Origin of the sequence: Candidatus Rickettsia kotlanii (assembly GCA_030295365.1) — a bacterium.
Classification (GTDB): domain Bacteria; phylum Pseudomonadota; class Alphaproteobacteria; order Rickettsiales; family Rickettsiaceae; genus Rickettsia; species Rickettsia kotlanii.
This window is the reverse complement of sequence record AP027062.1, coordinates 480,659-538,329: the sequence shown is the minus strand read 5'-3', so window position 1 is coordinate 538,329 and position 57,671 is coordinate 480,659. Positions and strand designations below refer to the sequence as shown.

Below are 57,671 nucleotides of genomic sequence, written 5' to 3'. Positions count from 1 at the left end.
TTGCGGACCGACAAAATCTACCTTACGATATTCAAACTTATACGGGAAATTACTTTGCAAAGATGCTTGAATTAACTCAATATTTTTCATGAGATTTTCTTCACTACTACTACCAAATCTAATCGATAAATCACGCTCACTACCGAAATTCTGTAAGACCACCTCACCTATTCCAAGCTTGCCTAGAACCCCACGCATTTTTGGCAAATCAGGAGCTTGATCAAGCCTTACTTCAATAACTACACCGCCGGCAAAATCAATACCGAAATTAAATTTATATATACCGATCCAAATAAAGCTAATGAGTGATAAAATAATTGAGAAAGTGTAGCTAACTTTTTTAAAATTCATAAAATCAAAATCGATTTTATTAGGTAAAAGTCTTAAAGGATAAATTTGCATTATTATATATTTTGTTGAATAAGGATTATATTTGTATTATATAGTAAACTCAAAAAGATTAAATGATTTTTTATGTCAGAAGTATTAGTAAAAGAACAATTAGAGCAATATATAAGCAAAATAGAAAGATTGGAACAAGAAAAAGCTGATTTATCTCAAGAAGTAAAAGATATCTTCCAAGATGCTTCTTCACATGGGTTTGATGTTAAAGCTATGAAATCTATATTGAAACTAAAGAAATTGGATAAAGATAAACTTGCCGAGCAGGACGCTATGCTTGAGCTTTATAGAGATACTTTAGGGATTTGAGGCATACGTCATTGCGAGGAAATTACAAAGCAATCTCAGAAGTTTGTTATTACTTCATGAGATTGCCACCGCAGTCTACAGCTGCTCACAATGACGTATTTAGTACTCACGTAGCAATGTACTCTCCCGCAACCATGACATAAGAGATATAAATATATTTAAGCTTTTGCTGCCTTAGTTTTAGCCATAGGGATATGTCTCTCTTTAATTCTAGCCGATTTACCGCTTCTATTCCTTAAATAATAAAGTTTAGCACGACGAACTACTCCGTGTTTTACTACATCAATAGAGTGTACTATCGGCGAGTAAGTCATAAAGCGTCTTTCAACTCCTTCACCGTGGCTAATTTTACGTACTAAGAAAGATGAAGTAATACCGCGATTTCTTTTTGCGATAACTACACCTTCATAAGCTTGAAATCTTTCCGTTAATTTCTCCTTACCATCTTTCTCAATCGATCTATCAACAATTTTAACAGTTACCTTAACTGTATCGCCGGCTTCAAAATCAGGAATTTTTTTATTTGCAGTACGCTTTGAAATATTTTCCTGTTCAAAGCGGTCAATAATATTCATTTTTTAACTCCTTAACTCTATAAATCTTTAAGTAACTCCGGACGGCGTAATTTAGTAATCATATGTGATTGCTCTTTTTTCCATTCATTAATTAGCCTGTGGTTACCGGATAACAAAACACTCGGTACAGCTCGATCACGCCAAATTTCAGGTCTCGTATATAGGCCACATTCAAGCCCGCCCTTAAATTCTCCGTCTTCTTCAAAAGACTCAGAAGATAAGGTATTTTGGTTCATTAAAACACCTGGCAGTAGTCTAATTAAACAATCGAGAATGGTGAGGGTAGGTATTTCTCCGCCGGATAAAATGTAGTCGCCTACACTAATTTCTTTAACATTATACTCTTCAATTACACGTTCGTCAATCCCTTCGTAACGTCCACATAAGAATATGAGGTTTTTATTTTTCAACATCTCTTTAGCAAAGCTTTGGGTAAAGACTCGACCGCGAGGTGAAGGATAGTACATTTCAGCATTAGGATTTAAAGCAAGAGCATGATCTATGCTACTGCCTAGAACATCAGGACGCATTATAAGGCCGTTACCACCGCCATAAGCCTCATCATCAATATTTTTATGCTTAGTTAAACCGAAATCTCGAATATTAATAACGTCATATGACCAAACATTTTTATTTAGTGCTTGTCCTGCTAAAGAATGTCCTAGAGTTCCAGGAAACATTTCAGGAAAAACGGTTAAGATTGTAGCATGAAGTATAGACATACATTTAAAATAGTAGACAGTACCAATTAACGCAATAAAATTATAATTTAATTATTTACCCCACTTACCTGTCCTATAATCTTCTTTTCTTGTTTTTTTAGCAGCAGCTGTTTGTTGTATACCACTCCTAAATGCTTCAGCTTTTTGTGGATGCGTGTTATGAGCTTGATCACTTTGAAATTCTGCTTTCTTAGCAGCTTCTATATAGCGACTTGTTTCTAAGCGTCTCATAGCATCTTTATCTAAACTAATACCTGCTTCTTTAGCTTGCTGCTCTATTTTTAATGCTGTCTCATAACCTGCTGCTGCGTTTTTAGCTATAACTTGCCTCTGCATCAACCCACTCTAGAATCTTTCTTTATTTCATCATTATATGGATTTATCTTATAATTTTTATTTTTATCAAAATCTTCCGGCATAACTTTCCCCAAATTTAAGTTAAAAATATATCTATAGTTGCATATATTTTATTTCAAAAAAAGTTAATAAAGAAAAATAGAGGTATAAGTAATTAAAAATTAACAATTTGTGTTATAAAAACTTCATCACTTCCTCAGCGATGATTAGCTCTTCGTTTGTCGGCACAGCGAAAACTTTAACCTTACTACTTTCAGCGCTTATTAGATGCTCATTTTTTTGGTTTTTTGCATCATCTATTTTAATGCCTAGCCATAAAAGTTTTTTAGTAATCATTTCTCGTATTATAGCGGAATTCTGTCCAACACCGACAGTAAAAATTAGACAATCAATGCCCTCAAGTGCCACAGTTAGCTTACTTACCTATTCCCAGTACAATGCGATACACAAATAAATCTATAACAAATTTAACATCAGGTGAGTTACTGGCAAGCAAAGTACGCATATCGGAGCTTTCACCGAACAAACCGAGTAATCCTGATTTCTTATATAGTAACTCGGTTACTTCTTTCGTAGTCATTTGCTCATGATCGATAAGATATAACACTACTCCAGGATCAAGGTTACCTGTCCTTGTACCCATCATAATACCGTCAAGTATGCTAAAGCCCATAGAACTTGTTAGACTAAGACCATTTTAATAGCACATAGACTACTACCGCGTCCTAAATGAGGTATAATAGTCTTTGTAGGTAAATCTTCCTTTGTCATTTCTTTAAAATGGCTGCTAACATATTTATATGATAACCCATGAAAACCGTAACGAATTATCCCTTTATCATAATATTTTTTCGGCAAACCGAAAGCTTTTGTAATAGGAGGATTAGTAAAATGAAACGACGTATCAAAATAAGCTATATGTGAGACTTCTTTATATTTTTGAAGAAATAAATCCAGTACCTGCAAATTATAAGGTTGATGCAAGGGGCTTAGAGGTATTAATGCTCTTAAAGTTTCACTAACTTTTTCATTAACAATAACCGGTTTATTAAAATTTTTCCCGCCATGGACAATATAGTAACCGGTTGCAATTAACTTGAGATTTTCTTGTTTTTTCTACCAATCTTCAAAAAGATCAATTATCATTATGAGCTGGCATTAGTTATTAAAATAACATTTTTCATTATTTACCTGCTTGGATATGTAGCTTCGCCTTAGTGTGATTATAAATAAATGAAGCAAGCACACAGGAAATAACACGCATATCCATAGGATCGGCTCTACTTGTTAAAATAATAGGCACACGGGCTCCAAGAACGATGCTTGATCCCAATATTTTAGCTACTTTGTAAGCATATTGCCTGATTCAAAATCAGGTACTACTAATATATCGGCATTTCCTGAAACTGAAGAGCTAATGCCTTTTGCTTCTACAGCAAATAAAGAGGTCGCATTATCAAACGCAAGCGGTCTATCAACTATAGCATTCGTAATTTGCCCTCTATCTACCATTTCCGATAAAGTAGCAGCATCAAGGGTTGTAGGGATTGCAGAAGTTACCGTCTCAACTGCCGATAATACCACAACTCTAACCTGCTTGTCTTCTTTGATCATATGCATTAAATCAATAGCATTCTGCACTACATCACGCTTATCTTCTAGAGCAGGACGCATATTAATAGCAACATCGGTAATAATGAACAGTTTTGGAAAGATAGCAACTGCCATTAAGAAAGCATGGCTTATACGACGTTCGGTACATAGTCCATTCTCCTTATGAACTACCACAGACATAAGCTCATCAGTATGAAGCGATTCTTTCATAATAGCTGCAACTTCCCTTTTCTTCACAAGCTCTACGGCCTTTTTTGCTGCTTCATAAAAGTCAAGATCGTTGACTTCTTTTGGAGGAGTATCTAAGTAGTACCTAATTTCTTAGCTAGAAGGGCATCTAAAAAAGTCTCGTTTATTATATGTTGCTTCTCCATAAACCCATTAATAAATTAATCACTAACTTAATTAGATAGTATATAAGTTAATTAATAAAAGGAAAACTAATTATTGTTTTTAGCGGGCATTTCTTAAGTGCTATTAACGCGACAGTGTATATTCGAATTCCGTGTAGGCATTGTTGCGTAGTGCGGAAAATACCCTTAATGTCATTACCGTGAAAATGAGAACCCAGTAAAACATAAAAAACTTGTTTTTTATATGCTTATTTTATCAAATATGTAACTTCTGTATCAATATTGAAGTTATTTTTCTGGATTCCTGCTTTCGCAGGAATGACATAAGACCTATATATCAATCATTTAAATAATTTCCAATTTCGTTCTTGTGGTGGGGAATCTTCTCTTCCTTCAGAAAAAAAATTATTAGTAGGATTTGAGCTTAGTTCTGTAAATATTTCTTCCCAACTTTTACGGTTTTAAGCTTTTATCTGATGATAAATACTTGAATTCTTCAGAAGCATTTTTAGTTTGATCGTTCATCAATATTTTTGTTTTTACATATTCTATATACTATAATTGTTTAAAAACAACTATTAGTTATTCTACTTCACATTTCTTAAATGATCTTCTAATTTTCTTAGCTTTCTACCCTCGTTTACTATAGGCTTGACATAGGTTTGCATTTTGGCATTTTCTCTATATTTATTAATCTGATCGATCTGAGCATTGACTGCATCGGTAATGGCTTGCTTTCTATCCTCTATTTTATTTAATACTTCAGTACTATATTCATAATCTTTAACATCAGCATTAAAGTTATTAAGCGCTTCCATAATCTTTTGGTCTATTTCAGCTCCCTCGGCGGTATCTTTAACTTTTTGTGCTATTAATGCCGGCATTTCTTCGATCTTGATATCATCTCTTTTGAAATGATCTTTAAGCTCTTTATAAGTTTGCTCTAAATTTTCCTGGGCTTTCTCATGCATAATATCATAATGCTCTTGGCGACGAGTATATCGATCTCCATCTATAAATTCTGCATGTTTTCTATGAGCGTTATCTATCATATCTCGCATCTGAGAATCAGTAGCTTTCTCACGCATAAATCTGTCGCCCATCATCACCGGTTCACCTTCCTCAAATAACCTACTATGCACCTCATGAATAAGCTTTCTTCGAGCTAATTCTTGATAATATTCTACATCACTATGTCTACCTGCTTTTTCTAGTCTTGCTAGATATTCCGGTGATAATATATCTGCTTGAGCAGCTAGCGCCTCCTTATTAATATGCATTTGGAGCTCTTCATGTTCTCGTGCTTTTTCATCATCTTTTAATTTTTCGCTATAAGTTCTAAGCCTTGGATCGTTATATTCAAAATCATGCCATTCGGCACTGGTTAGATTACCCTCATAAGCATCACGTAAATCTTTACCGACTATTGCAGTTAAAGCTCCTCTTTTTATTCCTGTATAACCTGCATATATTTTTTCGCCTATACCTACACGCTTTTCTTCTTTTAATTTACGTTTTGTACCAACACGATGCTCTATCTCTTGCCAACTTCTAAGCACTCCTATGTTCTTACCGAACAGACCAATACCTCGCCCTGACATTTCTTGGTGAGCATTTTTATAAGCATCTTGATAATCTCTAGTAAAATTTGCATCGCTAGCGAGTTCACGTAAGTTAGCATCTTTTAATGACTTATCAAGCTCAGCTTTTTGTTCTTTACTTAAAGCAGCGTAATCTTTCACTTCATATTTATTTGCAGCAATTTTATCTCGAAGCTGAGTAAACTTCATTTGCGATAGTTCTTTTGCTTTTAATTCATTCCCCTTAGGTAAATTCTTTAATAATCCTGCAATACCGCTTTCATAATCCGTAATAGCATTCATTTTTACATCTTTAGAATCTATACCGTATTTTCTCTTAACCTCATTTTGTACAGTTTTATTTGCTGAAGAACCGAGAGCTTGCTTTTCAAGCCTGCCCATCATCATATTTTCAAATTTCTCGGCAAAGAACATACGAACTTGCTCTTTCCCTGCACTTACACGGCTAGTTACAGGTGCACTTACCGTCTTAGCCACATAATTTAGTGGTCTATTCATTTGTTTCGCTGCAGATTCATAAGATTGTTGATTAACTTTTTGTATGTCTGTTAAATTACCTGAAGTACCGGCAATAAATTGTGCCGTCGATATAGCAGTATCGTTAAATTTACTTAGCAAATAAATAGATACAAAAATTAGTAATATCCCGTCAAGTTGAACAAATTTCCCATTTATAAAATTATTAATTCTTTTTGCATCTTTAACTAAATCTAAAAACGGTAATTCAATATAGCGTTCATCTATACACTCATACGCAGCACAATGCTTACATTTATCAGGGTTATTCTTACAAGAATCATCTACTATTATATGATCTTTAGGCACTAATATATTTGCTTTGTGGAAATTATCTATACCGCCTTTCATCGGTACTGGGAACCACCAATAAAATATTGAATGACCCAGGCTTGGATCTATATCCTCAAGGAAACTACCGAATATTTCATTTATCGGACCTAAATTAGGAAAATCATGTTTACATACCGCAAAACCAAGCGTTGAATATATTTCGGTTCTGATGATCATTGAAATAAAAGCGATACCGGCAAATAAAATTATAGGCTGTAATGCATATGATATTAATTGTCTTAACCAATTCTCAAATAACGAACGAGTTATATTAAACAATATGAAACAAATAAATATTGGTCCCATAATTATAATCATACCGATAGTTATAAGAGCGGTTAGATAGATAATAGTGGCCTTAAATATAAGAAAGAAAAGAAAATATAAGGCTATTAAATATAGAATGATATATATAAAACCAAGCCAATCAACAAATAGTAAAGAAAATAATTTAGATAAAGTTTGAGGAGCAATAAGTAACCCAAGCAAGCTTTGAGAACCGGGACCGGTAGCCGAAGCTTCATTAATTATTTGCAGTATTTGCTGAACCCCATCAATAAAAAATACGAATAAATAATCATGAAAAAATGTCCAAGCTTTATCTGTACGTAATAATATTGAGACTATACTAACTTTTAATATTCTAACTATAAGTTCGACATGAGTAAGGTTTATATTACCTATTAAAAAGGAAAAGCCTGTAAACATTATATATAGAGTTAAAATAGCTGAGACACTTATCCTATAACCCGACGTATCAATTATTTGTTGATAAGTTTTCTTTACAATCCCATCCTTACCAAATAATACTCCTTTTATTAAATCCGTTAAAAACTGTAGCGGATCGGGTCTAGTATCAGTAACTCCGGACTTTATTACTAATCTATATTGCCCGCTATTATCATCATAAAATTTATCTATAATCTTAAAATAAAGAGGAGATTGAGCATATTTTGACTGATCTTCACCTTTATATTGATAATTTATACCACCGGCCTGCGAGAAGTATCCTGTACTACTAATACTATAAAATTCATAGCCTACACTTGAATTAAGCTCTCCTACATGCTGAGTTATACCTTGCGGTTTACGCTGTGAGTCCGGTGAAATATTGGGATCGGTATTTTTAGCGGCAATAAGAAAATAAAGCCCGGCACCGTCTGTCATTATACATGGAGCATTACTAATCATTGCATCATTTTGATTTATGGGATTAGGAGTACACATATCAAGTCTATCATTATCCCAAAAAGTACACGGTTGTAGCTTAACGCAAAAAGCAGCCAAAGTAGTTGTGTTATTTTTTTGACCATACCATGGACACCATGCAGATAACTGACCTGAAGTATTTTTATCGCCAAGCATATAATTCCACGGTCTTACCATAATGGTTAAAGGATAGCCGTTTACTTTATAAGCACTATCACGCCATGGTGCTACCTGATCACCTTCCTGTCTTGAAGTAATTTCTTCCGGATCATATCTAGAAGAGACATTGAATTTGATAAAACCGAAATCATCAGGATCAATACAAGTATCGCCGGTACAACCGGAAAGCAGCAATAGCGATATTAATAATGTAATAAAAATATTTTTGTTCATTTATTATGTGTTATTTCCATATGTCTTAATTTCAACGTCATTGCGAGCGGACCATAGGGAGCGTGGTAATCTCATAAAGCAGTACTAAATTCCTGAGATTGCTTCGTCAATTGCTATGCAATTTCTTCGCAATGACGGTGAAAATATTTATAATTATTCTTCCTTCTCTCCTCCCTCTTTCTTCACATCATTACGCTCAGCAAGAAATTTATTTGTAAATTCACCACCTCCTTCCGGTTTTCTAGCTTTATAATTTTGATCAATTATCTTGTCTTTGAAAACTCTAGCCGGAGCCATTGCAGCCTTTTTAACCGGTTTTGTTACCGAATTTATATCCTGCATAACGGCTCCCACAGGATCAGAACGTTCTTGATAATTTCCTGATATTCGTGCCGGTGTAACATTTGTAAGCATTCCAACTACTATATTTACAAAAGTTACTAAACTATATGACATCAAGCAATATGAATAAAATAATAAAGCCGTAGTAAATAATACTAAGAAAGTATTAGCATTGTTTGTTAGAATATTCGAGCTACTAATTTCCGGAACATCCGGTACATAGAAAGGTATTCCGGGTAAAAACGGTAATGTAAAAGAGAAATAAATCGGAATACCAAGATTTGTTAAATCAAGCCCTATTTTTATTGGTATAAGAATATCCCAACAGGCTCTAACTACCACTTTTAAAAGCTGCTCAGATAAAACCTGATCCATCAATAAAAAGAAAATCAATAATATTGTCGGCTGCACTACATAGCTAAGCAATGTCGATATCCAATTATCAAATAAACTTTTAGTTTTTTCAAATAACATTAATATTATAAAAAATGGTGCCAATGAAATCATAACACTTACCCCTATGAATGCAATAACATAACCTATTATAACTTCTAAAATAGCTCTAAAATAAGTAATAAGTGAATAAATGGTTATAATAGCGATAAATGCTAAACCATTATGTATTTGTAATAATTCAATAAATAGTAATCCCCAAATCCTACCATTAGTATATTTATCAAATATAGGATCAATAAAACCAAAAATATTAGATCTAGAACTTGTAGCACCTACTACGTTAGTTACAAAGAAATCAATACCGTCAGTAAATGCACTAAAGAAGTATGTATTAAAGAAGCTCCAACTTTCTTCTCTAATTAAAAAAGCTACTATAGCTATTTTGCATATACGTGTTATTACTTCTACGGCAGTTAATTTTAATGCTCCTGCAACGAACATTAACCCAAATATAGTAATATAAAGGGTTAATGCAGCTTTAGCTAAATTCTGCACTGCAGAATTTTTAACTAACTTAATATAAAAGTTTTGACTAAAAGTTCTAAACTGATCGGTAATAGGTTTAATAGCACCGTTATATATTATACTAGAAAACCAAGTTGTACCGGTATAATTAGCATAATTTACACTAACTACCCCTTGTATATTACTATTAGGATTTACCACCCTTAACCATAAATATCCATCTTGCGGGGCATCAGCCACAAAGTTATAATCTACCGGCGTACCACGAACAGATGGACCAGGTAACGTACCATCAGATGTTATTAAATATTCTAACTTTATATTTTGTTGATCATCAGGATTAATTGCATTTGCCCCATTACCTATTTCAACAATCATCGAATAACGACCAAAATATAAAAAATTAGCTGACCAATCATTCTTATTTATATAATCTACAAAACTAGCATAATTTGAAAAATTTTGGCTCCAATCACTCATTAAAACTGAATTACTAAACATGTTACTAACTTGCCAATCACTAGTAAAATCCATAGTACCACCGCTAGTGGCTTGATAATATATAAAGCTACTTTGAGTGCTGCCTGAATTTACAAAACTCTGATCTCGTCCCTTAATAACCTGCCCACCTACTTTAATTATCATCCCTCTACCTTGATCGTAATAGCAAGCAGGGCTAGTATTTATATCAGCATTAGCAGGACAAACATTAATTAAGCCCATGAAATACTGTACCGCTCCCGTTATCATAGGCTTACCGACTATTACTCCATTATCGGTATTTTTATACTTTGTAGTAGTACCCATGCCGCTACATACAATTTTTCTTTCCTTATCTATTATATTACACACCTGCTCTGCAGAAGAGTAAATTATTCTATTATCAAAATTTCCAAGGTTACTTTGAGTATAAAGTGCAGAAGCAGCGAATATTGAGCTATCAAGTTCATGTGTTAAAATATTATCTACGGTATTAGGAAGTTTTAGAGTATTAGGGCTAAAAAAATTATCTTTACCAACTAAACTAATATTTACTACATCACCGGCCTTAACTTCAATTCTCGAATTACCGTTAGAATAGTTAAAATATTTAACAAAATTAGACATTTTAGTAAATGAAAGTGCATCAAGGTCTTTATCAGGCGGTATAGTCCCCCCCAGTATTTCACTGTTATTGTCCGTAACAAAACGAGGAAATCCTAAAGCTTCAAATTGTAATTTAGAGTAATTATAAGTTTTAATGAAAACTTGCGGCGTACTAAACCTTGGATCAATTCTATATAATACTAGATATTTTCTAGGTTTAGGAGTAATACCTGAAGTAGACCAATTTATTTTTAACAATTGACCTTTCTTAACAGTATTACCTGTTGATTGCCAAATCCCAGCTTTAGATACACTAATTCCTATATTACCCTCTTGAAAACCTGTAAATTTAGGCACTTCTAAACAACCGAATAAGCTTTTTAACTCGCCAAAACCGGTTGACATCCATGAAAAAGTATCATCGGCTTTAGCTGGCATCGCCATAAACAAAACTAATAAAACTAAACTCTTAAGAATTTTCATAATTTTAAATTGTTATCCAACACGTTATACCGTGACTTGCCCATAGTATTAAATAGTAAACCCGTCATTGCGAACAGCCGTATAGCTTACGCGGTAATCTCATGAAATAACTCCTGAGATTGCTTCGTCAATACTTCGTATTTCCTTGCAATGACGATTTTCGATTCACCCTCTATTTCGGCGTTCAGGTTTAGGTGGTTCTTTATTTGTCTTCTCACCCCCTTCTTTTGACGTATTTTTCCTATTTTTCTCAGCCTGATCTAATGTCTTATTGCGTTGTTTTAATCGTGCTTCCGCTCTGCCGGCAATACCTTGTCTTGTTTTATCATCCATTCCTATTGAACTTAATGCTTTTTGTTCTGCATCATGAGACATTTTACCACCAATTTCAGTAGCCGAAGGCCCAACAGCACTAGTTAATTTTACTACCATACGTCCTGAAAATTCGATATAACCGTACATACCGTAAGCAATAATAACTAGAGCTACGATATTTTGCATATTTACTCCCATCATACCCGACATATAATCCATTCCCCAAGGGGCAAACCAATTAATACAGAAGATAGGTACATTCAGCAATGCAATAGGTAAAATAGTACCGATAAATGGAATTTTTATCGGTAAAGCACATTTCCAACACACGCTATAACCTAAAACAAAATCTAGATAAATGGTAAATAGCTGTGTTAGCACTATAATACCTGCCATCATAACTACTGGTTCTATCATATAGCGGATCGTAAACCTCACCCAATTATCAAATAAATACCTAGTAAAATCAAATAATAAGAAACTAATAAATAAAGGGGCTATACCGATTAATATACAAGTTGCCATAAATGCCATAATATAAACGGCAACAGCTCTAAGCGCCGTAATAATTACTATACCAACCGCAATAAAAGTAATTATAAAATATATAATACCGCTAAGCCCAAGAGAAAGAAGTGCAAGTAATTGAGCGATAAAGGTTTGACTAAAAAATATTTTACTCATTACTGCATCTAAAAACATGAAAGGATTAGAAATAGTATTAGTAGAAGTAAACAAACTATACCCACTCATATTAGCAATAATTGAGTCTGAAAAATTGGTAATTGCATCAAAAAGATAGTTATTGAAAAATTCAAAGGTATTACCGTTCATAAGTCCGCTAACTACCCCGATTTTTGCTATTCTAATTACTAGCTCTTTTTGGTTTATCTTAGCAAAACCAAGCAAAAACATTGCTCCGTAAGTCATTACATACAGGATTAAAATTGCTTTAATATAGGTAAAAAAGTTAGTACAGGACGAGCTATCATTAGCTTTATAACATACCATATTTTTAAAAATAGAAGTAGCAGCCCCTTGCACTTTAGTTTTAAATAACTGAAGTAACGGATTCATTACTTTAATAGTAAAACTGCTTACTTTTAAGGATGTTAAGAAATGTACTTTATAGCTACCTTCACTATCTTTATAGTCCTTTAAATTATTACCAGGATCATTTAGAATTTTCATCCATATATAACCCGCCTCATTTGCGTTAAAGCTATACTTACCTTCACTATCAACGTTAATTCCTTGAGGTGAATAGGTTTTACCGCTAGTATTGGGGTTTTCCAAAGGCTTTACTATTATGTATTGCACTCGTCCTCGATCATTAAAAGTATCGTTAAAACTATTACCGTTTTCTCTATAGCATTTAGTCTGTTTAATATTTAAAACGTATCCTCCCGTATTCTTACTACTATCTTGTGATGCAGGAGACCACAGCCTATATTGTAAATAACTTTTTGCAACCTTACTGTTAAAAGGCATATTATATATAACTTTATATAAATATTTACCGTCTTTATCTTTATAGTCAGACGGTTGATCTTGATCTGCAACAAATCTAGCAAATCTTAGCCTAGAAGACAGAGCTCGACTTACAGAACCCGCATCATTCATTTGATACATTAATCCAGTTGGTCCTCTGCCTCCTTTACCGTCCGCCGTATACCAAAATTTCCGATGCTTTTGAAAAACTCCACTTCTACATATACCCGAATTACAATCTACACCTCCAATATAATCTTTATCTTTTGGATTACGATTCTTAGCAATATCAGGACAGTGAGCCGTTGGAGGAATATGAGCATTATGAGAACATTGAAGGGTTGAATAGTTGATAAATAAATTACTTATTCTATTAGACCACGCAAATGTAAAACTCCCATCATCTAGGTAGTTTTCTGGTGCTGGGCTAGTTACATTAACCCAAGCCAAACATTGTTCTGTACATTCTGGTATCTTATCACAATAAGGATTACAGCCGAGGTCTCCCCAATTACAACCTATTTGCTCACTCCAGGTAGGGCACCTCCATGTAGCTTGACAATTCCAATAGCGCTCTTTTAACTCGCAAGCACTAACATACTCACCTGAATAAACAGAATATTTTCCACAAATTGGATTATAAGTATTTTTATTCTCTGAACAATCTTGCGTAACTTCAGCACCTTTAAAAGCATCCTTAACTGTCGCATCCGTATTGGCAAAATTAGGAGATATGGAAACTAAAACTCTATCATTGGCGTATAATTCAGCAATATTACGCCATTCATTATTTTTTGCATCCATTATTAGAGAAACAGGTGGATTATTTGTATCGTTAATACGAGGAATTGGGATCATTTGACCGTTATCGTCTAAATTAGATCCAGCCCCTGTACGTTGTAAATTATCTTTCGGTATATAAGCTAAACACAAACTAACCTGACCGACCACTTGTAAACTCACCGGTTGGCTGTTTTCTACTAGCACATGAGTATTTAGCCATTCACCATAATGATTAGGATCAGGAATAGACAGAGTCGTGCCGTCGGGCAACATCTTACTAGTGTTTACATAATTAGCATTAGCATTAAGGGTTATAGTATTGGTTATTGAATCCTCTCTTCCTTTACCATCCGACGCATATCTCATGTAGCAGCCGTCACCGACTTTTACTGCTCCTATCATACCAAGTGCTGCAAAAATAAAACAAACTAACGTTGCTACTATAGCAAGTACTCCTAAAACTTTTAATAAGTTACCCTGCATATTCTATCATTTACCTCCACCCGAACCGCTTGCTAAATCAGCTAATCCTTCGCCTGTGCTACTTTCTGAATCCCCACCTTGCTGCTCTCCCTCTTTACGCTTACCTCCAACATCCGACTTATCTCCTACCAGCGGCTTACCTTGCGAAGCCATAGCAGCATCCTTAAGAAAAGCTGCTCCTTTCTTTACTAAATTAACGATTTTAGTTGGACTTACCGTTACTGCATTCATATTAGGACCATTAGTTAAATCAGAAGCAAATCGCCCTATAGATTTAGAGAAGTAATAAAAAATAACTGAAAATACTAATACACATAAAAGTTCCGCTAAAATAGATACAACATCTCTAACAATTGATTTTACTGGAAAAAGTATCAATAAATGCTCTTCCCAACCTACACCTGCATAATATGCTAACATTTTATATCCAAAACTTTCCTGACATTGATCTGCCCCGCTAACAGGAAGCCTTAACTCAAAAGTACTAAATCTAATATCCCCTTTTTCATAATCATATCTAAGGAATTCACAATTTTTAAATATTGCGGAATCATACATAGTTATTAATAAAGCTATAAAACCTGCTATTACTGCCGGCTGCAATGCACATGAAATACATATTTTTAGCCACCCGTCAAAATAAGCTTTTGTACGAGTAAATAGAGCCATAGGAATGAATATAGGAGAAATATATGTCATAACGTAAATGGTAATCATGCAAACTAAATAATGCGTAATAAAATATAAAAGTATAGATAAAAATATTACAGAAAATACTAAACCTGCTGCAAATATAATAACGTTTCCGGCCATAAAGAATCCAAACATAACGGTAAAAAATCTAAGTGCTCCCGCTTTACTTAAGTCCTTCGGTCTGTTATTTTTGCCGTTAGGATCAAAATTAGGTATAGGTATATTATTACCACGGGGGCCATTACCGACCACATTCCCTAACACTCCATTCTTATCTATATTATAAAGTAAATCCAAGCCAAGATAATAACCTATACGGCAATCAATTGCATCCCATAAACCGTAAAATTTATAACCGTCCTTATACTTTGAATTATCAAATTGACATAATCCTCTAGAACCTACTGCATTAAAGATCATCTGTGCAAAATCCGGTGCTGCTCCTGTCAAAAGAGGTAATCCATATTTTAACATACCGTTTTCTTTTGTCGGCTGACCGCTGCTAAAATCTAAAGGTCCAAGACCGATAGAAAAATAAGCAACAAATAAGAATTTTATTACAAAAAGAGCTATTTTTTCAGTACTTGCATATTCTCTATTTAGAGCCATATTAAGGGCAAAAAACATAGTATAAAGAATTAATGCTGCACCTATAATTCTCTTTAAATAACCTTGAAACGTAGAAAAAGCAGTAAGATTAGTTATTCTAGAATTTTGATCTTGAGCACTACAACTCTTTCCAGCAAAAAATATTTTATTAAGTGTTTCGCTCAAACACTGAACTGCAAGACCGGAAAAATTAATTAACGATTGGCTATAATTTTTTCCCGTATAGCAACTTTTTCCTATATTACAATTCTCATCCTCAGGAGGAGGTAGAGTCGGTGTAGCACTCAAAGATTTACATGCTACCGGCATCGGCCCCCTTGACGTAGGCATAACTAAACATAGATCATTATCCCATTTTTTAACCGTTAAAACGATATTCTTTAATACAGAATTTGCCCCAAGATCAGGATTATTATCGGTACTTAAATCACTAATCTTTTTAGAGTTACCTTCATTTAAAGTATACATGGTGCAAGGACTACTACTACCTTCTACATTTTTAAAACAAAACGTTATACTAGACGCAATTGAGTTACAATTACCTCTCGGATCTTTCATATCAATATTACGAATTATATAGCCATATGCCGTGTCCATTTCTAAATACCCATCTGAAGTAGTCGGTAAACTAGAACATGATTCTCCAAAGCCGGCAAAGCTAGCTAAGCTTACAGATGCTATACAAACTATAATAAATATCTTTAAGGTTTTAAGAGTTTTCATTAGAACTATTATCTTTTTTTTCTGTTACTACGCCGCTTTTTACTAACTCATCCCATACCTTTTCAGCATTTGCACGTCGTTCTGATATTTCTCCTCCTTCTTGTTCTCTTACTCTTCCTCCTCCGCTTGCTACTAGTTCATTCCATGCTTTTTCTACTTTTACACGTTTATCTCGAATCTCTGCATTTTCCCGTATCTGTTTTACACCTGTCGGATTATCATATTCCTTTAAGTTAAAACTATAATCAATTACTCCTATACCTTTACTTGTGCTGCCAACTTTTTCTTGTGGACCTGCATTATCAACTTTTTCCTGTGAAGGCGGAGTATTATCAATCTCTTTTTTACTTTCTTGATTATTATCTCTTATGATTTTTCCAACACTTTCAGCTTCAATATTACTTTGTGGTGCAGGTGTAGAAATAGAAGTTCTAATACTAGCAGGCGGTGGTGAAACAGTTTCTGTAGGAGCAGGAGGAGTAATAATATCTGATTTTACTTCACTACTTACAGTTTTTGGTCTAGAAGTTGCTACAGAAGACGAAGCTGTCGGCATTGTTACCGCAGGTGCCGACGTACCTCCGCCTACAGCAATATTATCATTTGGTAGTCCGCCTTTCCCTACCTCTAAATCACCTACTCCTCCACCTTGACCAGCTTTTAAATCACCTACTCCTCCTCTAGTTGCTATCTGATCACCCCCCTTAACTGCAGCACCCGCAGTAGCAGATACTGCAGCCATAGCTGCCTTAAATATTGCTTGCGGTTTTATAGCAACATTATTAAGAGCTACTCCTTCCGTCATATCTGCAGCAAATGCCGCTAGCTGACTACTAAAATTATACATCAAATACAATGTAAAACATGCCGTAACTAACGCAAGCAAAATATTTTTAATTTTCTCAAAAAGTACTTTTGGAGACATGAAAAACATTCCGGGTTCCAAAACTACTCCCGATAAAAACTGGAATTTAGCAAGAAATTTATCGGTAGGGGTATTACCCGGTTTACTATCGACAATTTCACTTACACTATCTTTTGCAAAGTTAAATGCTGTGGTAATAGGGTTATTTAACATATAACCTAAACTATTTTGACAGCTTTCTACGGCATCTTTATCAGGATATTGTGACGTATCATCCCAATCATTATTAATGTAAAATATTAAAACATCCCTCTTAGAAGTAATGCCACCTTGAATTTTGTCCTCTATACTATTGTGAATTAACTTGCTCTTATATTGACATTTACCGTAGAAACCATAATCATATACCGAAAACATCGTGATCATAAAAGTAACTACTACCATAGGTTGTAGCAAGAACGAGATCATTAGTTTAACCCAGCTATCAAAATAATTTCTTGTATATGCGAATAAAAACATAGGTACAAAAAGAGGAGCCAAAATACCGAGTATTACTATAGATATCATACACATAATCGTTGCATTAACCATAAAGGCAGCAACCGAAATCACAAGTAATGGATAAGAAAGAGCAAGTGACACCAACATCATATTACCGGAGATTATCGCCGGAATTAGCAAATAAATATATGGTGGAGCACTAAAACTAAAGAAATCAAAATTTAAAAAATCATGACTGCGATAAGCATTTTCGACAAGTAACGTAGATAATATATCAAGCCCTAAATAATGAGCTACCCTACAATCTAATGCATCCCATAATGCAATATAAGAAACGGTACCATCATAAGAAAGATTGTTAAATTTACATAAGCCGGACGGAGCAGCATTCATAACCCAACTTGCTAAACTGTTTATACCGTCAAGTAAGAAAGGAAACGCCCACTGAATCATACCGTCTAACCGGTCATACGGAGAACCATTACCAGGGGTTATATTAATTCCTATTGAAAAATAAGTTACGAATATTATTTTCAATATAAAATTTATATACTCACTTTTTGGCGGCACTTCACCTGCAAGTAATAGTTTAAAGCCAAAAAACATAACATATAAAGTTAGAAAAGCCGTAACTATTTTATACATTCCTACTTGAAACTGAAAGAATGCACTCTCTTGCCTTGAAGCCAAATTAACCACTTGGCTTACATTATCAAAACTACAAACATCTTTACTAATTAGTAATCTAGCAATCATTTGCCTCATACATTCTATAAGAGGAGAAGTCATGACTACTGCAGTTTTTGAAGCATTATAAGCTTTTTGATAACACCCATCACCCGCTGCACTACAGGAAACTAAAGCTAAAGGATCGGTAGGAGTTTTAGTTGGATCCTTAATAAAATCCTTATCTGCTACATCCATAAAGTTATTATACATGGATTTTGGAAACGGCTCTTTCATATATTTACAGCCGACGGGGACGTCTCCTGTAAATCCTTTTGTCGATACGCATATTCTATCTTTATCTTGAATAACTTTCCAATATATTACAGGAAAGCCTACATCAAATGCAAAACCGTCATCACCGGGCTTACCACTATATGGAACATGATATTCCTTTTTTTTATTTACCCACGCTTGTTTTATATCACCCCAAGGATCGCTCCCTGTTAAGACTGCTTTAGCAATAGCAAGTGCCGATTCTGCAACAGATTTTGCCCGAGATACAATTAATTTAGCATTATTACATAAAGCAAAGCGTAATTCTGGATTTTTAGGATCAATTCTGTTTTCACGAGTACATTGACCTCCAGGAAAATTCCCAAAATTACTATCGTTAAATAAATCACTGTCGTTTATTTTAAGCTTTAAAAACGTATTCATGTATAAAACGGGAGAGACAAGATTCATTACTGCAAAAGTAAAGAACGGAGCAACAATACATGTATGAGAAAATTCAGCACGCAGCAAATCGCCTACACCTTGGGTTTCACAAGTTAAACCACTCAAAACATCTACAATGCTATCAAGAGTATCTTTAGCATGTGTTTTAGTAACTAGCCCTAAATTTAGGGCAAAGCTTAGTACTAATGTTATAAGTATACTACGAGGAAATAACTTCATAACTAGTTACTTGCCTCGCATTGTAAAAATGTCATCCCGTGGCTTGTCCACGGGATCTCAGAATACAGTCTGTGAGACAAGATCCCGCGGTCAAGCCGTGGGATGATAGACAGGCATTTATAATGTTTTAACTGCTTCATAAAATACAGGTAACCATTTATCCGGATCATTGCCGTGTTTCTCTCTAATTTGATCGAGCAATATTACAGTCTCAACTCTACCGGATAAAACACTAATTATGTTATCCATACCATCTAAGCTAACTTTTGCAACTACGGCATCTATTCCTTGTTTTATTAAAAAATAACGTGTAGTAGGATCAGTGGTTTTAATTAACATATATTCTCGCTGACTTAACATAAATGCACTACGATAAATATCCGTAGCTTTCAAATTAGGTAAAAAAATCTGTGTAGCTGTTTGTTGAATCAACGTATCACTAATTCTACTTTTTGCGGCATCTTCAACACTCTGCGTAGCAAATATAACAAAAGTATTTAATTTTCTCAACACTTTTAACCAATCTTTGATCTTAGGTGCAAATACCGGATTATCGATTAAAGCCCATGCTTCATCAAGTACTATCATAGTTTTCTGCCCATCTAAAGAGATATTAATACGATGGAAAATATATAGTAATACTGGTGCAAGGCTTACAGGATCTTTAAGTAATTCAGTCATATCAAAACCGAATACTCTTGCTTTTTGTAAATCAATATCATCTATTTCATTGTCAAATATCTTAGCGTGTGAACCTTTACCGACCCACATTGCAATCCTACTTGCCAAACTATTTGGTGTATCAATACCAAGAAATGCTATAACATTACTAAGCCTTCTGTCTCGTTTTTCTAATCTAAAATTACCGCTTACCGCTTGAGACAAGATTTTATTATCTTGTGCAGTTAAACTTTCACCGTTAGAAGTTACAAGCACACGAAGCCACTCTAAAATAAACGTTCTATTCTCACTAGTATCTTCAAGCTGTAAAGGATTAAAGTTGCATTTTAAACCCGGATCAATTACTGTATAAACTCCGTTTAAAGCACGTATAAATATTTCTGCTCCTCGATCTTTATCAAAAAAGAACATACGAGGTTTGAATTTTTGTGCTTCAGCACATAAGAAATTCATAAGAACTGTTTTACCGGCACCAGTTGGACCGATAATGAGAGTATGTCCAACATCCCTTACATGGAAATTAAAATAAAACGGTGTACCTGAAGTAGTATCAAGTACTGTGACATATTCTCCCCAATGGTTATCTCTAATTTTACCGAGCGGATAATTATGTTGTGAGGCAAAGCTAGCCATATTAAGAGTATTTATAGTGGATTTACGCACTATATAATCCATATTTCCCGGCAACTGTCCCCAATAGCTAGGTTCCATGTTAACTTTTTCTCTAACCGGCTGAATTCCTGAATTAGAAAGCTCAACTGTTGCCATTGACAATATATCTTCCAAAGCTTTAATATTATTTGCGGAACATAAAAGCGATAAATGATGCTCACCGAAAGCAATCTCACCGCTAGTGGCCATATCAAGGGCCGTATTAATTTCAACAATTTGTGAAGTAGCTTTATCACCGGATTGTATCATTCTATTTTGCTGTAATTGCATTTTACCGATCGCTATTGTTCTATTAACAAAGACAAAGCTTTGCGTCATAACAAATTCAAAAGGCATTTGCAGAAATCCGTCAAAAATTCCTGCCGAAGTATTAGGACCGTATTCAAGTATACTGATCATTCCAGCATATTTCTTGCCAAGCGGACTTCTTGCTTCAATAGTACGAGAATCAAAAAATAAGCGATGAGTCGGTAAATATTCGTCAATAGTACCGCGCGGTAATGCTACAGGGCCTGGTGAATCGCCGCAATTGATTAAAGATGAAAGGAATTCTAAAATTTCACAATAAATACCCGACTGCGTTTGACGAACTCCAAGTAATCTTGCTCCGTAACTTCTGAATGTATTAATCACTCTAGTTGACATTTCTTGAAGATTTTCTTTCATCTCTTTCATGTCGTTTTCCCAAGCGGTTTTATTAGATTTCTGTCTAAGCTTCTTTAGAAAATACTCAACTATAGCAGCACCGCCAGTATCAGGCTTATACAAAATACTAACATATAACTCGTTAAAAAACGACCTAGCCCCAGCATGTTTCTTACGCCATTCTGTACCTAAATAAGCAATAAAATCATTAGGGACTTTTACAGTAGGATCATAAGTAAATTCCGTATCGTCAAATATTACTGCTTTACGTCTTCTAATAGTATGGAAATACATAATGATATTGCCCGAAGCCATATTTTTAAGTAAGGCATTTCTGATATTCTTTTTCATGTCTAGATCTTCATCATCAGCAGTTTCAAAAGAAAATCCATTTATTTTAATAACTTGTAATAAAGAATTATCTTTTGTTAAAATAGTATTACTATCCCAATGACATTTATAAGGAATAAAATGCGAAGCGGGTTTTTCTTGTTTAGACCTTAATTCTTTAGCTACTCTAGTTCTAAATAACTTCATTACCTCACCTGATTTAACTATTTTGATTTATTTGTCAGTTATACCTCTTTTTTTTATGTCATTCCCACGTAGGCGGGGATCCAGATTTTTTGTTTTCATCCTGTGGCTACAACCACGGAATCTTGTATCATAGACTGTATCCTAAGATAATACCGCGATCAAGGTGCGATATGACATTAAATGTTAATGGATTCCCGCCTACGCGGGAATGACATAAAACTCAAATACTATACGAATTTGCTCCATAGTAAAATTTATTAGGACATTGGCTAGTTCTTGACATTTTATTTAAATATAGCTCTATGAATCTTGGTTCTTTAAAACATATAATATAAGCTACCAAATGCAAAGCAGCTGCAATAAATAAAATCATAATACCGTTATTCCAAATAAATACTATCATCGTCATTATCATATTTAATGCAGCAAACTTAATACTTACTCCAAATATCATCGGCGGTCTAGTTAACCCTACAAATAAAAGATCGGATGCTAATGCTCCTACCATAAAAAACCTCTATTAATTTATATTAATATCAAACATAGTTGACAATATTGAATTCGGTGCTTCACTATTCACAAAATGTACGTAACCGTTATTATTTTCAAGGGCATTAACTGCTATCTTAATTAATGCTTCTTCGATAAAATTATTACTATCATCTAACATTGATTTCAACAAGTTAATATCTCGTATTTTTATATTATATGGAAACGTCTCGGATACCTGTAATATCTCATATGGCAATATTAAATGTTCTGCACTTAATGCAGAAGCAATTGTTGCTACCGTTAAGTTAACATTTAATAAATGCGTTTTCTCCTGATCGTCGCTCGCAAACGGTACTATCACAGGTATAATATTACTATCTGCAAAATTTAATAAAATTTCTGGATTAATCATAATAGGCTCGCTTAAAAAACCAATATTTATAACATCATGATTTACAATTTTTCGGTAAGATAGTTTTGATTTTTTTGCTTGCAGTAAATTAGCATCCTTACCTGAAATACCAACTGCATAACAACCTATACTACTTAACTTTGTTACTATAAGCTTGTTAACGTAACTGGATAAAATTTCCATAATAATAGGATTATTTAGAGAACTATAGTCGCTTATTTTACTAATTTTTTGACTAAAATTTTCATCTATTTGTGATATTAAAGACGAACTTCGTAAATCAATATGATCATGTACTATATATATTTTAGCACCACACATCTCAAGCAATCTAACAGATTCAATAAAAGCCGTAAATAATTTATCGTCAATAATAATAGTAGCAGGTAATTTTAGAACTATTGCTTGATTCTTTAACTCACGACTACACTTTATTATATTCTTAATTATAGCAATGTTATTTAATGAAGAAATACTATCTACCTCTTTATTTTTGAGGCTTGATGCATTTTGCCAAACTAGCTTTAAGTTCTCTTGCACCTTCTTTGCTCCTACTACTTACATACATAACATTACATGAGTAGTTTAAAGTTGCAAGAAAATTCTGTGCTTCATCATTAAGGTTTTTATGATCCGTAACTTTATCGGACTTTGTGAAAATAATTTGAAATTCTCTTTTACTTGCAAGTAATAGATCAGCTACTTTCGTATCATTTTTTTTTATACCCCTTCTTGAATCAATCAGTAAGTTAACTAACCTTAAATTATTACTATTTCGTAAATAATAACTAATTAACACTCCCCACTGCTCTTTGACTGATATAGGAACATTAGCAAAACCATAACCGGGAAGGTCAACTATAATAAGTTTATCTGCAAGGTTAAAGAAATTGATTTGCTTAGTACGCCCTGGAGTATTAGAAACTTTAGCAAGATTTTTATTATTACATATCGTGTTTATTAGGCTTGATTTGCCAACATTTGACTTACCGACAAAAGCAATTTCCGGTAATGAAAACTTGGGGATTTGATTTATATTCATAGCACCAGCTACAAATTTAGCTTGATGACAAAAAAGCTTACTGCCATCAGTTGATTTTGTAGGCACTATTTTCTGAGTAGTCATAATTTGCTTTCGTATTGGATGTAATTAAGCATTGCCTGCGTGAATACCTTCTCGCAATGACAGGGAACCAAACCATGCAACAACACTGAGTTAGGAATGGCATCAACAGACTTCAATAATGCTATAAGTGAACTAGCATGACATTAAAACATGGTAGCGGGGGCTGGATTTGAACCAACGATCTTCAGGTTATGAGCCTGACGAGCTACCGAGCTGCTCTACCCCGCAATAATTGAGAATTGACGATTTATCTGTGTTATATTTTGACTTAGTCCAAGACTACATGAATACTGTTAGTGTCATTCTTGCGTAAATACCGAGTAGTCGTAGACTACACGGCAACCCAGAAAAATAATAAAAAATTCTATAAATCAGAACTGTTTACTGGATTGCTTCGTCAATTGCTATGCAATTTCCTCACAATGACGATTTGTTACCCACAAACAAAGCTTAACTAGCTTCTTTCTTACTACCGAAGGAAAGACCTGAGAATCTTTTATTAAAATCACTAACACTTTTGTTCGATTGATTTACTACATTTCCGGAATCTTTATTCCATGCCGGATGCTTTCTAAAATCAACATCCATTAAAATTTCACCTGTAGGATGAGTAGACATTGTTTCAAAAACATCGCTTCCTACTTTAATCAAAAACTTTTTATACTCTGGATGTATACTACTTCTCATAATGCTTTTGCCGTTTTAGTCTGAATTATTTTTTTCTTAATAGCTCTAGCGTTACTTGATAAAACATTATCATCAGCTTTTAGAATATATGCATCAAAACCCCCAGCTTTTTCCACTGAACTAATACACCTAGCATTAACCGATAATCTATATTTCCCGGCTGCTATATCACTTGTAAACTTAACTGATCTTAGATTAGGTTCAAAACGTCTTCTAGTTTTACGCTGAGAATGTGATACATTGTTGCCGTATAAAACACCCACACCTGTGAGTTCACACTTACGAGACATAAGCTAAATACCTTAAAACTTAAAAATATACTTCAAGTAAATGAAGAGTCACATACGAAAATCAACTTCAAAAAGCGCTAAGAGTTCACAAGCCGAGGAGCGGAGCATATACTTAATACGTGAGCACCGCAGATCTTGCAGAACGACGTAGCCAATTTTTGAAGTTCACCAGAGTATATGCAAAAAAATATAAAGTAATACTCCCCTAGTGTCAAGAGATAATTATTTTGTAGCTTAATTATTTTGTAGCTAAGTATTAGCTAACGCTTGATTTTTATTAAATAACAGAGTTTTAAAAATATAAATTAATTAAACTATTATAAATCTAATTAATGAGAAGCCAGCTCAAGGTAATATCACTGGACTAATTAAAACATTAGGAGAGTTGCCTTCAGGTTTTTCTGAATATATTAGTGTAATCTTACTCCAAAACCATTAAGTACAAAGGAGCAAATTGATCATAATCAAGCAGCTTTTTGTATGATGAAGGATTAAAATTATATAGCAAAGGCAATCACCTGGTTGCTCTTAAATAACTACAACAAGCTGAACAAATTGCTATAGGTCAAACTGAAAGTAATTTTCTTTTCTATATTAATACTATGATAGGACGTAGCTATCAATAGTTGGGACTTTTTGATAATGCTATTCAATAATTTCAAGATAGCATAGAGAATTCTTTTGAAGCAAAGCAATATTATAAATACAAAGAATTATTCACTGCACATCAACAACAAGGAACATTAGATAAATTTATTAAAAAGCAAGAAGCAATTTTAATAAAAAGTCAAGCTAATAATGACCAAGCTAAAGAATTAATGACAAGATTAGCTTTAGGAACTGCTTATAAAACTCAAAACCGTAAAGAAAATTCAATAGCGCGCATATGCTTACTCGTTACAGCAAGGTATAGTTGATTATGAGGCTGGGACAGCATAAAGTTGGTTTTTCTGATAAAGAAAAGATAGGCACTGATAACATTCAACAATGCGTTGCTGTAATTTTACATGATCCATTAACTAAAAAACCACATTAGCCCATGTTGACAGATTTACTGATGCTAGTTTTTTACACATGATGTAATAAGCAACTTTCCTTCTAATGAAATTAGAAGCTTATTTAGTAGGAGGGCATGATAGATCTGCAGTATCAATTGCGGTATCAGATGGTAATATTCGTAAAGTAACACAAGAATTAAATAACCACTCTAACGTAAATATAAAATCTACAGATATAGAAGACAAGGGAGCCCCATCAGAAATTATATTTGATCCAATAACAGGTAACTGTTCCGGGTAGAGAGGATAAAACAACTGCTGCTAGACAAATACATTTAAGTATAGGAAGTAATACTCCTGCACTTTATAAAGCTTTTGATTTAACTAAAAATATACCTAATCGCTCTTTAAATGCAATCCAACAAAAACATATTATTCAGCAATATTTATTAGGATCTAATCAAATATCAAGACCACTTACTAAAGTAGCAGATGGAATTTAAAAAACTAATCCAAAATTAGTCAAAAATGTAGTAACTAAAAATATTAGTAATTGGGTTCACGAATTGAATCTAAATGATCAAGAACAAACAAAAATTGTAAATAATTTAATAGCTAAAACTGATTATTTATTATCTAACAATTTAAATCCGTTGGAAAGTATACGTTCAGAAATTAATAAAACATTAACTCATTCTACCTATCAACAAGATAGTAATATTAAAAAATCCTGGATGCAAAAAAGTGTACAAAAAATAAAAGATGTGTTCATAAATATTTTTAGTAGTAAAAAACAAAAAATGAACCAAAATTAAACTTAATAAGTAATAAGATATTAAAAAAATATAAGTACTAAGACAAAAACAGCTGCACCTAGCTATACTCTTCCCAATAAAAATATTGCTCTTTACACAAAAATAATCAACAAAGTAAATAAACATATGCAAATTGAAATTAACTCACAAGAATATAAAATTTTTGATATAAATGATGATTTAGTAATTTATACTAAAGATTTAAATGAAGAGATCGCCTGTAGTTTCTTTTCCGTAAAATTAAATAAAATAGCATTAGCTAGCAATATTAATTCACAACAGTTAGAGTAATTAATTACTGACTTTAATCAGAATGAATTGATAGAACAAGATTTAATAAAAGTACGAATAATTGGAGGTAATGATTTGCCTGAATCATCTAAATACTTGGAAGATATTCGTACTACTTTAAATGGTATTGATAATAATATATAGGTTTTAAATGCATGTAAAAATATACATCCCAATTCTTTTGAATTAGATGGCTATCACAGGGAAGTTAGAGCTTTAGATTAATTGTAGAATATTAAATTGATACTATTAGAAGAGAAAATAGCTGAGATGTTAGGCAATCACTAATAGCAATATTTATGGTCCATTTAGTAAAGAAATAAAGATAGGTACAATGTATTTATACGTGAAATAGGCACAAGACAAACCTAACATAGTACCGATAACGATTATACGGAATTTTGCAGGACTAAAAATTAAAATAACTATTCCAAGAATAATTACTATTTTTATTATATCATCTGTCGTATAAGAGCTAGAATTTATAGCATAAACATTTAGATTTATACCTAGAAATATTATTATACATAATAAGTTCTTAAACATTTTATACCTCTTCTATAGGCCCAGTAGTTAATCCATTTATAAATTGTTTTAAATAAGGATTATCACTATTATGCATTTCATCTTTACTACCGTACCATTTAATTTTTCCTTGATAAATCATAGCTACTTCTTTAGCTATTTTTGTGGCACTAATCATATCATGAGTTATAGTAATCGTAGTTGCCCCTAACTCTTCTTGGATTTTTATAATTAATTCGTTGATAACATTTGCCATGATAGGATCAAGCCCTGTGGTCGGTTCATCAAGAAATAAAATCGACGGTGTACTACAAATAGCCCTAGCAAGGGCTACTCTTTTTTGCATTCCTCCTGATAATTCAGCAGGGTAAAGCTCGAGTATTCTAGGGGATAAACCAACGGAATTAAGCTTTGCACTGGCAAGGTCGTTTTTTTCTTTCTTAGATAATTTTTTATTCTTGAAAGTAATATTATCACGTATATTTAAGGAGTCAAATAATGCTCCGCCTTGGAATAAAAAACCTATACCGTCCATAATCTCAAATTTTTGTTTACTTGAGATATCTTGGATTTCTACATTATCAATAAAAATTTTACCTTTATCAGGTTTAATCAATCCTACTATATTTTTAATTAGAACAGATTTGCCGCTACCGGAAGCACCTAAAATAACTAATGAACTGCCCTTTTTTACATCCAAATCTATTCCATCTAATACCTTATGATTAGCAAACGATTTATATAATGACCGAATTTTAATTTTAAATTCTTCTACACTCATGCATACTCCAAATAAACAACAAAACCAATTTTTCAAATTAAACGAGTATACCTACACTTTAAAAAATAATTCGGTTATTAAATAATTACTGATTAAGATAAGGATAGAAGAATTCACTACTGCCGAGGTAGTTGCTCTTCCAACTCCCTTAGCCCCTTTATCTGAATAATAGCCGCTATAGCAACTTATTATAGAAATAATAAACCCAAAAACTCCCGCTTTAACTAGACCGGAAATTACGTCAATCGGTTCTAAATACTGAAAAGTACTGGTTAAATAAGCTGCACTATTAAAATCAAGTTTATATACCCCTACCAAATAACCACCCATAACACCAATTATATCCCCGATTAAAACAAGACAAGGCATTGCAATAATAGATGTTATTACTCTTGGAAAAACTAAATATTTAATAGGATCGGTAGATAAAGTATATAAAGCATCTACCTGCTCCGTTACTCTCATTGTGGCTATTTCGGCGGCGATTGATGCCCCAGCTCTTCCCGCTACCATTAGTCCGGCTAAGACAGGTCCAAGCTCTCTAGTCAACGACAATACTACTACCGTTGCAATAGAGCTTTCAGCTGAGAAACGGGAAAAACCGATATAGCTCTGTAATGCAAGTACCGCCCCTGAGCAAAAAGTCGTCATCGCAACAACTGGAAGCGAGTGAAACCCGATAAATAATAATTGTCTGATGATTAAACTCAAATATAAAGGCGGTCTTATGATACTGCTAACGGCAGCAAAGCTAAATAGAGAAAAACTACCTACACTTTGTGCAAACTTTATAGTACGTTTACCGACTGAATTAGCTATATTGAATAACATTTTTTCTATTTAATTTAAGTACGCTATGTCATTTCTGCGAAAGCAGGAATCCAGTAACCTCTAATGTCATCCCGCAACTTGATTGCGGGATACCGTGGTCAAGCCATGGTATGACACAGATATCTACCCGATATATTTTCTTTTATATCTACTACCAAGGTTAGTTAATACCTCATACCCGATAGTACCTATAATACTCGCTATTTTATCGGGCGTGCAATAATTTCCGATAATTTCCGCTTCCTGCCCTAGAAAAATCTCGGGCGGTGGTAGATCGGTAACATCGATATTTATTAAATCCATCGATACTTGCCCTACTATAGGAACGCTGCGACTGTTAATAAATACTTCGCCTTGATTGCTAAAATTACGACTAAACCCATCAGCATAACCAAGCGGTAACGTTGCAATAACACTATCACGCTTAGTTGTAAAAGTCATATTATAACCGATATGGCTATCTAGTGTCAAATTCTGTAAGTGAATTATAGGAGCTTTTAAGGTTACGGGATTCTTTGTTAAGGGATTAAGACCGTATAAGGCTGCCCCCGGTCTTGCTAAATCAAAATGGTAATCCTGTCCTAAAAATATGCCGCCGGAATTAGCAAGGCTTGCTTTGACGTTTGGGAAATATTGTAAATAAGCTTTAAATCTGTTTAATTGTTCTAGATTATAAGGATTATCTATTTCCTCGGATATAGCTAGATGGCTTATAATATATTGTAAATCTAGCCCTTGTAACAAATCACGATCATTAATTAGCTGCTCTATCTCATCAGAGCTTAAGCCAAGACGATTAATCCCCGTATTGAAATGTAAATAACAAGGCAATAATCGGTTTTTCAAATTACTAAATTTTTGCCAAATTTCTATTTGTTTTAAGTTATTTAGGACAGGTGTTAAATTATATTCTATCAGCTCTAAAGCATCATGTTCAAAAACGCCATTAAGAACTAAAATATTAACATCTAATCCTAAAGCGTTGCGTAAATTTAATCCTTCTTCACTTGAGGCCACAAAAAAATGCCTACAATTTTCTTCTATTAAAGCTTTAGAAATTTGTACTGCTCCAAGACCGTAACCATTAGCTTTAACGGCAGCACCGACTAATGAGGTTTTACAAATATCTTTTAATAAAAGGTAATTATTTTTTATTGTAGATAGATTTATTTCTACAGTACACAAGTTCATAGTATATTTATTAACTCTTTTACGAGGACAAACAATACGGGTATTATATGAAATTTTGTAAATAAGTCACTTGTTTCTATAGTATCCGTGATAAAAATATTGTCTAATAGACTTCTTGCATAACTTGCTGCTAAAGGTAATTTGTACGTCAATCCAGTACTCGCATCCTCACGTACTAAAGTGTACGCTGTGGTGCTGCATTCCGTGTTTCCTGCAAATTCCTCTTTATTAGCTTTGTTCTCCAAGAGGTCTATTATCGAATTTTTAGAACCGGCAGAAAGCACTGCATGAGTTATAAAAGCACTAACCGATAAAACCGAATGTTCTTTTAAAAATCTTACTGTTTTTACGATTGTTTCTCCACTATCTATAATATCATCAATTAATATGCAATTTTTGCCCTTTACACTAACTATTATTGAGATCATCTCGCAATTATTATTTATATCCCTTTCTTTGTTTATATAAGCTAAATCATTTAGTAAATTACTAATTTTTTGAACTCGATTGATACTTCCTTTATCATGTGCAACTATAACGAAATTGCTATAAGTTCTTAAAAACGGGATGTATAAATTTATAGGTTTAAGATTAGAAACAGGAATATTAAAAAATTTCTCTATTTTATCGGAGTGTAAATCAATAGTAATTACATGGTTTACTCCGAGCTTCTCTAAAAAATCTGCTATTAACTTAGCAGGAATTATATTGTGAGAATTTATATTATCTTGCCTTGCATAACCAAAATAAGGCATTACTAAAATTATTCGATTTGCTCCCGCTTTTTTTGCTACATCTACTAGCAAAAACAACTCAATTAAACGATCATTAACGGGTTTTGATGTGGATTGTACTATGATTATATCTTCATTATGAAACGATTTTTGAATTTCTTATTTCGGAATCATTGAAATAGGTAATTTTCGGCTCAATATATTTAATATTTAATGCTATAGCTAAACGCGTTGCAAGTAACTTATTACTACTGCCTGCTAAGATTTTCATGTGAATGATTTATGTTATTTAACGCTATTAGCGAGCGGACTTTGTTGCGTGGATATCTAATCGTCATTGCGAGCAGTCGTAGACTGCGTGGCAATCTCATTAAATAACAATAAACTCCCGAGATTGCTTAGTCAATTGCTATGCAATTTCCTCGCAATGACGACTAGGTGGTGTCGACGCAACAATACCTCCTCACAATGACAGTGAAATAAGCTTAAGAATGACTTTCTAATTTTTGTATTAGTGCCTCAAAGCCTTGATTTTTTAAAGTATCGGTAAACTCGTCTTGTTGAGCTCCAATAAGACTTACACCTTCCGTAATTATATCAGAAACTTTAAAAACATCTTTCCCGTTTCCTTTCATTTCACGTACAAGATATTCTACTTTAATAGGGTCTTGCTCTTTATTACTAATGATATTCATAGTAACCATAAAATCGGTCGAGCTTAAAGGACGAACTCCTACTATTTTAGGCTGTTTGCCTTTATAATCTTTTATTAAATCAGTATAAGATTTAGTAACATATTTAGAGTAAACTTTGATGAATTCCTGAACCTGCCCACCTGATAAAGTTTTTATCCCATTTCTGCCTAATGTATATTTAGCCATCCAATCAAAATCTAGGTTCTGAGACATTAACTCACGTGCTTTAGCAATTTTTACTCGCTCAGATAATTTACTATCGTTTAATATACTAGAAGCTTCATTTACTAAATTAGTAACGTAACTGTTCAAACCAGCAGGCACTTTTTCATGAGAATAAGTGGAAAACGTCATAACTAATAAAAATAAACCTGTAATAATTTTTTGCATATAATCCTCTTTAATTTCATTAATTCTTGGGTTTAGGACATTTAAAATTTTCAGGATATTGAACCGATACCTCACGAACACGATGTAATGCTGATCTAATAGCCACATAAGGATCGGTAGAATTCTTCATCACATAATCACTAAAAGGTAATACAACATATCGATCGTTTATTTTACTAACTGCTAGTACTCCTAAGTCAAAATCATTATGAGTGTAGTACATTAACGGATTAAGAGCATAATTAGTAATTACCGAATCCATAATATCTCTTGCGTTAGTACTACCAATTATCGGCAATACTAAATAAGGACCTGGGGCAACTCCATAATGTGCGAGGGTACTACCGAAAGTTTGACGACCAGAAGACGGCAAACCTACCTTACCTGCCACGTCAAATAAACCGCCTATGCCAAGCGTCGTGTTAATGAGAAACCGCCAAACGCTTTTCATAGTTTTATCGTAATTTAACTGAAGCCCGTAATTTACCGCCGTAAGCAGTGTATCGACATTACTGACGAAACTATTAATGCGTGCTTTTACGTAATCATTCGTGATGTTCTTATAACCTATTGTTAAAGGACGCAATATTATATAATCTAATACAGAATTAAATACAAACACTTTACGGTTAAATTTTTCGTATGGATCATAAACTTTTAAGCAACTGTTTTCATTTCTTCCACCATTATAGTTATATATGTCATTATCAACATATTCAAGATCAGCTCTTATCGATAATGAAAATAAAATAATGGATAATATAATTAATATTCTCATTGATTTATGCTGTTTTCTTACAAACAATAATACTATATTTATTGTTTTCCGCTAGTATTATTTCTTCCGAAGTTAATATAGTAAAATTATTTTTTTGTAAAAAATTATTTATTTCATTCAAATTAAAAATAAATTCTTTGCATTTTACTGAAAATTGTGTCTTCGTCGCATTCGGTAAACAAAGGGCAAAATACCCTTGTTTATTAAGATATGAGTATATTAAATTAAAATATTCTATTAAATTGTTAGTAAACGATAATCCACAAAAACTAAAAATAATATCAAATTTATTAGAGTTTTGTTTTAAAAAATCATCGATAGCAATATTATATATTTGATCGTAAATTTTAGTGTTCGGGTAATATGTTTCTTGTAACTCATTCATCAAAGCAGAAACTTCTACACCGGTTAAAGTAAAACTTTCCGGAAAACGTTTTTGTATTTCATAACCTACAAGCCCTATATTACTTCCAAGTTCCAAAATAGAGTAATTATCCGGTAAATCAGATATCTGCTTAAGTGCTTCATTAACAAACCTATACGGAAGATGGATACTTTTCTCGTTATTAAAAATAGTAGGATAATATTGTGCGGTTAAATCACGATATTTCCCACAAATTTCTTGAGGTATTTCAGTAATATCCTTATAATTTTTCAAAAAATTTATAAATATAGATTTATATTTTTCATTAGATTTTTCTAAATATTCTATAGCTTGCCTGTAATTATTTTTTAAAAAATAAACCCATCCGAGTTGATAATATACTTTAGAATCATTAGGATTAAAAAATTTATCAACTAATTTAAACCTAAGTAATGCATCATTTAAATTACCTCTATATAAATGATCGAGTCCAAGTTGATAATTAGTTTCGGCTAAATGAGAGAATTTATATTTACAATCACTTATATAATTTTTAAATTCTAAAATTTTATTCTTAATAAAATTCGGTATATTTATTATAGTTAAGCAATAATGTTTGATTTTGTCTTTTATTTTACCGAGCATAGTTTAATTACTAAATTAATATTACTTACTATAATAAAGCATATCTTGATAAATTTTTAAATAAAATAATAATTTTACTTGTAAATTAATGGCATTGAAGCTAGGATGTACATCAGTAGGTAGCTTATGAACTCAATTAGCGGCACTTCATTTAGAAAAAACTTAAGCTCTGTACTAAATACCGTAGAAAACGATCATGTCCCCTATCTTATTAAAAGAAAGAATCATAAGAATATTATTCTTTTAACCGAAGAAGAATATGAATCTACAAAAGAAACATTATATTTATTATCTAATCCGGCTAATGCGAATCGAATAAAAAAATCTATCGAACAAGCAAAAAGAGGAGAGTTTGCTAAAGTTAATTTAGATGATTGAGATTGAGTGGACACTAGAAGCAGCGGAGGATTTAGCGTATTGGCAAAAATACGATATTAAAAAATATGAACGTATTAAACTTCTAATAAAAAATATCCAAGAAGCACCGTTTACAGGTATAGGTAAGCCCAAACCTTTAAAACATGTATTATCAATTTTATGGTCACGTAGAATTAACCACGAACATAGACTAATATATTTAGTCAATACTAAACAAATTATAATATATAATTGTAGATTTCATTATAAAAATTAATATTTATTTCTTGAAATTACCGATTTTACTATAGCTTTCATTTAATACGGACTCAAATTATGTCAATTATTTCTACGAGACTAAGTTCTATAAAACCATCGCCGACCCTTGCAGTCGTAAAAAAAACTCTTGAACTTAAAAAAGCAGGAGTTGATATTATCACACTCGGTGCCGGTGAACCTGATTTTGATACGCCTGACAATATTAAGGAAGCAGCGATTAAAGCGATTAAAGACGGCTTTACTAAATATACTAACGTTGAGGGTATGCCTCTTTTAAAGCAAGCAATAAAAGACAAATTCAAACGTGAAAATAATATAGATTACGAACTTGATGAAATAATAGTAAGCACTGGCGGTAAGCAAGTTATATATAATTTGTTTATGGCATCTTTAGATCAAGGGGATGAGGTAATTATTCCAGCACCTTATTGGGTTTCATATCCTGATATGGTTGCACTTAGCACAGGCACACCTGTTTTTGTAAATTGCGGACTTGAAAATAACTTTAAATTAAGTGCAGAAGCTTTAGAATGTTCAATTACAGATAAAACTAAGTGGCTTATTATTAACTCACCTAGTAATCCAACAGGTGCAAGCTATAATTTTGAAGAACTAGAAAATATTGCTAAAGTTTTAAGAAAATATTCACATGTAAACGTAATGTCCGATGATATTTACGAGCATATTACTTTTGATGATTTTAAATTTTATACATTAGCCCAAATAGCACCTGATTTAAAAAAGAGAATATTTACCGTAAACGGAGTATCTAAAGCTTATTCTATGACGGGTTGGCGTATAGGCTACGGTGCAGGCTCTAAAGCTTTGATTAAAGCAATGACTATTATTCAGTCGCAAAGTACTTCAAACCCTTGTTCAATAAGTCAAATGGCTGCTATTGAAGCCTTAAACGGTCCTCAAGATTATATAAAGCCTAATGCTTTAAATTATCAAAAAAAGCGTGATCTTGCTTTATCAATTTTGAAAAGAGGCAAATATTTTGAGTGCTATAAGCCGGAAGGGGCATTTTACTTATTTGTTAAATGCGATAAAATATTTGGGCATAAAACTAAATCAGGCAAAATTATTGTAAATAGTAATGATTTTGCCAAATATTTACTTGAAGAAGCAAAAGTTGCCGTAGTACCTGGTATCGCTTTCGGCTTAGAGGGATATTTTAGAATCTCTTATGCTACTTCTATGGAAGAGCTAGAAGAAGCTTGTATTAGAATTGAGAGAACAATCGATATCATTCCTGCTTAAGGCTTTGCATGGATACCAAATCGTCATTGCAAGCAGCCATAGACTGCGTGAAAATCTCGTCAAATATCCTGAGATTGCTTCGTCACTTACTTCGTAATTTCCTTACAATGATGGAAATGGAAAAGTTAAAAAGCTACCTAAACCAACAAAAAAATAATGCGGAAAATTTTTAAAAAATTTTTAAAAAATAATAAATACGTACTTAGTATAACTACTATTTTACTATATTGGTATTTGCGTTTTGTTTACTTTACTTCAAAGCAGAAATTTATATTTCATGATAACGGCAATAAGGAAAAATTCCTAAACGAACAAGGGGTAATCTTTGCATTTTGGCATAATATGCTTGCCTTAAGTCCGGCTATGTTTATAGGACATAGAAATATCTATGCTTTAATATCACCGCATTTAGACGGGAAAATTTTAAACGATCTAGTAGGAAAATTCGGTTGCAGAGTGATAGTAGGTTCTACTAATAAAAATCCCATCGGAGCTTTACGTAATATTATAGGTCAGTTGTCTCAAGGTGCAAATATAATAGTCACGCCGGACGGTCCTAAAGGACCGGTATATAAAGTAAATAGCGGCATTACCGAAATTGCCTATAGATATAATACAAAACTTATTACTATAGTCAGCTCCACTTCTAGATGTTTCAGATTAAAAAGTTGGGATAAATTAATAATACCTCTACCGTTTGGTACCATTAAAATTATAGTTGGCCCGCATTTAGAACTCACAAATGATAAAATACAAAACCATATAAGCCTTGAAAAACAATTAGCAAGCTTAACAGAAAGTTTAAAGAAATGATGTTATTATATTATGCTTTAAGCTTTATATTATTACCTGTTTATTTTATCATAATTCTTATACGTTTATTAATAGGTAAAGAAGATATAAGACGCATCCAAGAGCGTTTTGCTATTGGCAAACACAGACAAGACGATTCATTAGACTTCGTGCAAACGTCCGCTAATAAAGAGGAATTTAAAGGAGACACTTCACTGCGAACCACAGCGTATACACTAGTACGTGAGGATGAAGGATTGGAATCGACGTATAAATTACCTTTAGAAGCAAGTTATACACGAAGGCTGATATGGATTCATGCAGCAAGCGTTGGCGAGTCTATGGTAGCTTTAACATTAATACATAATATAAGTAAACTCTACCCTGACGTTCGTTTTCTAGTAACTTCTTGGACTAACAGCTCCGCTAAAATATTAACTGCCAAATTACCTAAAATAGCAGTTCACCAATTTTTACCGATAGATAATATTATTTTTACTCGAAAATTTTTAAGAAATTGGCAACCTGATTTAGGCATTTTTATAGAATCGGAATTATGGCCGTGTATTATTAATGAGGGAGCAAAGCAGTGTAAATTACTACTAGTTAATGCTCGTATTTCCGATAAATCGTTTAAAGTTTGGCTAAAAAGAAAAAGCTTTTTTCAGCTTATTCTCAAAAATTGCAGTAAAATTATCGTGCAAAACGAGCGTGACTTACAAAAATTCAATAAACTTGGCGTATCAGATGCAGTGAATTTAGGCAATATTAAATTTGCCAACGAAAAACTTCCGGTCAATCAAGAAGAGTTATCAAAATTAAGTTTACATTTAGACAATAGGCGAGTCGTACTATTTGCCAGCACTCACCCTGAAGATGAAGAGGTGATTTTGCCTATAATTAAAAACCTAAAAGAACAGTTTTTAGACTGCTATATTATCTTAATTCCAAGACATCCTAAGCGAGTTAAATCAATTATCGATAATTGTAAGTCACATAATTTATTCGCTACCGCTAAGTCGCAAAATGATTTACCTATTTTAAGCGATGATCTTTATATAATTGATAGGTTTGGCGAAATGGGACTATTTTTTTCTGTAGCTACAATTTCTTTTATCGGTGGTTCTTTTAAACAAGGTGGGCATAATATTTTAGAAGCAGCATATTTCTCTAATTGTATTATATTCGGTCCCGATATGAGCAAAAATACCGATATCGCTAAAGGTGTACTGCAAAATGAAGCAGCTATCCAAATCAAAAACGGTGAAGATTTACTAACCAAACTAATATATCTACTCAGGTCTAATAATTCTCTAGAACTTAAAGCTTACCGTGAAAATGCTTTAAAATTTGTTAAGGATAACCAAAAAGTCCTAGATGAATATTTAAAAGTAATTACGAAGTTTCTTTGATAGAATTTAACTAAAAACTCTTATTCTCCTAGAAGCTCTATAGTAAATTCAGGATCTACGTGACTGATTTCTATACTTCCGTTATTTTCTAGTATTTTCTTATTCAAATACCTATAATACCCACGACTTATAGGCAAAGAACATAATTCACCTTTATAAACGGTTAAGTCCAGACACCATTGGTTATGAAAATTATATGTGGGTTTGGCAACGATAACTTATTTAATTTTCTGTCTCTACCATAAATGTATCTTTAAAAAATCAGGATCTGCTTTAGGCATGTTGGCCCCATCAGAATATTTTAAAATTAGTGAAATATCAACAGTTTCTTCCGTATCTTCTGTAGTATCAGGGACAATCATGCTTATTCTTTAATCTTAACTATACGTTTGTTATTTAATCTTAATATTAAGGAAGCTTCAATTGTCTCTTCCAACACAATACCGTACTTATAACCGTTTTCGGTTTTAAATTCTTTTTAAACAACTTTACGCTTAGTAGGTTCAGAACATATAAAATTTTCCTTATCGTTGCTGTTAAAATCACTTCCTGGACCGACTACTTCTATTGTACTGGTTGTCACTTTATAAGCGTTTGAAAGGGTTTTAGCTCTAATCTTTGCAATATCTACCAGTTTTTTCCTTATACTTTAGCATTTTCTCTTTTAGAGTTAGGAGTCTTAGGAGGAGTTTGCTCTAAAGGCTCTACAGGATTAGTTGTCATCAACTGAGTGGGAGTACTCATATTACCTCGAGACGAAGGATGCTTTGTTATATAAGTTATTTTACTTTCGGCATCAGTACCGAGTACTGCTATTTGTCCACTTCCTATCTTATAGGCATTTTCTATAATTTTACTTCCTGTGACGGTAACTTTTCATTCCCCTTCTACTGCTTTATAATATGCATAACCGGCACGTACTATAATAACTTGCTCTTCGGCAACATAAACTTGTGCAGCATATTCCTCTTTTGTCCTTGACATAAAATGCCCTTTATTTAAACTAATAATTACAATTAATGTAAGATTTTCTATGATTAAGTCAATATAAATCTTTTATTATAAAGTAAAAAACCAAAAATTATTTATTAATAGATAGTTGATTGTAGTTAAAGAGATATTATAAATACGAGTTTAGAATAAGCACTTATCCTAAATTCGCCTTTGTTTGCTTTGAAAAGGTGTGAGTGAGCATTCACAAGTTTTTTACTGTCACCTAGTTCAATTGACCACGGGAAGGTATTATTACGTGGATAGAAAAACGTATTCTGTGTCATACCGTGGTTTGACCACGGTATTCATAAAAATAACTAGTATTAGTTGTTTTTATATTTTTACTGGATCCCACAATCAAGTTGCGGGATAACAGGATAGAATTGTGTCTGCACAGCAACGCATGCTCACAATGACGATTTGGTTATCTACGCGGGAATGAAATTGAATCTATGAAACAAGCCCATTAACCTTGTGTAATGGCAGCTACTTCATCGGCAAAGTTTTTTTCTTCGTGTTCTATACCTTCACCAAGTTCGTATCTAATAAATTTGGCGATTTTAATTTCTGCACCGAGTTCTTTTTCAGCATTTTTAATTACTTCCGCAACGGTAAGTTTAGGCTCAAATAAGAAATTTTGCTGAAGCAATACAACTTCTGAGAAGAATTTACGTATTCTACCTTCTACCATTTTTTCTATAATATTATCAGGCTTTCCTTCTTCTTTAGATTTCTCAAAAAATACTTTTCTCTCACGCTCTACGAGTGCTTGATCCAAGCTTGAATCATCTATACTTTGCGGGTTATTTCCTGCTACATGAACAGCAATTTGTTTAGCTAAAGCTTCTAGTTTTGCTTTATCTTTTGCATTAGACGCAAGACCTACTAATACGGAAATTTTTCCTAAATTCGGGACAACTTCATTATGCACGTACGAACCGATTGCTCCTTCAGATATCTCTAATATATCCATACGACGTAATGTTAAATTTTCACCGATTGTAGCAATATTTTCTATAATTTCTTCTTCAACTGATTTACCGCTTTGCATTTTAAATGTTTTTAGCGTGTCTATAGTTTTTGCAATTACTGCAAGATTTGCAATATCCTTAACTAGATCCTGAAACTGTTCATTTCTAGCGACAAAATCTGTTTCGGAATTTACTTCAATTACCACTCCGGTAAGCCCATCAACTTTTGCAGCCGTTAAACCTTCAGAAGCAATACGTCCGGCTCTCTTTGCAGCAACAGCTAAACCTTTCTTACGAAGAAAATCAATCGCTTCTTCAAAATTACCGCTGGTTTCTATTAATGCTTTTTTGCAGTCCATCATACCTGCACCGGTTTTTTCTCTTAATTCTTTAACCACTGCAGCACTTATATTTATTTCACTCATACCTTACTTTCTCCTTAATTATTATATTTGGCTTGGGTTGTGGCTCGAAGAATGACCTCGATGTCACCCCGTGGCTTACTGCTGGGGTCCATAAAAACAATTTAAAATACTAATATTATTAGTATTTTAAGCTGGATTCCGCAATTAAATCGCGGGATGACAATGGAAAAGCCGATCCATACAACAACACTTATGCATTATCAGAATTTTTATTTTCATCGGCATCATTTAATGCTTGCTTAAATTCTGTATTTGTCTCTTCATCAATATTTTTCGTTTTAGAGAATTTTTTAGCTTGTTTTAATTTAGAAACATTTTTAGAAGTTAATGCCTTATCTGTATGCTCTTGCATAGCACCTATATCAACTCCTGAAACTTTCATTGATTCTTCCAGTCCTTGTAATACCGCATCTGCAAATAAACTACAATAAAGTTTTATTGATCTTATAGAATCATCATTACCTGGAATCGGATAATCTACATTATCAGGATTAGAATTAGTATCAACTATTGCAACTATAGGAATATTAAGCTTTACCGCTTCATTAATTGCGATATGCTCTTTATTAGTGTCAATAACTACTAGAAGATCAGGTTTAGAATTAAGATTTCTAATACCGGCAAGAGATAGAAGTAATTTATCTTTCTTACGGTTCATATCAAGTATCTCTTTCTTAGTATAACCCATAAGGGATTCTTCATTTTCTAAGGTTTTGTCTAACTTATTTAGCTTTTCTATTGAACCCGCGATAGTTTTCCAGTTAGTTAGCATACCACCAAGCCATCTATGATTTACGTAATACTGCCCGCATTTTTCGGCATATTCCGCTATAATATCGCTTGCCTGTATTTTAGTACTTACAAATAATATTTTACCATCTTTTTTTACGGTTTCATATATTGCATTCAAAGCAACTCTCATTAAAGCGACACTTTGTCTTAAATCGATTATATGAACATCATCACGTTCACCATATATATAAGATGCCATTTTAGGATTCCAGTGTGAGGTTTTGTGACCGAAATGCACGCCTGCATCTAATAATTCTTTAATGTTAACAGATGGTATTTTTGACATTTTTAAATTCTCCTAATTGTTAGTTTATACCTCCGTAAGATGTCCATTCTAATGAACTAACATATATCTTACGTGTGAATTTTTTGCTTAAGTTTTGGATAATCATCATTGCGAGCAACCGTAAACTGCGTGGCAATCTCATCAAATATCCTGAGATTGCTTCGTCAATTATTACATAATTTCCTTGCAATGACGACTTATAAGCCTATAAATTATATACGCATATTGCAAATTTACAAGCTTTTATTCTTTTCGCCAAATAGTAGTACCGTTAGGTTGATCCTCTAGAATTATTTTTTCCTCTAATAACTGGTTACGAATTTGATCGGCTAATAACCAATTTTTTTGTTTTTTTGCTTCCAAACGCTTATTTACAAGCTCATTTATATAGAGTTCATCCACACCGCTATTAAACCACTCGTGTGGAGTCTTATTCATTAAACCAATAAAATTAGCACAAGTAATAATAGCAGAGGCGTTAAGCTGCCTTTCTTCTTCAGTTTTAGAAATAAAAACACCTTTAGCGTAGTCATTAATGATTTTAATGGCAAGCGGCGTATTCATATCATCAAGTAAGCTTTGCATGAAATCATGAGGTAAATCTATTTTCTGCACATTAATATTTTCTATAGCTCTATACCAATAATCTAAAGTTTTCTTAGCATCTTCTATAGCTTTATCATTATAATCAAGAGGACGCCTATAGTGACTACTTAATAAAAATAACCTTACTACTTCTCCTTGAATTTGTTTATCCATTAAATCCCTTACGGTAATAAAATTACCAAGAGACTTACTCATTTTCTCACCGTTAACCGTTAGAAACCCATTATGTACCCAATATTTAGCATAGGTAGAACTTGGGAAAGCACATCTACTTTGAGCAATCTCATTGGTATGATGCGGAAAGATTAAATCTGCTCCGCCGCCGTGAATATCAAAATTCTCACCTAAATATTTGTAGCTCATGGCTGAACATTCAATATGCCACCCAGGGCGACCAAGTCCCCAGGGGCTTTCAAAATTCATATTTGCCGATTCATTTTGCTTTGCCGGTTTCCATAATACAAAATCTTGTGGATTTTTTTTGGTTTTACTATTTTCTACATGTACTCCCTCAAACATTTCTTCTAAATTTCGGTTAGATAATTCTGTATAATTTGGAGCTGATAAAACATCAAAATAAACATGATTATCAGCAATATATGCGTGATCTTTTGCTATTAAGCGTTCTATTATTGCAATCATTACATCAATATGCTTTGTAGCTTTCGGCTCAATACTAGGTAGCATACAACCTAAATATGCCATATTTTTATGAAACTCTTTCGTAACTTTATCAGTCAACTCATCAATAGTAATACCAAGCAGTGCAGCTCTATCGATAATTTTATCGTCAACATCCGTAATGTTACGTACATATTTTACTGCCTTCTCACCAAATATTTTTATAACTATACGATAAAGTAAATCATATACTACTCCCGACCTACTATTGCCTATATGAGGATTATCATAAACAGTAGGTCCACATACATACATTTTTACGTTAGCTTGATCTTGAGGATTAAAAACCTCTTTAGTATGGCTAAAAGTGTTATATAAGTGAAATTGAATTTGCATATTTTATTTACCAAAAACTGCGGTACATTTCTTTCAAAAGTAGTATTACATCTTACTCCTTTTGAAAAAAGTTTAAAATTCGGAGTATACATTAGCATGTGATATATTAAACACATTTTGGCTAAAAAATATCATTGGTTAACAAAAATTAGTAATTAATAGCTTACATAAATTAATATATGTTATATAATTCGCCTCGTTTATATTTAAAAATAATAACTATCGAGGTTTGAATGAATTTACAAAATTCCTACTCAAAAAAATATGTTTTAACTTTTTTCATGTCAACATGTTTGTTGACTAGTAGCTTTTTAAGTACAAGTGCTAGAGCGGCAAGCTTTAAAGATTTAGTTAGTAAAACCCCGGCATGGGAAAAGCACAATTCAACACAGCAACAAAATATTTGGAAAGATTTGACTCCAAATGAAAAAATCAAAAAATGGCAAGAAGCACATTTAGTCCCTAGTTTTACTCAAGCACAAGATGATCTCGGAATAAAGTATAAGGAAACAGATTTATCAAGTTTTTCAGGTAATACTAGGCATAACGCAAGACAAGCACAAGCTAAAATTTTATTATACATCGAAAGAATAAAACAACAGGATTTTGATACAAAAAAACAAAAATATATTAATCAAGGTGTAGTTCCTACAGATATAGAAGCAGCAACAAATCTTGGAATAAGTTATGACCCTAGCAAAATAGACAATAATGTAGAACACGATCAAAAGGTACGTCGTGCAGAAAAAGACAAAAAAGCGGTAATCGAGCTATATATCAACTCAATAAAAAGAGATATTCAATACAAACGTTATGTTGATAAGAATATGATCCCTAAAATAAAAGAAGTAAGCACTGCTCTTAACATGAATAAAGATGATGCAGAATCTTTTATTGCTTCAATAAGAGCTGAAGTTATGGAAAAGGCAAAGGGACAATATATAGCCGATAGCCATATTCCTACAGAACAAGAGTTTAAAACAAAGTTTGGTTTATCTCGTGATGATAATAGGGAGGGCTATATTAAGTCAATCAGACTTAAAGTGATGGACAAAGAAAAGCCACAATATATAGCTGATAATATTATTCCTACAGAACAAGAGCTAGAGCAGAAATTTGGTGCTAATAAAGGTGAAGCAATAAACTATATCACATCAATAGCAACTCAGATGATGCTTGGTAAAAAATCGTACTATATAGATAATAATATTATCCCTAACGCTGACGAATTAATAAATGAATTTAAGATAGGACCAGTAAAAGCAGCTTCTTATATAGACCAAATAAGAGCCGGAATAGAAGCAAAATCGTTTCTAAACAACAATGATACTACTACACCGTCTGCCGAGCACTCTCAAAAAAAGAGCAGAAGCAAAAACGACCGTTGGTATATGCCAAATCAAGAAAATAATACAGAAACATCTTCAAGGATTTCCACGGGTAGACAAAAGAAACAACGATATTTTTTTGATCCTATAAGTACTTTTAAAGCTCACTTTAATAATAAAAAAAGTAAGGGTAATTTAACGGAGTCTCAACAAAATATAAATAGAATAATACAACAAGAAGAAAATATTAAAGAATTTAAAGATCTTATTAAAACAGATCCTATAGCAGCATTAAATCTTAAAGTAGATAGTAGTTATAAACAAGAAGCAGTAACGACTATCTTAAGTGATTTTAATGATGATACTATTCAAAGAGTATTATTTAGCAATGATAAGGAACAATTAGATTTCAATACCAATATTGATGTTAACAATAGACCTATTTTAAAAGAATTATTAGAAAATAGTTCTTCTGAAGAAAAAACTAAATTTGCTGAAAGAATTCAAGACTATGCAACACGAAATATATCTAATAGTCAATTTGAAGAAAAGGCACGATTAGATCTTATCAAACTAGCAGCAAGTAAAGATAAGAGTTCAGTAGAAAACTTTTTAGCTCTGCAATTAGAGTTAAAAAACATAATGCAACCATATATTGTAAAAAGTGCCTATACTTTAACGCCAGAAATAGTAAAAGCAATAAATATAGAACTAAAAAATAAAGGGCTAATAATAGATAGTTTAACTAAAGACGATATGATTAAACTAGCCAGAGAAGTAAATAAACACACATTAAATTCAGTAATTAAAGTAATATTATCTGATAGTAGAATACTCAGCAATGAAACCAATAAAATTTTAGGGTTAGCAGTAAGTAATAATGCAAATAATTTAGAACAAACACAAAGCGGCATTCCGAATCCACCACCTCTACCACTAGATGGAAGCATGCCCCCACCACCACCTCTACCACTAGATGGAAGCATGCCCCCCCCACCACCTCTACCACTAGATGGAAGCATGCCCCCACCACCACCTCCTTTAAATCCCCAAGGCTTTAGTAGCAACTCTAACAATTTTGATTTAAATAAGTTACAAGCAGAATATCCTCGCATACATTCATTATATATTCAGTTTACTCACAATACTACTGTTCAACCAAAAGCACTACTTCAGCCTGCAGCTTCTAGTACAACCAGCACAGACAGAAGCACAGCAGAGACAGCTTATGCCAAACTATATGCAGAATATAGAACTGAGACAGGAGGTACAAAAGCTTATGATTTACAAGATCAGCTTATAAAAAGACAAGCTGATCTTGTAAATGTTATACGTCAAATATTAACAGAATCATACGCCAACCAAGGAGCTGACGAGAAAACTCTTGTAAATTTATTTAGCGTTTCAACCCCTGAAATCATAGAAAAAGCTCAAGAAGCTTTTAACACCCTTGTTCAAGACCCGTATATAAAAGAGATAATCGTAAATGGTAAAAAAATAATAACAAGCGAAGAGATAATTAAAAATCTTTTCCATGAAGACACTGATGATGCAGTAAAACGTATTTTATTATCATCATGTAAAATATCTGAAGAATTAAAGGAGCCTATTAAACTTGAATTCAATAAATTAGAATTGATTAGAGAGTTACAGAGCAAACAAAATCCATTTGAACAATTAAAATTTGCCTATACTAATGCAAAAAAATTCGATCAAGATATATTTGGCGATAAAGTCAAAGAGTTAATTAACAACCCTAATACATTAACTATAGCACAACAAGCTACTTTTTTAACAACAGAAGATACAAACTTAAGAAAAACAATTAACTCTGATCAAGCACAGGCTAAACTTGATGATTTAAGAACAGCTATTTTAAGCACAATAAAATTTGAAAAATTAATTACAATAAATTTACCTCACAATGAGTTTATTGCTATAGTAAAGGAAAAAGACCCCGAATTATTACAAGAGCTTTTAAACGCTGTTACTATCAAACTAACAAGTAGTAATAATTTAGAGCAATTAAGATCAGCTTTGCCTTCATTTAAAGACATGAACAATAAACAAATAAGCATTCTTACTAGTAAATTAAATATGCATACAATATTAAAAGCTATTAAAGAGTGCACGCAAGAAAAAGCTAAAAAACACATCCATACTGGAAACATGCCACCACCGCCACCGCCACTGCCTGATTCACAAGATTTGGAATCAGCTTATCTAGCAAGTTTAGGACTTACTAAATTGAATGTAAATACCTCTACTTTTAAACCAACTCCAAAAATTTATAACTTTAGCTCCGATATAGCTTTAAGATATAAAGAATTTACTTTATCAGGAGAAAAATCAGCAGGATATAAAGCAAAATACTCTAATTCCAGTTTATTGGAACAAGCTATAGTGGAGTCAGTAGCATTGGAGCATTCAAAAAATTTATCTTACATTCATCAAAATGCTCAGTATTTTGCAAAAATCCAAGAAGCAATCAACACTAGGCACTCTGATTTTATAGGTCCTAGAACTCAAATAGGACAAAAAATACATGATATTTATATTTCTAAACTTTTGGAATTAACAAAAGATAAAGAATTTATTAAATATGTTGAAGATAATATTATACTTAGCAAAAAATTAACGGAGGCATTTAATACTGCTCACTCTGATTTTATAGGTCCTAGAACTCAAATAGGGCAAGAAGTACATGATATTTATACAAAGCAATTGACAAAATATCCAGAAGAAGCGGTAAAAGAGGCATTTAATACTGCTCACTCTGATTTTATAGGTCCTAGAACTCAAATAGGGCAAGAAGTACATGACATTTATAAATCTAAACTTTTAGAGTTAATAAAAGATGAAGAATTGTTTCTAGCTGTTGAACAAATACTAGCAGAGTCTACTAAGTTAGAACAAAAATATGGTAGTGATATTCAATCAGAAGATAATAACAATGAAAAGAAAATAGGATGTTTAGAACTGAAAAAATTACAATTATCCCCACAAGAAAACGAAGCTACAAATGATGAATCCTCAACAAAGAATGATACACAACCTGAAGATAGCGATAAAAAGTCAGAGCAATCTGATTTAAAAACTGCTTTATCACCAAGATTATTGAGTTCTAACGATAGCAAAAATGATAAATCATCAGATGACACAAAATCACTTCTAACATTAAGATCTAGTGATGAAGACGATCAAAGATATGAAACTGATGAAGAAAAATTAGAAGCAAGCAATAGCACCACTGACGAAAAATTAGAAGCAAGCAATAGCACCACTGACGAAAAATTAGAAGCAAGCAATAGCACCACTGACAAAAAATTAGAAGCAAGCAATAGCACCACTGACAAAAAATTAGAAGCAAGCAATAGCACCACTGACGAAAAATTAGAAGCAAGCAATAGCACCACTGACGAAAAATTAGAAGCAAGCAATAGCACCACTGACGAAAAATTAGAAGCAAGCAATAGCACCACTGACGAAAAATTAGAAGCAAGCAATAGCACCACTGACGAAAAATTAAAAAAAGATATAGTTTTAGAAAGCGAAGATGAAGCTATCGATGTGTCATTCAAAACTGAAGCAATTACAGAACAAGATGAGGCAACACAGAGACAACAGGTATCTGATGACACTAGTAGGAAAGTAGCAATATTAGTTAAGGCGACTTCAACTCTTCACAAACCTATTCACTATAATATTTTAAGTGATAGATTAAAGGTTGCTGTAATAGGGGCCGGTGATGAAGATGTTAATATAAACAGAGGGGTATGGATTAGCAGCTTATACGGCATCAACAAACAAGGAACTTGGAAAAATATTCCAAAATATCAAAATCGTACAACCGGCATAACTATCGGGACTGATGCTGAATTCCTCAATAGTCATGATATTATAGGAATAGCTTATAGCCGTTTAGAATCCCAAATTAAATATAATAAAAAACTAGGGAAAACAGCAGTTAACGGTCATCTTTTAAGCATTTACGGTTCAAAAGAACTAATTAAAGGTTTCTCATTGCAGGCTATAACATCTTACGGTCATAATTATATTAAGAATAGATCTAAAAGTATTAATAATATAATTGGAAAATATCAAAACAATAATTTAAGTTTTCAAACTTTATTAAATTATAAATATCGTACAAAATATGATTTACATTTTATTCCTAATATCGGTTTTCAATATGATTATTCAAGAGCTAGCAACTATAAAGAGTATAATGTAGATATAGAAAATCTCATGATTCCAAAGAAATCAAATCAATTATTTGAAAGTAGCCTTGGCGGTAAAATAGTGTTTAAGCCTATAGTGACCACAAACAATATAGTATTAACATCAAGTTTGTATGGTAATATTGAGCATCACTTCAATAATAAAAATACAAAAGTTAATGCAAAAGCAACTTTTAAAGGACAAACATTACAAGAAACAATTATTATACCAAAACTACCTAAGCTTGGATATAATATCGGTAGTAATATACTTATGAGTAGAAAAAATATAAATGTTCTACTTGAGTATAATTATTATACGCATAAAAAGTATCAAAGCCATCAAGGGCTTATTAAACTAAAAGTCAATTTGTAAACCACCAATAGAAAATTTAAATAAGGATAAGCTTTTCCTAAGAGCTTATCCTTCGTTAATGAATAAGCTTATTAACCAAACTCCTGCATAGAATACTAGGGTACTAAATGTAGTAAAAATAGTTTAAATGAATAGCTAGCTATTAAGTACTAGATGACCTAATTGGGGTCAAAAGGAAAAATATTAAATAAGCTCATAATCCCAATTACAATAAAAGTATCGATACATAAAGAAATTGCCTTACTAAAATTATTTCTTATCTATAAATAGAGATTAACATCAACAAGTTGAGCTATATAACAGGCAAAAGTTGATGCTAAAAAAGATATTAGTAGATTCCAATTTATCCATGAGACTTAATTATTAAAACTACTATTATATTTAAAATAATAGCAAGCTTTACACAAAAATTGGCTCTTTCTTTACCGTAAAACTCAGCTATTAAATCCGTTAATAAAAAAGTTAACGGATAAAAAATTGTTCCTATAGATAATTCAAGAATAGCAAAATTAAAAATATTAAGGTAAACAAATTTTTGATATATTAAGTTTCCTACTATAATAAGGACTGTAAAAAACGTACATAAAAGAATATAAATTTTTTATTAAATTCTATAGACATTTCTAAAATTATTTTAGGTGCAAAAATATTGCTGTACTCTAATAATATATATTGGGAGTTCTGAAAACTATACTAAATTCTCTGATGTCATACCATTGATCCATAGGTGTGTTGTTACATGACTCCTGTCATATCATTCCCGCAAAAGCAGGAATCCAGTACTTTTATCTGTCACCCCGTGGCTTGACCACGGGGTGACACAGTGGATTTTACCGATCCACGCAACAATACCAACAAAGGTAAACAATGAGAAGTATAAGAGATATTACTAAGATAAAGCTGTAACTATTTAGCTATAGGTAAACTATTTTCTGCGTGATTTTCTTCAATTTCATTAATCTTAGAAACTAAATCAGATTTCTTTTTTGAGGAAAGGTTAGCAAGTACTATTGCATTTATTAAAAATAATGTTGTAAGTATTATAGTGCTTTTAGTAAGAAAATTACCGACTGTTTTAGCACTGACTACTCCCATATTATTACCACCACTTATACTACTAATTCCATCCGATCCGCTACGCTGCATCAGAATAACTATAACTAGCAATATTGCAATAGTAATATGTACAAAAAGAAGAATGTCTATCATATAATAAAATAATCGTTACCGTATTTCAAATGTAAACCATACATTAGTTTTATATTATTTGCAACTTAGCTTTATAAAATAAACATAATTATATGAGTTTTTCAAGAAAGGTTAAAAACTCACAAAGCCTAGGATGTGTGGTGGTGCTACTAGGGAGATTTGAACCCCCGACCTCTTCATTACCAATGAAGTGCTCTACCCCTAAGCTATAGTAGCAAGATTATTTCAAACCATTTTTGTCACATATTTGTCATTAAATCAAGAAAAATTTTGGAAATTCGTTTACTATTTACAAAAAAACTCTTATTCGAGCTCTTCATTCGCTCCACTTATATGTATCCCATCATAAGATGCTACTGTAGTTTCATTAGCATACATCCCAAATTCTTTCTGTAAATAACCACTTAAAATCTTTAGTGCTTTTTCTTTGTTTTGCATGCTAATATCATTTTATTATCTTGTACTAACTTGTGTAATTTGGTATCTCTTCTGCAGTAACAAGCCTCATTTCCAAACAACCGTTTTTTTCTTGTTGTAGAAGGTCAGCCGTTACACTCGTAGTAACTCTATGACATGTACCGAATAAGTCTAGATCTATCCTTGAAATTACTTCGTCACTAGTTACCTCTTTAAAAGTTCTGGAATGATTGATGTTATACTCAGAAATACTGGCAAGGACTAATCCCTTTTCAGTTATTATATGCTCACAAAAGCATCGCCATAGTAATAACTCTTAGGTTTAAAGACTACAACTTTGTTATTAAATTCACTTAGATTTGCAGGTTTTGTAATTTATTTCATATTTTATCTAAACTTCTATTTTTGTAAAAATATAAGGCAATCAATGCAAAAATACAGCTTAATATGACATAATAAACTGCTGAGGTTACATGCCCTGTTTTGTGTACTAAATATTCAAAGACAAAAGGCGTAGTACCACCAAAAATACTTGTAGCAATGTTATATGAGATAGAGAGAGCAGTGTTACGTATATTTGTAGGATACAATTCTGCTTGTAATGCCGGTTCAGGACCGATATAGCTAGCAGCAAGTATAGCAAGTATCAATTGTGAGATAATTACACTTGTGAAGGCCCCATTCTCAAAATTATTAAGTAAAAACGGCGTTGTTACAATAATCATTATCAGATTAATTACAAAAATTTTCCTGCGACCTATAATATCGGATAGATAACCGCTTAATAAAGTTACGGCTATCATAATCACGTAACACACGCTAGCAAGGCTATTTACCTCATTTTCAGTAAAGTTGCAGCTGATTTTTAAAAACGACACCAAGTAAATTGTAGTTAGATAGAATATTATCGAACCGGGAGCATTGATAAAAATCGAGATTAATATATCAAACCAATAATTGGTAATGACTTTTTTTAACGGTGATTGTAAAATCTTTTTCTGCTCTTTTAGATTTTTAAAATTCGGTGTTTCGTGTGTATTTTTTTTAATATAAAATGCTGCAAAAAGAATAAAAAAACCAAGTAAAAAAGGTATTCTCCAGCCAAAACTATCAAATTGTGAAGCTGTTAGGATATTCTTAACGATATAAGAAACAAAAGAACCAAGCAATAAACCGGAGCATATACTAGACATTGAAATACTACCGGCGAAGCCTTGGTGTTTATGGCTAGTATGCTCAATAACAAAAGAAATAGAGCCGGTCAAAGCTCCTCCCATTGATAATCCTTGTAGAATTCGTACACAAATCATTAATATAGTCGCAGTTATACCGATAATATGGTAAGTTGGTAATATTCCTATCAATACGGTTGGGGCAGACATGCAAAATAACGCACTAGTTAAGGCTACTTTGCGTCCAAATTTATCACCGATAACACCAAAAAATATGCCGCCCAATGGTCTTGCCAAATAACCTATAGCAAATACTAAAAAAGCTTGCTGTAAAGAAGTATTAGCACCATCATTTGGAAAAAATTTTGTTCCTATTATGGGTGCAAAATAACCGAATAATACATAATCATACCATTCAAAAGTGTTAGCGATACTGCTTGAAAATACTAGTTTACTGTGATTCATATTTTCTATTCATAGCTTTTTTTTCGGAATATATTATAAATAAGGTGGTAGGAATTATTATTACTGCTCCATGAAGTGTGCTTTTATCAGGAAATTCGTTAAATATAAAATATGCCGCTATTGTCGAAATCACCAACTCTAAATATCTATAAGGAGCGGTAGCGGTTGCATCTACCATGGAGAAAGCTTTAAGCAGGAAGAATAATATTAAGCTTCCGCTACTACCGAGTGCAAACAATAAAGCTAATTCAAAACTACTAGGAATTAGCCAATACTGCGATGCTACAGGTAACGACACTATAGCAGTTACTATTGCTGAATAAAATAGCATACTAATCATCGATTCTTTTATTACGAATTTTTTATTAATAATATCAAGCATAGCAAATGAAATAGCCGCTAATACAAAATACAAAATTTCTGGGTTAAAATCCTCGGCATGCGGTTTAAGCGTAACAACAAGTCCTATAAATCCTACTACGGTAACTACCCATCTTGGCCAAATAATATTTTCGTTTAGAAAAAATACGGCAAGCATTAAAGTAAATAAAGGAATAGAAAAACTTACGACTGTTGCAGTAGTAACAGGAGCTATGGTAAGGCCGTAAGTCCAAGAAGTCATACCGAAAAATAATAATAACCCTCTTAATATATGTATAAAAGGACGACTTGTTTTTAAAGTATTTTTACCATAATAAATAACAAAAGGTAGTAAAACTATGCTACTAAAAAAGAAGCGAAAAAAAGCTACTTCAAAGCTATGTAAACGAGTCCCAAGATATTTAGACATTACATCATTGGCACTACTACTTACTAAACTAAGTAAAAACCAACCTATACCGGTTAAATATGTTTTTAATGCATCATTCATTAATATGCTCCAATAATTTCTATAATAAATGTCTTGACTTTTAGCATAAAAGAATTCTATCTTTTATGGCAATGGTATAAGTATATAAGCAAAAATTTTATATAATAATACGATAATCAATTTTAAGCAAGTAAAGGTTATAATTATATGTTAAGAATAGTGAAAAAATTAGGGATAATTTTGTTTGTATCCAGCATAAGTGTTAATAGTTTTGCTAAAAGCATGTATGAGGGTGTAGACTCTGCTCCTAACTATGATAGTACACCGTATTACGAAAACGAAGGCAATTTAGTTTTCAAGATGCGTCTAGGAGGTGTTGTTTCAAGTGCTAAACAAAAAGGATTACCTACTCCTACCTCTCCTCAACCTGTTTCAGTAGGAGAAGTTGCAAAAAACGGTTATGGAGGTGATGCGTCCACTACTATATTCTTTAATAATTATTTAGCTACTGAATTATCACTTGGCTTTAATGTTTTACGCACTAAATATACATCCCTTGCCGCTGTTGCTCATAATTATAGCATTGATAATGTCAAACTAGGAAAAAATAAACCTATTTATATGATTCCTGCAACAGTTACCGGACAATTTCATATAGCTCCTTACGGTGGCATAAGACCATATATAGGTATAGGTTATCACGGTTCTTATATGCTTACGCAAGCTACCGGCCTTAAAATTAGAAACGGACACGGTGCCGTAGGACAAGTAGGTGTAGATTTTTATGCTAAAGATGATACTTTAATCAATATTGAGGTAAAACAATTTTTCTTAAGTCCTAAACTTGAGTATAAACCGAATTTAGTAGGTAATAAAACTGTGACCTCTAAAGTTAAACTTAATCCTTTAATGATTTCTATAGGTATAGGATTTACTTTTTAGCCTTGTTGCATGGTTCTTGAAGCGTATTTGTCATCCCGCGACTTGATCGCGGGATCTAGTTTTTTTATTTGGATACCGCGATCAAGCCGCGGGATGACACTAAATAGCTAATAATATAAACATACATTCACCTATGTCCCTACAAATTATCCAGTTATTATACTTAGTTGCAGCTGTTTGCTTTATTCTATCACTCAAATTCTTATCCTCACAGAAACAAGCACGTTTAGGCAGTACCATAGGTATTTTGGGGATGGCGATAGCAGTCGTCGTTACTTTTTTCCTACCGGATTTTGCCCATAAATTACCGATTATAGCAACCATATTATTAGGTGCTGTCATCGGCGGAATTATCGCACTTAAAATCTCCATGACGGCAATACCTCAATTAGTAGCGGGATTTCACTCTTTTGTCGGTCTTGCTGCGGTATTTGTAGCTTATGCTACAGTATTTGCTCCTGAAAATTTTTCTATAGGAATAGCAGGAAGTTTACCGATTAATGCATTAATGGAAATATCAGTAGGCATCTCTATCGGTGCTTTAACTTTTAGCGGTTCGATTATAGCTTTTCTAAAACTACAAGGCTTAATGAAAAGTAGCCCGTTAAAATTCTACAGTCAGCAATATATATGCTTATTAACGGCAATAATATTAGTTATTCTAATAATATTATTTATTCGTTCAGAGAATATATTTTTATTTCATCTAATAGTCTTTTTATCACTGCTAATCGGAGTATTACTAATAATACCGGTAGGCAGTGCAGATATGCCTGTTATAGTCTCAATGCTAAATTCTTATTCAGGTTTTGCGGCAGCAGGTATAGGCTTTACGCTTAGCAATAGCCTACTTATTATTACTGGAGCATTAGTCGGTAGTAGCGGAGCTATACTTAGCTATATGATGTGCAAAGCGATGAATCGCTCATTAATTAAGGTTATTTTTGGGGCATTTTTGCCTGCATCTACTGGAATTAATAAGGATGTAGACGACGATAAAATAGCAAAAACAAGCTGCCCTGAAGATGCGGCACATTTACTACTTAATACATCATCGGTGATAATTGTTCCCGGTTACGGTATGGCAGTAGCCCAGTCTCAGCATATCATAAAAGAAATGGTTGATATATTAGAACGTTCAGATATTAATGTACGTTTTGCCGTACATCCGGTAGCAGGTAGAATGCCGGGACATATAAATGTTTTACTTGCAGAAGCTAATATAGATTATGAGAAAGTACTTGAGCTTGAAGAAATTAATAGAGATTTCGCTACCACTGACGTAGTGCTTGTGATTGGGGCAAATGACGTAACTAATCCTGCTGCTAAAAATGATCCGAACAGTCCAATTTACGGTATGCCGGTACTCGATGTCGAAAAAGCACGTACGATTTTGTTTATTAAACGCTCTATGGCATCAGGATATGCAGGTATAAAAAATGAGTTATTTTATCACAATAATACTTTTATGTTATTCGGCGATGCTAAGAAAGTAGTTGAGGAGATAGTTAAGTTTCTAAATGCAGATTGACTTAAATAACTCTATTTGTTATAATTTCTTAAATTAAGCCAAAAAACTATCATGAATTCGCAAAAAACATTACCGTTTCTGCCAAAAGCCACGGCTATGTGGTTAATTGAAAATACTTCTTTAACTTTTAAACAAATTGCCGATTTTTGCGGTATTCATGAATTTGAAATAAAAGGTATGGCTGACGGTGAAGTAGCACAATCTATAAAAGGTTTAAATCCAATTGCAAACGGTCAGTTAACTTTAGAGGAAATTGAGCGTTGCAGTAAAGATCCTAATGCTAATTTACAAATTTCATATAGTCCTGCTGATGGATTGATGAAAAATCAGAAAAAACAGCGTGCTAAATACACTCCTATAGCAAGACGTCAAGATAAACCGGATGCTATATATTGGTTATTGTCTAATTATCCGAACATCCAAGACCATCAAATAATTAAATTAATAGGTACTACTAAAATTACTATAGATGCTATTAGAGCCCGTAGCCATTGGAATATGAATTCTATTCGTCCTCGTGATCCCGTATTACTAGGGATCTGTAGTCAAATAGACCTGAATAAAACAGTAGAAAGACTAAAGCCTACACAAAATCCTACAAAAGAATCATAAAATTATACTAACTGTTGTCTTGCGAAAAGCTTGCTTATGTGAATTATCTTTTGATTGTTCCCCCCTTGATCAGCGTTATTGCGTGGCTCGTTTATGTCATCCCTGTATAATCAGAACATCGCTGGATGGACCAAGTCTACTGTATCACCCCATGGCTTGACCCACGGGGCCCATAATAAAAAAATCTCAAATACTAATAATATGAGCATTTTAAACTAGATTCCGTGGTCAAGCCACGGAATGACAACGGATGTGTTTTTCAATCCATACTGACAATACTTTTCTTACAAACGGATTTTTTTATGGATTAGAAAAGTGATTATTGCCTAATAAATCGTTTATCGCTAGGTAAAGTATAACTTTTATCGGTAGAACGATAGGGACAAATATCAATTCCTCCACGCCTAGTATATACTACATAAATAGAAAGAAAATCAGGACTTATAGCATTTTTAATATCTGTAAAAATACGCTCAGCACACTGCTCTGCAAACTCATTATAATTTCTAAAAGATATTAAATATTTCAGAAAAGAATCATGTTTTAACTTTTTTCCTTTATATTTTATAACGATTGTACCCCAATCCGGTTGACCGGTTACTAGGCAATTTGATTTGAGTAAATTAGAATTAATCTCTTCTTCTACCAAAACATCTTCATACTCAATTAAACTATTATCGGGTGCACAGTAATTATTGCATACTATATCTAAATCATCGATATTTTTACCACTTGGAACACCAAATTTTACTTTTGTATTTATAGGAAATATACGTCCTGTTACTTTAGCGTGTGTAACATTACTTAGATCCTGTAAGATAATTCTTTCTAGTTCTTTTACTGATTCAACAACAAAGTTATTAAAAGAATTTAGATATAATTTAAATGATTTTGATTCTACTATATTTTCAGAATCCGTCGGTATATAAAAAGTGCCTATTCCAACCCATGGCTTACCGTTCGTATTAAGACAAGATAGTTCATATGTATTCCAAACATCTACACCGTAAAACGGAAGATTATTACTATTTATTCCAAGTTCGTTTCGATGATTTATACGTGGAATTTTAAATAATAAAGTCACATCATAACTATCTTTATAAGTACTTTTTTTACCAAGCAAAGAAGTAGATAAAGGCATTAATTATGCTCCTTGTGCTAAAATTTCTTTTTGTTGTAACTCATCATATTCTTTTAGCATATAACCACGCCCCCATACTGTGTCGATATAATCTCTACCGCCGGCAGCATCACTTAACTTTTTACGAAGTTTACAAATAAATACGTCAATAATTTTCATTTCTGGTTCATCAACACTACTATATAAGTGATTTAAGAACATTTCTTTAGTTAAGATAGTTCCTCTTCGGAGTATTAATAGCTCTAAAATAGCATATTCTTTGTTCGTCAAATGTACTTTTTTGCCGCCAACTTCTACACTTCTAGTATCTAGGTTTATGCTAACCTTATCAAACCTAAATACTGATGCTGCATGACCTTTAGAACGTCT

General features: G+C 32.8%; 44 protein-coding genes, 2 tRNA genes and 8 pseudogenes (2 of these 54 running past the window's edge). 14 read left to right on the top strand and 40 right to left on the bottom strand.

Features of this window, described 5'->3' with window-relative positions:
* Nucleotides 1–402 carry the beginning of a protein translocase subunit SecF gene (secF, locus tag QUD19_RS03000; protein ID WP_498808579.1) on the bottom strand. Its footprint begins 525 nt before the window's first position, so only the first 402 of its 927 coding nucleotides appear in the window; its start codon is at nt 400–402; its stop codon lies beyond the left edge, outside the window.
* 72 nt (nt 403–474) lie between these two features.
* On the opposite strand from secF, the gene QUD19_RS02995 reads away from it, so the two are divergent.
* Nucleotides 475–711: a DUF2312 domain-containing protein gene (locus QUD19_RS02995; protein ID WP_498808578.1), complete on the top strand. Its 237-nt coding sequence runs from the start codon at nt 475–477 to the stop codon at nt 709–711.
* Nucleotides 712–869: 158 nt separating this feature from the next.
* Here QUD19_RS02995 and rplS read toward each other — a convergent pair whose 3' ends face one another.
* The 17 genes and pseudogenes from rplS to rpmB form a co-directional block, all read right to left on the bottom strand.
* Nucleotides 870–1,286: a 50S ribosomal protein L19 gene (gene rplS / locus QUD19_RS02990; protein ID WP_498808577.1), complete on the bottom strand. Its 417-nt coding sequence runs from the start codon at nt 1,284–1,286 to the stop codon at nt 870–872.
* 17 nt (nt 1,287–1,303) lie between these two features.
* The gene (trmD, locus tag QUD19_RS02985) at nt 1,304–2,008 is read right to left on the bottom strand and encodes a tRNA (guanosine(37)-N1)-methyltransferase TrmD (protein WP_498808576.1); all 705 of its coding nucleotides are present in this window, start codon (nt 2,006–2,008) and stop codon (nt 1,304–1,306) included.
* Between the two features lie 51 nt (nt 2,009–2,059).
* Entirely contained in the window at nt 2,060–2,344 is a 285-nt protein-coding gene (locus QUD19_RS02980; RefSeq protein WP_498808720.1) for a hypothetical protein, read from the bottom strand.
* Between the two features lie 195 nt (nt 2,345–2,539).
* A pseudogene (locus tag QUD19_RS02975) lies at nt 2,540–3,511 on the bottom strand (acetate/propionate family kinase); the annotation flags it as partial.
* Between the two features lie 37 nt (nt 3,512–3,548).
* Nucleotides 3,549–4,353, bottom strand: a pseudogene (locus QUD19_RS02970) (bifunctional enoyl-CoA hydratase/phosphate acetyltransferase).
* 566 nt (nt 4,354–4,919) lie between these two features.
* Nucleotides 4,920–8,384: a TrbL/VirB6 family protein gene (locus QUD19_RS02965; protein WP_498808575.1), complete on the bottom strand. Its 3,465-nt coding sequence runs from the start codon at nt 8,382–8,384 to the stop codon at nt 4,920–4,922.
* A gap of 153 nt (nt 8,385–8,537) precedes the next feature.
* The gene (locus QUD19_RS02960; protein WP_498808574.1) at nt 8,538–11,216 is read right to left on the bottom strand and encodes a TrbL/VirB6 family protein; all 2,679 of its coding nucleotides are present in this window, start codon (nt 11,214–11,216) and stop codon (nt 8,538–8,540) included.
* A gap of 165 nt (nt 11,217–11,381) precedes the next feature.
* Complete coding sequence (locus QUD19_RS02955) at nt 11,382–14,288, bottom strand: TrbL/VirB6 family protein (protein ID WP_498808573.1); 2,907 nt, start codon at nt 14,286–14,288, stop codon at nt 11,382–11,384.
* Nucleotides 14,289–14,294: 6 nt separating this feature from the next.
* Nucleotides 14,295–16,313, bottom strand: a complete 2,019-nt coding sequence (locus QUD19_RS02950; protein WP_498808572.1) for a TrbL/VirB6 family protein — start codon at nt 16,311–16,313, stop codon at nt 14,295–14,297.
* Nucleotides 16,300–19,305 carry a TrbL/VirB6 family protein gene (locus QUD19_RS02945; protein WP_498808571.1) on the bottom strand — a complete coding sequence of 1,002 codons (3,006 nt, stop codon included), beginning with the start codon at nt 19,303–19,305 and terminating at the stop codon, nt 16,300–16,302. Before QUD19_RS02945 ends, QUD19_RS02950 begins: the two co-directional genes overlap by 14 nt.
* Nucleotides 19,306–19,422: 117 nt before the next feature.
* Nucleotides 19,423–21,840, bottom strand: coding sequence for a VirB4 family type IV secretion/conjugal transfer ATPase (locus tag QUD19_RS02940; RefSeq protein ID WP_498808570.1), 2,418 nt, complete (start codon nt 21,838–21,840; stop codon nt 19,423–19,425).
* Between the two features lie 220 nt (nt 21,841–22,060).
* Nucleotides 22,061–22,348, bottom strand: a complete 288-nt coding sequence (locus QUD19_RS02935; RefSeq protein ID WP_498808569.1) for a type IV secretion system protein VirB3 — start codon at nt 22,346–22,348, stop codon at nt 22,061–22,063.
* A 12-nt stretch (nt 22,349–22,360) separates the two neighbouring features.
* Nucleotides 22,361–23,284 carry an amino acid kinase family protein gene (locus tag QUD19_RS02930; RefSeq protein ID WP_498808568.1) on the bottom strand — a complete coding sequence of 308 codons (924 nt, stop codon included), beginning with the start codon at nt 23,282–23,284 and terminating at the stop codon, nt 22,361–22,363.
* Nucleotides 23,232–23,870 (bottom strand): ribosome biogenesis GTP-binding protein YihA/YsxC, encoded by a 639-nt coding sequence (yihA, locus tag QUD19_RS02925; RefSeq protein WP_498808567.1) that lies wholly within the window; start codon nt 23,868–23,870, stop codon nt 23,232–23,234. The genes QUD19_RS02930 and yihA overlap by 53 nt, the downstream gene beginning before the upstream one ends.
* A 151-nt stretch (nt 23,871–24,021) precedes the next feature.
* Nucleotides 24,022–24,098, bottom strand: a tRNA-Met gene (locus QUD19_RS02920).
* A 222-nt stretch (nt 24,099–24,320) separates the two neighbouring features.
* Nucleotides 24,321–24,557 (bottom strand): 50S ribosomal protein L31, encoded by a 237-nt coding sequence (locus tag QUD19_RS02915; RefSeq protein ID WP_498808566.1) that lies wholly within the window; start codon nt 24,555–24,557, stop codon nt 24,321–24,323.
* Nucleotides 24,554–24,847 carry a 50S ribosomal protein L28 gene (rpmB, locus tag QUD19_RS02910; RefSeq protein WP_498808564.1) on the bottom strand — a complete coding sequence of 98 codons (294 nt, stop codon included), beginning with the start codon at nt 24,845–24,847 and terminating at the stop codon, nt 24,554–24,556. Before rpmB ends, QUD19_RS02915 begins: the two co-directional genes overlap by 4 nt.
* Nucleotides 24,848–25,665: 818 nt before the next feature.
* Here rpmB and QUD19_RS02905 point away from each other — a divergent pair.
* The 4 genes and pseudogenes from QUD19_RS02905 (at nt 25,666) to QUD19_RS02890 (ending at nt 27,176) form a co-directional block, all read left to right on the top strand.
* Nucleotides 25,666–26,146 (top strand): annotated as a pseudogene (locus QUD19_RS02905) (hypothetical protein).
* Nucleotides 26,147–26,411: 265 nt separating this feature from the next.
* A complete protein-coding gene (locus tag QUD19_RS02900; protein WP_498808563.1) occupies nt 26,412–26,660 on the top strand; it encodes a hypothetical protein in 249 nt (82 codons plus the stop codon).
* A gap of 126 nt (nt 26,661–26,786) precedes the next feature.
* Nucleotides 26,787–26,951: a hypothetical protein gene (locus QUD19_RS02895; RefSeq protein ID WP_498808562.1), complete on the top strand. Its 165-nt coding sequence runs from the start codon at nt 26,787–26,789 to the stop codon at nt 26,949–26,951.
* A 27-nt stretch (nt 26,952–26,978) separates the two neighbouring features.
* A pseudogene (locus QUD19_RS02890) lies at nt 26,979–27,176 on the top strand (hypothetical protein).
* Between the two features lie 72 nt (nt 27,177–27,248).
* Here QUD19_RS02890 and QUD19_RS02885 read toward each other — a convergent pair.
* The 10 genes and pseudogenes from QUD19_RS02885 to QUD19_RS02840 all read right to left on the bottom strand — a co-directional run bounded on the left by QUD19_RS02885 (nt 27,249) and on the right by QUD19_RS02840 (nt 33,885).
* Nucleotides 27,249–27,497 (bottom strand): DUF5510 family protein, encoded by a 249-nt coding sequence (locus tag QUD19_RS02885; protein ID WP_004996738.1) that lies wholly within the window; start codon nt 27,495–27,497, stop codon nt 27,249–27,251.
* A 1-nt stretch (nt 27,498) separates the two neighbouring features.
* Nucleotides 27,499–28,257 carry an ABC transporter ATP-binding protein gene (locus tag QUD19_RS02880; RefSeq protein WP_498808561.1) on the bottom strand — a complete coding sequence of 253 codons (759 nt, stop codon included), beginning with the start codon at nt 28,255–28,257 and terminating at the stop codon, nt 27,499–27,501.
* Between the two features lie 51 nt (nt 28,258–28,308).
* Nucleotides 28,309–29,088, bottom strand: a complete 780-nt coding sequence (locus QUD19_RS02875) for an MlaE family ABC transporter permease (RefSeq protein WP_498808560.1) — start codon at nt 29,086–29,088, stop codon at nt 28,309–28,311.
* Between the two features lie 123 nt (nt 29,089–29,211).
* A complete protein-coding gene (locus QUD19_RS02870; RefSeq protein WP_498808559.1) occupies nt 29,212–30,279 on the bottom strand; it encodes an alanine racemase in 1,068 nt (355 codons plus the stop codon).
* Nucleotides 30,280–30,359: 80 nt separating this feature from the next.
* Nucleotides 30,360–30,563 (bottom strand): annotated as a pseudogene (locus tag QUD19_RS02865) (palindromic element RPE1 domain-containing protein); the annotation flags it as partial.
* A gap of 30 nt (nt 30,564–30,593) precedes the next feature.
* A pseudogene (locus QUD19_RS02860) lies at nt 30,594–31,136 on the bottom strand (ribose-phosphate diphosphokinase); the annotation flags it as partial.
* Between the two features lie 13 nt (nt 31,137–31,149).
* Nucleotides 31,150–31,284: a hypothetical protein gene (locus QUD19_RS02855; protein WP_498808558.1), complete on the bottom strand. Its 135-nt coding sequence runs from the start codon at nt 31,282–31,284 to the stop codon at nt 31,150–31,152.
* Nucleotides 31,285–31,498: 214 nt separating this feature from the next.
* Complete coding sequence (locus QUD19_RS02850; protein WP_498808557.1) at nt 31,499–32,098, bottom strand: MlaC/ttg2D family ABC transporter substrate-binding protein; 600 nt, start codon at nt 32,096–32,098, stop codon at nt 31,499–31,501.
* 19 nt (nt 32,099–32,117) lie between these two features.
* Nucleotides 32,118–32,876, bottom strand: a complete 759-nt coding sequence (locus QUD19_RS02845; RefSeq protein WP_498808556.1) for an MlaA family lipoprotein — start codon at nt 32,874–32,876, stop codon at nt 32,118–32,120.
* Between the two features lie 4 nt (nt 32,877–32,880).
* Complete coding sequence (locus QUD19_RS02840) at nt 32,881–33,885, bottom strand: methyltransferase domain-containing protein (RefSeq protein ID WP_498808555.1); 1,005 nt, start codon at nt 33,883–33,885, stop codon at nt 32,881–32,883.
* A gap of 126 nt (nt 33,886–34,011) precedes the next feature.
* On the opposite strand from QUD19_RS02840, the gene QUD19_RS02835 reads away from it, so the two are divergent.
* The 5 genes from QUD19_RS02835 to waaA all read left to right on the top strand — a co-directional run bounded on the left by QUD19_RS02835 (nt 34,012) and on the right by waaA (nt 37,988).
* On the top strand, nt 34,012–34,263 hold the full coding sequence (locus QUD19_RS02835; RefSeq protein ID WP_014391803.1) for a type II toxin-antitoxin system Phd/YefM family antitoxin: 252 nt from the start codon (nt 34,012–34,014) through the stop codon (nt 34,261–34,263).
* Nucleotides 34,256–34,519: a Txe/YoeB family addiction module toxin gene (locus QUD19_RS02830; RefSeq protein ID WP_498808554.1), complete on the top strand. Its 264-nt coding sequence runs from the start codon at nt 34,256–34,258 to the stop codon at nt 34,517–34,519. The genes QUD19_RS02835 and QUD19_RS02830 overlap by 8 nt, the downstream gene beginning before the upstream one ends.
* A 59-nt stretch (nt 34,520–34,578) precedes the next feature.
* Nucleotides 34,579–35,784: a pyridoxal phosphate-dependent aminotransferase gene (locus QUD19_RS02825; RefSeq protein ID WP_498808553.1), complete on the top strand. Its 1,206-nt coding sequence runs from the start codon at nt 34,579–34,581 to the stop codon at nt 35,782–35,784.
* A gap of 156 nt (nt 35,785–35,940) precedes the next feature.
* Nucleotides 35,941–36,597 (top strand): lysophospholipid acyltransferase family protein, encoded by a 657-nt coding sequence (locus QUD19_RS02820; RefSeq protein ID WP_498808552.1) that lies wholly within the window; start codon nt 35,941–35,943, stop codon nt 36,595–36,597.
* A complete protein-coding gene (gene waaA / locus QUD19_RS02815; protein WP_498808551.1) occupies nt 36,594–37,988 on the top strand; it encodes a lipid IV(A) 3-deoxy-D-manno-octulosonic acid transferase in 1,395 nt (464 codons plus the stop codon). The genes QUD19_RS02820 and waaA overlap by 4 nt, the downstream gene beginning before the upstream one ends.
* A 236-nt stretch (nt 37,989–38,224) precedes the next feature.
* Here the strand turns inward: waaA and QUD19_RS02810 are convergent, their stop codons facing one another.
* From QUD19_RS02810 to cysS, 4 genes are all read right to left on the bottom strand, one after another.
* Nucleotides 38,225–38,350 carry a hypothetical protein gene (locus QUD19_RS02810; RefSeq protein ID WP_498808550.1) on the bottom strand — a complete coding sequence of 42 codons (126 nt, stop codon included), beginning with the start codon at nt 38,348–38,350 and terminating at the stop codon, nt 38,225–38,227.
* A gap of 1,097 nt (nt 38,351–39,447) precedes the next feature.
* Complete coding sequence (tsf, locus tag QUD19_RS02805; protein WP_498808549.1) at nt 39,448–40,377, bottom strand: translation elongation factor Ts; 930 nt, start codon at nt 40,375–40,377, stop codon at nt 39,448–39,450.
* Nucleotides 40,378–40,567: 190 nt separating this feature from the next.
* Nucleotides 40,568–41,455 carry a 30S ribosomal protein S2 gene (rpsB, locus tag QUD19_RS02800; RefSeq protein WP_498808548.1) on the bottom strand — a complete coding sequence of 296 codons (888 nt, stop codon included), beginning with the start codon at nt 41,453–41,455 and terminating at the stop codon, nt 40,568–40,570.
* A gap of 243 nt (nt 41,456–41,698) precedes the next feature.
* Entirely contained in the window at nt 41,699–43,078 is a 1,380-nt protein-coding gene (gene cysS / locus QUD19_RS02795; protein ID WP_498808547.1) for a cysteine--tRNA ligase, read from the bottom strand.
* A gap of 233 nt (nt 43,079–43,311) precedes the next feature.
* On the opposite strand from cysS, the gene QUD19_RS02790 reads away from it, so the two are divergent.
* Complete coding sequence (locus QUD19_RS02790) at nt 43,312–49,002, top strand: autotransporter outer membrane beta-barrel domain-containing protein (protein ID WP_498808546.1); 5,691 nt, start codon at nt 43,312–43,314, stop codon at nt 49,000–49,002.
* A gap of 45 nt (nt 49,003–49,047) precedes the next feature.
* On the opposite strand, the pseudogene QUD19_RS02785 reads toward QUD19_RS02790, so the two are convergent.
* From QUD19_RS02785 to QUD19_RS02760, 6 genes and pseudogenes are all read right to left on the bottom strand, one after another.
* Nucleotides 49,048–49,623 (bottom strand): annotated as a pseudogene (locus QUD19_RS02785) (queuosine precursor transporter).
* A 285-nt stretch (nt 49,624–49,908) separates the two neighbouring features.
* The gene (gene secG / locus QUD19_RS02780; RefSeq protein WP_498808545.1) at nt 49,909–50,211 is read right to left on the bottom strand and encodes a preprotein translocase subunit SecG; all 303 of its coding nucleotides are present in this window, start codon (nt 50,209–50,211) and stop codon (nt 49,909–49,911) included.
* A 141-nt stretch (nt 50,212–50,352) separates the two neighbouring features.
* Nucleotides 50,353–50,427 (bottom strand) — tRNA-Thr (locus QUD19_RS02775).
* Nucleotides 50,428–50,514: 87 nt separating this feature from the next.
* Nucleotides 50,515–50,725 (bottom strand): annotated as a pseudogene (locus tag QUD19_RS02770) (hypothetical protein).
* Nucleotides 50,726–51,008: 283 nt separating this feature from the next.
* The gene (locus tag QUD19_RS02765; protein WP_498808544.1) at nt 51,009–52,265 is read right to left on the bottom strand and encodes an MFS transporter; all 1,257 of its coding nucleotides are present in this window, start codon (nt 52,263–52,265) and stop codon (nt 51,009–51,011) included.
* Nucleotides 52,252–53,136 carry a DMT family transporter gene (locus tag QUD19_RS02760; RefSeq protein WP_498808543.1) on the bottom strand — a complete coding sequence of 295 codons (885 nt, stop codon included), beginning with the start codon at nt 53,134–53,136 and terminating at the stop codon, nt 52,252–52,254. Before QUD19_RS02760 ends, QUD19_RS02765 begins: the two co-directional genes overlap by 14 nt.
* A gap of 147 nt (nt 53,137–53,283) precedes the next feature.
* On the opposite strand from QUD19_RS02760, the gene QUD19_RS02755 reads away from it, so the two are divergent.
* The 3 genes from QUD19_RS02755 to QUD19_RS02745 all read left to right on the top strand — a co-directional run bounded on the left by QUD19_RS02755 (nt 53,284) and on the right by QUD19_RS02745 (nt 56,161).
* Nucleotides 53,284–54,018, top strand: coding sequence for an OmpW family outer membrane protein (locus tag QUD19_RS02755; RefSeq protein ID WP_498808542.1), 735 nt, complete (start codon nt 53,284–53,286; stop codon nt 54,016–54,018).
* A 133-nt stretch (nt 54,019–54,151) separates the two neighbouring features.
* Nucleotides 54,152–55,549, top strand: a complete 1,398-nt coding sequence (locus tag QUD19_RS02750) for an NAD(P)(+) transhydrogenase (Re/Si-specific) subunit beta (protein WP_498808541.1) — start codon at nt 54,152–54,154, stop codon at nt 55,547–55,549.
* A gap of 51 nt (nt 55,550–55,600) precedes the next feature.
* Nucleotides 55,601–56,161 (top strand): cell cycle transcriptional regulator TrcR, encoded by a 561-nt coding sequence (locus QUD19_RS02745; RefSeq protein WP_498808540.1) that lies wholly within the window; start codon nt 55,601–55,603, stop codon nt 56,159–56,161.
* A gap of 319 nt (nt 56,162–56,480) precedes the next feature.
* Here QUD19_RS02745 and queF read toward each other — a convergent pair whose 3' ends face one another.
* Entirely contained in the window at nt 56,481–57,302 is an 822-nt protein-coding gene (gene queF, locus QUD19_RS02740) for an NADPH-dependent 7-cyano-7-deazaguanine reductase QueF (RefSeq protein WP_498808539.1), read from the bottom strand.
* 3 nt (nt 57,303–57,305) lie between these two features.
* A protein-coding gene (gene ctrA, locus QUD19_RS02735) for a response regulator transcription factor CtrA (protein ID WP_498808538.1) crosses the window boundary here: on the bottom strand, nt 57,306–57,671 show its 3' portion. It continues 348 nt past the right edge of the window; 366 of the gene's 714 nt are visible here — the last part of the coding sequence; its start codon lies off the right edge, out of view; it ends in the stop codon at nt 57,306–57,308.

Bases quoted from the DNA above. Each gene is read 5' to 3' on its own strand.
- QUD19_RS02960 (WP_498808574.1), bottom strand. From the start codon at position 11,216: ATGAAAATTCTTAAGAGTTTAGTTTTATTAGTTTTGTTTATGGCGATG.
- QUD19_RS02945 (WP_498808571.1), bottom strand. From the start codon at position 19,305: ATGAAGTTATTTCCTCGTAGTATACTTATAACATTAGTACTAAGCTTT.
- rpmB (WP_498808564.1), bottom strand. From the start codon at position 24,847: ATGTCTCGTAAGTGTGAACTCACAGGTGTGGGTGTTTTATACGGCAAC.
- QUD19_RS02850 (WP_498808557.1), bottom strand. From the start codon at position 32,098: ATGCAAAAAATTATTACAGGTTTATTTTTATTAGTTATGACGTTTTCC.
- rplS (WP_498808577.1), bottom strand. From the start codon at position 1,286: ATGAATATTATTGACCGCTTTGAACAGGAAAATATTTCAAAGCGTACT.
- QUD19_RS02940 (WP_498808570.1), bottom strand. From the start codon at position 21,840: ATGAAGTTATTTAGAACTAGAGTAGCTAAAGAATTAAGGTCTAAACAA.
- QUD19_RS02810 (WP_498808550.1), bottom strand. From the start codon at position 38,350: ATGATTGTCCCTGATACTACAGAAGATACGGAAGAAACTGTTGATATT.
- queF (WP_498808539.1), bottom strand. From the start codon at position 57,302: ATGCCTTTATCTACTTCTTTGCTTGGTAAAAAAAGTACTTATAAAGAT.
- cysS (WP_498808547.1), bottom strand. From the start codon at position 43,078: ATGCAAATTCAATTTCACTTATATAACACTTTTAGCCATACTAAAGAG.
- QUD19_RS02950 (WP_498808572.1), bottom strand. From the start codon at position 16,313: ATGAAAACTCTTAAAACCTTAAAGATATTTATTATAGTTTGTATAGCA.
- QUD19_RS02880 (WP_498808561.1), bottom strand. From the start codon at position 28,257: ATGAGTGTAGAAGAATTTAAAATTAAAATTCGGTCATTATATAAATCG.
- QUD19_RS02885 (WP_004996738.1), bottom strand. From the start codon at position 27,497: ATGTTTAAGAACTTATTATGTATAATAATATTTCTAGGTATAAATCTA.
- QUD19_RS02825 (WP_498808553.1), top strand. From the start codon at position 34,579: ATGTCAATTATTTCTACGAGACTAAGTTCTATAAAACCATCGCCGACC.
- secG (WP_498808545.1), bottom strand. From the start codon at position 50,211: ATGATAGACATTCTTCTTTTTGTACATATTACTATTGCAATATTGCTA.
- QUD19_RS02820 (WP_498808552.1), top strand. From the start codon at position 35,941: ATGCGGAAAATTTTTAAAAAATTTTTAAAAAATAATAAATACGTACTT.
- QUD19_RS02745 (WP_498808540.1), top strand. From the start codon at position 55,601: ATGAATTCGCAAAAAACATTACCGTTTCTGCCAAAAGCCACGGCTATG.
- QUD19_RS02895 (WP_498808562.1), top strand. From the start codon at position 26,787: ATGCAAATTGAAATTAACTCACAAGAATATAAAATTTTTGATATAAAT.
- QUD19_RS02760 (WP_498808543.1), bottom strand. From the start codon at position 53,136: ATGAATGATGCATTAAAAACATATTTAACCGGTATAGGTTGGTTTTTA.
- QUD19_RS02830 (WP_498808554.1), top strand. From the start codon at position 34,256: ATGATTGAGATTGAGTGGACACTAGAAGCAGCGGAGGATTTAGCGTAT.
- QUD19_RS02790 (WP_498808546.1), top strand. From the start codon at position 43,312: ATGAATTTACAAAATTCCTACTCAAAAAAATATGTTTTAACTTTTTTC.
- waaA (WP_498808551.1), top strand. From the start codon at position 36,594: ATGATGTTATTATATTATGCTTTAAGCTTTATATTATTACCTGTTTAT.
- rpsB (WP_498808548.1), bottom strand. From the start codon at position 41,455: ATGTCAAAAATACCATCTGTTAACATTAAAGAATTATTAGATGCAGGC.
- QUD19_RS02875 (WP_498808560.1), bottom strand. From the start codon at position 29,088: ATGTTATTCAATATAGCTAATTCAGTCGGTAAACGTACTATAAAGTTT.
- QUD19_RS02995 (WP_498808578.1), top strand. From the start codon at position 475: ATGTCAGAAGTATTAGTAAAAGAACAATTAGAGCAATATATAAGCAAA.
- QUD19_RS02870 (WP_498808559.1), bottom strand. From the start codon at position 30,279: ATGAACTTGTGTACTGTAGAAATAAATCTATCTACAATAAAAAATAAT.
- QUD19_RS02915 (WP_498808566.1), bottom strand. From the start codon at position 24,557: ATGAGAAGTAGTATACATCCAGAGTATAAAAAGTTTTTGATTAAAGTA.
- QUD19_RS02845 (WP_498808556.1), bottom strand. From the start codon at position 32,876: ATGAGAATATTAATTATATTATCCATTATTTTATTTTCATTATCGATA.
- QUD19_RS02855 (WP_498808558.1), bottom strand. From the start codon at position 31,284: ATGAAAATCTTAGCAGGCAGTAGTAATAAGTTACTTGCAACGCGTTTA.
- QUD19_RS02840 (WP_498808555.1), bottom strand. From the start codon at position 33,885: ATGCTCGGTAAAATAAAAGACAAAATCAAACATTATTGCTTAACTATA.
- tsf (WP_498808549.1), bottom strand. From the start codon at position 40,377: ATGAGTGAAATAAATATAAGTGCTGCAGTGGTTAAAGAATTAAGAGAA.
- QUD19_RS02965 (WP_498808575.1), bottom strand. From the start codon at position 8,384: ATGAACAAAAATATTTTTATTACATTATTAATATCGCTATTGCTGCTT.
- QUD19_RS02935 (WP_498808569.1), bottom strand. From the start codon at position 22,348: ATGGTAGGAGCATTAGCATCCGATCTTTTATTTGTAGGGTTAACTAGA.
- QUD19_RS02835 (WP_014391803.1), top strand. From the start codon at position 34,012: ATGAACTCAATTAGCGGCACTTCATTTAGAAAAAACTTAAGCTCTGTA.
- QUD19_RS02750 (WP_498808541.1), top strand. From the start codon at position 54,152: ATGTCCCTACAAATTATCCAGTTATTATACTTAGTTGCAGCTGTTTGC.
- QUD19_RS02980 (WP_498808720.1), bottom strand. From the start codon at position 2,344: ATGCAGAGGCAAGTTATAGCTAAAAACGCAGCAGCAGGTTATGAGACA.
- QUD19_RS02765 (WP_498808544.1), bottom strand. From the start codon at position 52,265: ATGAATCACAGTAAACTAGTATTTTCAAGCAGTATCGCTAACACTTTT.
- trmD (WP_498808576.1), bottom strand. From the start codon at position 2,008: ATGTCTATACTTCATGCTACAATCTTAACCGTTTTTCCTGAAATGTTT.
- yihA (WP_498808567.1), bottom strand. From the start codon at position 23,870: ATGACTACTCAGAAAATAGTGCCTACAAAATCAACTGATGGCAGTAAG.
- QUD19_RS02755 (WP_498808542.1), top strand. From the start codon at position 53,284: ATGTTAAGAATAGTGAAAAAATTAGGGATAATTTTGTTTGTATCCAGC.
- QUD19_RS02955 (WP_498808573.1), bottom strand. From the start codon at position 14,288: ATGCAGGGTAACTTATTAAAAGTTTTAGGAGTACTTGCTATAGTAGCA.